Genomic DNA, 54,343 nt, shown 5'->3' on the forward strand with positions numbered 1-54,343 from the left:
AAAAACCGCGGCGGGGGGGTGTTTCTAAAGGCATATTCCCGGAATTAAAACCCCCCCGCCGTCCGTCGTCACAATCAGCTTCGGGGTGCCCCCACTAAACCCGGAGCAATGCCGCCGCCAGGCGACGAGCCGAAACCCAAAGCCTCACCCCTCCCCAGGCCACCGCCAAGGCAACACCACCTGAGCCGCCCCCTGCCCCCGCCGAACCGGCTCAGCAGCAGCGACCCACCGCCCGTCCCGCAAATACTCCACCCCAGTAGCCGCCCCGATCTCCGCAGGCGAGGACGAAAACACCTGCCCCCTCCCCCTCAAATCCGCAGCCTCCGGCTGAGCCAAGAACCCCTCCTCAACATCAGCCTTGGCCCCATTCCGCTGAGAAGCCCGAGGCGCAGCAATCGCCTCCTCCAACGACAACCCCCGGTCCACCCGCCCCAGCACCACCTGCAGCACCGTCGTAATAATCGACGCACCCCCAGGCGACCCAGTAGCGAAGAACGGCTTCCCGCCCCGCAACACCACAGTAGGAGCCATAGACGACCGAGGCCGCTTCCCAGCCCCCGGCAGGTTAGGATCCGGCACCCCAGCCGTAACCGGCGCGAACGAGAAGTCCGTCAACTCGTTGTTGAGCAAAAACCCACGCCCAGGAACGACAATCCCGCTCCCACCCTCCTGCTCGATAGTCAGGGTGTAAGCAACAACATTCCCCCACCGATCCGCCACAGTCAGATGGGTAGTGTTCTCCCCCTCATACGGCGTAGGCGCCCCCACCGCACCAGCCCCACAAGGCTGAGGATGCCGAGGATCAGCAGGCGCGACCGGACTAACTCCCGCCCGATCCCGGGAAATCAAACAAGCCCGACTATCCGCGAACTCCTGACTAAGCAACTCCCTGGCCGGAACATCGATCACCGCCGGATCCCCGATCCACCGATTCCGATCAGCGAACGCATACCGCGAAGCCTCCAGGAAATACTGCAGATAATCTGCCTTGGAGGCCCCCCGAAGATCGTAGTTCTCCAGAATGTTCAACGCCTCGCCCACGGTGAGCCCGCCCGACGACGGCGCAGGCATCCCGTAAACGTCCAGCCCCCGGTACTTCGTATGCGTAGGCTCCCGCTCAATCGCCTGGTACGCAGCGAGATCCGCGGCGGAAAGCTTCCCCGGCCGCACCTTCAACGAAGAAGCCGGATCAACCGGCGGCCGCTGCACCGTCCGGGCGATATCCGCCCCTATCTCCCCGCGATACACCACATCCGTACCCCGCCGAGCCAACTGCCCATACGTAGCAGCCAGATCAGGATTCCGGAACACCGTCCCCGGCACCGGAGGCTGTCCCCCAGGCAAATACAGCGAACGGGTGGACGGGAACGCCGCGAACCGGTCGGCGTTGTGCGCGACCTGGTCATGGAAGGTCTGATCGACCACGAACCCCTTGCGCGCCAACCTCTCCGCCGGAGCGATCGACTGCGCGAGCGACCGCGTGCCCCACTTGCGCAGCGCGTCGAGCCAGGTCGCCGGAGTGCCGGGCACGCCGACGCTCAGCCCGCTGGTGACCGCGTCCGCGAACGGCAGCGGTTTGCCGTTCTCCACGAACAGGTTTTCGTCCGCGGTCTTGGGCGCGGTTTCGCGGCCGTCGAGCGTGTGCACCTTGCCGGTTTTCGCGTCGTAGTACACGAAGAACCCGCCCCCGCCGATGCCGGCCGAGAACGGGTCCGTGACGCCGAGCGCGGCCGCGACAGCGACCGCCGCGTCGACAGCGTTGCCGCCGCCGCGCAACACCTGTGTGCCGATGGCCGTGGCGTCGGCGTCGATGCTCGACACCGCGCCCAGATAGCCGGTCGCGACAGGCGATTTAGGAGCAGGAACGGCGGCCGAGGCGCTGACCGCCCCGGCTGTGGACACCAGGGCGGCCGCCGAGAGCACCGCGAGGATTCTCTTTCCGGTCGTGGGCATGCGGGCGAGTCTGCCCCGCGCCGCAACCGGTGTCCACACTCATTTCGCGGCCGCCATCGCCACCGCGGTCAGGGTCGCCAGCCCGCCGACGCCGGCCACCCCGACGACCAGTCCGGAAATCGCCGCGACCGACGCGGCCAGCCGCACCGCCAGCCCGGCGATCCAGCGCAGCACCCGGATCACCGCGATCAGCGCCACCAGCGCGACCACGAGCACCCCGGCCGGAACACCCTGGCCGCCGCTCTGGGCGGCGGCCAGCACAGTGTTCACGACAGCACCTGTATCCGCGGTTCGCGCAGGTTCTCCCGCCCGAATTCGCGCATGTTCTCGTACGCCCGCCTGCGCATTTCCTCGCGGGCCCGCACACGCCGGCGTTCCGAGCCCAGCTGCCACACCCAGCGCCAGCCGATCGCGGTCGCGACGACGGAACCGGCGAGGATCACCAGGAAGGCCTGTCCGACGAGACCGTGGAGCGATTCGAGGCTCAGCAACACCAGCAGCGCCCACACCTGAGCGACGGTGAACGGGATGACCAGAGCTGCCGCGTACACCCCCCGACGCCAGCGGACCGGCTGAGGAGCGGGAAGAAACGGTTCCATGACTGCCTCCCTCGGTGGTGTGTTTCCAGAAAACCCCGGCCGTGCCGGGAAATCTGTGTCAGCTGACACGTTCAGCGGGCGAGCCGCCGCAATTCGGCGAGCCGGTGGATGGTCACCTGGCCGCGCGCGGTGCTGATCACCCCCTGGCGGCGGAGTTCCCGCGTCACGCGGGCCCACGATTCGCGCGAAATCGCCGCTGTCATCGCGAGTTCCGCTTGCGTGCCGGGCACCGCGACTTCGATGTCCTCGCCGCGCCGCACGCCGTGCTGCACCGCCAGCTGCATCAGCTGCGCGGCCACGCGCCGGGCGGGGGTCCCGCCGCCGAGATCGAGCCATTGCCGTCCGACGTCGCGCATCCGGTCGGCCAGGACTTGCAGCAGTGCCCAGGAAATCGCCGCTTCACGCCGGCACAGCGCGACGAACCGCGGGGCGGGCACGACCAGGACGTCCAGTTCGTCGAGTGCTTGCACTGTCGCCGACCTCCGTCCGCCGTCGATCACGGCCAGTTCGCCGAGCACGTCGCCCGCGCCGCGGACGCCGATCACGACCTCGCGCCCGTCCGGCGTCGCTTTGGTGATCCGGACGTGCCCGGTCAAGAGGAGAATCACGACCGCGGCCTGCTCGCCTTCGCGGCAGAGGACGTCCCCGCGCCGGTAGGCCTTGCGGACGGACAGCTCTTCGAGCTTCGAGCGGTCCGCCGCGCCCAGCGCCGGCCAGAACCCGATCGCCTCCACCGCGGTCCCCCCTCCTCGTCGTCGGCCGGACCGGTCAGGCGATCAGTCCCGCTCCCGGCCGGACGGCGTCGGTGGTGCGGACCCAGCCGCGGGTTCGCTGCCCGCCGACGCGGACGTGGAAGGCGTGGGCGAAGGAGCTGCGGTCGATCCCGGCGTAGCCGTGCCGGACGACCGAGCGGTGGATCGCGTTCGAGACGACGAGCGCGAGCGGACCCGACGAGCTGCGCAGCCTGCGTCTCAGGTCAGGCGCGTCCAGAAGCCGGCAGGCGATGTCGATGTCCTCGCCGTAGGGGCCGTGCGCGTCGTAGTGCACCTCTCCGGCGTGCACCGAAACGCGCAGCCGGAAGGCCAGTCCGGGGTCCTGGTCGCCGTGCCGGGCGAGCAGTTCGGTCAGCGCGGGCACCACGCGGGCGAGCAGGATCGTCTTCGGCACCTCGTCGACCGGCCGGATCAGGCACAGCGCGCCGTCTCCCCGGTCGATGAACGGGTCCCGGAACTGCTCGGTGATGCCCCCGGCCCGGAACGCCTCGTCGAGCAGCTCGAACAGGACCGACCGAAGCCCCGCCCGAGCCGGGTTCGTGCGGGTGGTCGACCCTTCGATGTCGACCACCACGATGGCTCGGTGTACTGGTGCCTGTACTGCTGAGGTGTCCATGACCGCCCCCCTATTTCAGGAAGCTACTGAAATCTAGTAGACTTTCACAGCAGCTACTATAAGGGTGGGCCCGGACTGAAACAATGGTGTCGCGCACACGACATCTTCGGTTCAGGTGCGGGTCTAGTCCGAGATTGGCAACCCCTGAAGGTCCGCCGACACTCCACCCCGGCCCGTCCGGCCACCCCGGCGTCCCGGGTGTAGAATCCCCGCCATTCACGCCTGACTGAACTTCACTGAAGGGTCTGAAGTCGTGTCTCAGCCCAACCCCGCGCTCGCCGCTCGACTGCGCACCCTGCGCAAGGAGAGCTGGTCCGACGTGGTGCTCACCCAGAAGCAGCTCGCCGAGGCCTTCGGCGTGAGCACCGGGCTGCTGTCGTCGTGGGAGAACGTGGCGAAGCCGGTGACGCCTCCCCCGCCGCGGCTCGAGGCGTACGCGACTTTCTTCGCCACGCGCCGTTCGGTGCAGGGCCGCAAACTCCACCTGCTGGACATCGAAGAGCTGAACGACGACGAGCACACCGTGCGCAAGGAGCTGCTCGCCGAGCTTCAGGCGCTGCGCGGCGACCTCGAGGACCCGCCCGCACAGCCGGTCTTCGCCCCCTCAAGCCTGTGGCACTTCCCGCCGAACCAAGACATCGTGATCGTCTGCGCGCAGCTGCCGGAGAAGTACCGCATCGCCTACACCGACCCGGCCAGCCCGGACTTCGTGAACCTCTACACCTACGCCGACCCGGACGCGCTGCTCGAGCTCTACGGCCACATCCGCGCGTGCAACCCGGCCAGCGACGTCACCTTCCGCACCACCGACCAGAACACGACGCTGTCGGCCGACGAGTACACCGCGCACCTGGTGCTGCTCGGCGGCGTCGACTGGAACCCGCAGACCCGCGCGCTGCTCGACCGGGTCGACGTGCCGGTCCGCCAGATCAGCCGCAAGGGCGACGAGGCTGAGCTGGACAGCGGGTTCGAGGTGACCTGCGCGGACGGGACCACCCGGATGTTCAGCGCCAAACTGCGCGACGGCACTCTGATCGAAGACGTCGCGCACTTCTACCACGGCGTCAGCCCGCTCAACCGCAAGCGCACTGTGACCGTGTGCAACGGGATGTACAGCCGCGGCACCCTCGGGGCTGTACGAGCACTGACCGACCGCCGCTTCCGCGACCGCAACCAGGCCTACCTCGACCGGCGCTTCGCGGGCGCGGATTCCTTCAGCATCATCAGCCGGGTCCCGGTCTTCGACAACCAGGGGCTCACCCCAGACTGGACCCTGCAAGAGAACCGGCTGCACGAGTGGCCAGAATCGAGCCTCACATGACCGCGACCGTCGCAGCGCCTGCGCAGCACACGACGCACCAGCGGCTGCTGCACCACTTCGACGACCAGGACGCGCCGCAGGCTCAGTTCGACGCGATCGTCGTGCCCAACGGCCGCCCCGCCGCCTACCTCAAGGACGCCTTCCGCGCCGCCCGCGAAGCCGACGCCACGCTCCTGCTGCTGTGCAGCAAGAAAGCCCGGGCGACGGACGCGGTGCTCGCCGCGAAGCGCGCCGGGGTGCGGGTGCGCGCGATCGACACCGACGAGGCCGCGGGTCTCGACGCCGTGCCGTCCTTCGCGACGAGCAGGCTGTTGCGGGCGAAGCGCTTGCTGCGCCGGACCGACACGAGCTTCAAGCGCAATCTCGGCGTGCTGATCGCCGAACTGGCGGGCTGGCAGCGCATCCTGTTCCTCGACGACGACATCCGCCTGTTCCGCAGCAAAGACGTCCCGCTTCCGCGAGACAGCAACCTGCGCGCCGCCGCGGGCCTGCTCGACGAGTACGCGGCGGTCGGCCTCGCCAACACCGGCATGCGGGACAACTCCGTGGTCTGCCACGCCTATCACGAGTCCGGCGGACAGCAGGACACGTTCGTCGGCGGCGGCGCGCTGGCCGTCGGGCGCGACGCGTTCTCCTCGTTTTTCCCGGACATCTACAACGAGGACTGGTTCTTTCTCCTCAGCGGAACCGGGCTGCGCGCCACCGCGGTCACCAGCGTCGCGTTCCAGCACGACTACGACCCCTATCGCGACGACGTGCGCGCCCGCTCGGAGGAACTGGGCGACACACTCGCCGAAGGCCTCTACTGCCTGCTGGACAACGGTCTCGGCATCGCCGACGCGACCACCGCGCACTGGGCGGACTTCCTGGAAAGCCGGCGGGCGTTCATCCGGACCACGCTGCGGCAGGTCCAGGACGCGCCGCACCTGACCGGCGCGCACGAGGCCCGGATGATCGCGGCGCTGAAGGCCGCGCTCGGCCGCAGCCTGCTGATCGATCCGGACCTGTGTGTCCGGTATTTGCGCGCTTGGCAGCGGGACCGGGACACGTGGCAGACGCATCTGCTGTCGCTGCGGGAGCGGCACGCTTCGACGGGCGATCCGGACAGCGCGTTCGACACGCTGAAGCTCTCGGAGATCGTGCACAAGTCCTGAGGATTCACCGCTCGCCGCACGTGCGGCCGGCCAGCGGCGCGGGACGGTCGTCCGGCAGCCCCTTCACCAGGACGTGGCAACGTTCGGCTTCGGTCACCGTGCGCCCGTCCGGCGAAACGCGCTCCGCGTAGCAAACGACCGTGCCGTGGCCCCAGTCCTGGTAACCGAGGCGGCGGTACAGCCGGGCGGCGCGGGTGTTGTCCGTGCGGACCGCTAGCGCGCCGAGTGCGTGGCCGTGGCCGACCAGATAGTCCTCGGCCGCGTGCACGAGAGCCGCGCCGATGCCGCGATTGCGCGCGTGCGGGGCGACTTCCAGGTGGTTCAGCAGCGGAACGCCCGGCAGGTGGCCGCGGATCGGCGGTTCCTCGGCGTCTTCGAGCCACAGGTACACCGCGCCGACCGGCCGCGCGGAGCACCACGCGGTGAACAGGACGCCGAGGCCCTTCGCCTGCCGGGTGAACCGGTCCTCGAAGAACCCCCGGTCGCCGAGGACCTCCGCCAGCGCCGCGAGGTCCGCCTGCTCAGCCGGCCGGATCGAGACGTCGCCCATCAACGCCGACTCCTGTCCGCAGGACCGGGCACGGGGCACGCGAACGGGAGGCCGGTCCGGAGCCGGTCCGGGCCGCGGTCCTGATCATGGCCGCCCGGCCTCAAGAGTAAGTGTGCGCTGGGTAGGCGCGAAGACGGCAGATGCCGCATCCCCGTCCCGCGAACGGAGCAACCGGCTGCCCTGCGCGACCGCGCCCCGCCCACGGCTTCCACGTCCCCAATACACCCCGGGACGAACCGGTTCAAACGGAAACCGCGCAGCAGCACGGAAAACCGCTTCGGGGCCGGGATGCGATGCGGGAATGAGCGGTCGGCCAGAGCTGGTTCAGCGGATCCAGTCGCACTCGCCGGTTCGAACGACGGTCCGCGCCTGCGTCTCGCGCTTGTCGGAGTCCGCGTGCAACTGCGGGCCGAAGCCAGTTGAACGAGTCCGTGCCGCTACCGGCGACCGCCCCAACAGGAAATCCGGCGGGACCCGCGACGGGTCGACCGCACGCCGAACGTCCCCACGCTACCGTGTTCCGCGCCGGAACCGGTCCCCGCACGACCGCCTAAATCAGGTCCAGCGGATCCAGCTGCACCCGCACCGGCTCGACCGCTTTCCGCGCGTCCCGGCGGGCTACCGCGTCCCGCACCACGGCCGCCAGCGCGCGACCGTCCCGGCGGGCCACGCGCACCAGCGCCCGCTCCCGTTCCGCGTTGCCCTCGTCGTCGTAATCGCCCAGCGGCACGGGACCAAGCACCTCGCCGGTGTCCGGCAGCGGGAGGTCGTCCAGCACGCTCGCCACCGCGGCCGGGCTCCCCTCGACGCTCGCCATCCGCATCGCGGGCGGGAAACCCAGCTCCCGGCGTTGCTCCAGTTCCTGGCCGGCATGCCAGCCCGGATCCCAGCGCACCAGTGCCTGCACCACCGCCAGCCCGGCTTCCGCGCCGACGACCACCCGGCCCCCGCTCGCCGCCGGGCGGACCAGCGCCCCGGCGGCCATCCAGCGGCGGAGAGTTTCCTCCGCGGCACGCAGATCCTGGCGGCCGAGCAACGCCCAGCCGTCCAGCAGCAGCGCCGCGCCGTAACCGCCCTCGGCGACCGGCTCCGCGCCTGGCGTGCAGACCACCAGAGCCGGGCGGCCGGGGACGGTCGCCAGGACTTCAGCGGCGCCCGAGGTCCGGACCGGCACGCCGGGAAATGCCCTCCCGAGTTCTTCCGCGGTGCGTTTCGCACCGACCACGACCGCCCGCAACCGGACGGAACCGCATGCGGGGCAACGGAAACCGGTTTCCGGGACCCCGCACCACCGGCAGGCGGGCGGACGCGGGGCTCCGTCCACCGAACCGCCGGGCAACGCGAGCGGACCGGCGCAGCGGCGGCAGTGGGCGGGCGTCCGGCATTGGCCGCAGGACAATCCGGGAACGTAACCGCGGCGCGGGACTTGGACCAAAGCAGGCAATCCGGCGGCGAAAGCCTGGCGCGCCGCCTCGAACGCCACCGCGGGCAGGCGGGCGACGCGAGCGGCTTCGTCGCGCGCCACGTCGAAGTCCTCGCCGACCGGGGTCACGCGCGGGGCGGCGGCGCGGAGTTCGGCGCGATCGGCCTGGATCTGTTGCGCCCAGCCGGATTCCACCAGCAGCTGGGCCTCGGCGGTCCGGGCGAACCCGCCGAGCAGGAACGCCGATTTCGTGGCGTGCGCCCGATCCATCAGCACATCCCGTACGTGCGGGTACGGGGCGTGCGGATCGAGATGCAGATCGTCGCCGTCGTCCCAGACGACGAAGAGCCCGGGATCGGCGACCGGGGCGAACATCGCCGCGCGAGTGCCGACGACCACGCGGACCGCGCCGCGCAGCACCGAAAGCCAGCGACGGTACCGCTCGGCCGGTCCCAAACCGGCGATCAGCGCCGCGACGCCCTTCTCCCCCACCAGTTCGATGCACGCCTCGTGCACCCGGGCGAGGTCGCGGTGGTCCGGCACCACCAGGACCGCACCCCGGCCCTGGGACGCCGCGGTGGCGGCTGCTTCGGCGAGACGACGTGGCCAGTCCTCGCCGGGAAGTGCTTGCCAGACCGCGTTCGCCAGGCGGCCTTCCGCTATCGCTTCCAGGAACGCTTCCCCGCGTTGGTAGCGGGACCACGCGGAGACGTCGGGTGCTTCCGGCGCTGGAGCGGGTTCCGCGGGAGGTTCGCCTTCGACTTTCGCGTGCCGGGGCGGCAGGGCCAGGCGCAGGACGTCGGAGAGAGTTCCGGCGTAGCGGTCGGCTACGGAGCGGCAGACGGCGTGCAAAGCGGGCGGAAGAACGGGTTCGCTTGAGGTGACCCGTTCCAGGTATGCGAGTTTTCGCTCGTACTCCGTCGTGTCGGTGCGTTCGATGAGGTAGCCGTCGACCAGTTGCCCGGCGAAGCGCACTCGGACCCGGCAGCCGGGAACCGCGGTTTCGTGCAGTTTTTCCGGGACCTGGTAGTCGAAGGTGCGGTCCAGGTGGGCGAGGGGGATGTCGACGGCGATCTTCGCGACGGGGAGTTCGGGGGCGGGGGTTTGCTGGCCTTTGCGGGAGGGTTTGCGGGACGGCGTTTTTCCGGCTGGGGGCTTCTTCGCCGGGGCGGCCTTCGGCTCCGGGGCGGAGCGCGGAGGCTCCGGCAGGTCCCACAGGGGGGTGGGTTCGGAGCTGTTCACGAGAAGATCTCTACCAGACGGGTCCGACGCTTCCGGCGGCGAGCGGGAGGAGCGGCTCGCTGGCAGGTCGGCCTGAAAGCCGTGAAGGGCCCCTTGAGGGAATCAGATTCCCTCAAGGGGCCCTTCACGGACCAAGCGAAGCGGATCAGGCGCCTGCGAGGGAGCGCAGGGCGTCTGCGCGGGCGGTGCTTTCCCACGGCAGGTTCAGGTCTGGGCGGCCGAAGTGGCCGTAGGCCGCGGTCGGGGCGTAGATCGGGCGCAGCAGGTCCAGGTCGCGGATGATCGCGGCGGGGCGGAGGTCGAAGACCTCGCTGATGGCGGCCTGGATCTTGCTCGGGTCGACGGTTTCGGTGCCGAACGTCTCGACGAACAGGCCCACCGGGGCGGCCTTGCCGATCGCGTACGCCACCTGCACCTCGACCCGTCCGGCCAAGCCTGCGGCGACCACGTTCTTGGCCACCCAGCGCATCGCGTACGCGGCCGAGCGGTCCACCTTGGACGGGTCCTTGCCGGAGAACGCGCCGCCGCCGTGGCGGGCCATGCCGCCGTAGGTGTCGACGATGATCTTGCGGCCGGTGAGCCCGGCGTCGCCCATCGGGCCGCCGATCACGAAGCGGCCGGTGGGGTTGACCAGCAGACGGGTGCTGTCGGTGTCGAGGCTCAGCTCGGCCAGCTCCGGCTCAACGACGTGCTTTTTCACGTCGACCCCGAGCATCTGCTCCAGGTCGATCCCGTCCGCGTGCTGGGTGGAAACCACGACGGTGTCGAGCCGCACCGGCTGCTCGCCGGCGTACTCGATGGTGACCTGGGTCTTGCCGTCCGGGCGCAGGTACGGGAGCACGCCGTCCTTGCGGACCGCGGTCAGCCGGCGCGACAGCCGGTGCGCGAGTGCGATCGGCAGCGGCATCAGCTCGGGCGTGTCCGAGCAGGCGTAGCCGAACATCAGGCCCTGGTCGCCGGCGCCCTGGCGGTTGATCTCGTCCTCGATCGAAGACCCGGTTTCGACCCGTGCCTCATACGCGGTGTCGACGCCCTGGGCGATGTCCGGTGACTGCGACCCGATCGCGACGTTCACGCCGCAGGAGTTGCCGTCGAAGCCCTTGGCCGACGAGTCGTAGCCGATCCGCAGGATGACGTCCCGCACGATGGTGGGGATGTCCGCGTACGCCTCGGTCGTCACCTCGCCCGCGACGTGCACCTGGCCCGTCGTGATCAGGGTCTCGACGGCGACCCGGCTCCGCGGGTCCTTGGTCAGCAGGCCGTCGAGGATCGAGTCGCTGATGGCGTCACAGATCTTGTCGGGGTGGCCCTCAGTCACGGATTCCGACGTGAACAGCCTTTTCGTGGACGCAGACACGACCTCGTCACTTCCCTCGGTCTAGCTTCGGCGCCCCACCGGATTTCAGGCGCTCCTGGCACGACCCACCCTACCCAGCGGGCCTGTAGCTAGAGTCGACGTTCAATCAACGCTGTTACGGCATCCCACAATGTGGCCGCCAGCCGGGCTTTAGCGCCCTGCGAGATGACCTGCTCAGTGCCGTCGGCGGCGAGCAGCCAGCCCGAGTTGTCCTCGGTGCCGAACGCTTTGCCGTCGCCGACCGCGTTGACCACGAGCAGATCCGCGCCCTTGCGGCGCAGCTTGGCGCGGGCGTGGTCGAGCACGCTGCCGTTCTCGTCTCCGGTTTCCGCGGCGAAACCCACCACGATCTGCCCGGAACGCCGTTCCTGGACGAGTTCGGCGAGGATGTCGGCGTTGCGGTCCAGCGTGATGACCGGGTCCGGGCTGTCGTCGGACTTCTTGATCTTGTGGTCGGCCAGCGTGGCGGGCCGGAAATCCGCGACCGCGGCGGCCATCACGACGACATCCGCATCGGCAGCGGCGGCGTGCACCGCTTTCCGCATTTCCTCCGCGGTTGACACGCGTTGCAGCGTCGCGCCCGCCGGGGACGGCAGTGCGTCGGTGTGCCCGGCGACCAGCGTGACCTCGGCACCGCGCTGAGCGGCGACCCGGGCGAGCGCGAAGCCCTGTTTGCCGGACGAGCGGTTGCCCAGGTAGCGGACCGGGTCGAGCGGTTCGCGAGTGCCGCCAGCGGAGATCACCACGCGCAGGCCTTCGAGGTCTCGCGGCAGCGCCTTCGGCTCGGCGAGCAGCAGCCGGGCCAGGTCGACGATCTCGGCCGGGTCGGCGAGCCGTCCCTTGCCGGTGTCGACACCCGTGAGCCTGCCCGCGGCGGGTTCGGTGACGACCACGCCGCGCGAGCGCAGCAGCGCCACGTTGTCGCGGGTGGCCGGGTGCTCCCACATCTCCGTGTGCATCGCCGGGAAGAAGGCGACCGGGCACCGGGCGGTGAGCAGGGTGTTCGTCAGAAGGTCGTCGGCGAGCCCGTGCGCGGCCTTGGCCAGCAGGTTCGCGGTCGCCGGGACGACCAGCACGAGGTCGGCCTCTTTGCCGACCCGCACGTGCTGCACCTCGGGCACCTCGGTGAAGACCCCGGTGTGCACCGGGTTCCCGGACAGCGCCTCGAAGGTCGCCGCGCCGACGAAGTTCAGCGCGGCCTCGGTGGGCACGACGCGCACGTCGTGCCCGGATTCGGTGAGGCCCCGCAGGACCTCGCACGCCTTGTAGGCGGCGATGCCGCCGCCCACGCCCAGGACGACCCTGGGCTTGGCGTCATTCACCCTCGGTGTGCTCGAGCAGCCCGCCGTGGATCTCGCGCAGCGCGATCGACAGCGGCTTCTCGCGGGGGCCGGGCTCGACCAGCGGTCCCACGTACTCCAGCAGGCCCTCGCCCAGCTGCGCGTAGTAGTCGTTGATCTGCCGGGCCCGCTTGGCCGAGTAGATCACCAGCGCGTACTTCGAGGACACCTTTTCGAGCAGGTCGTCGATCGGCGGGTTGGTGATGCCTTCGAGCTCTTCCAGCGTCGCCTGTTGCACAGTCACTCGTGCTGCTCCGTATCGTCACATCGATCGGCGGCAGAATCGCCACCGCCGGTAATCAAGTCTAGCAACCGCCGCGCGGCGACCTCGACGTCGGCGTTCACGACCCGTTCGTCGAACTCCCCGGCGGCGGCCAGTTCGCGTTCCGCCTCGGCCAGCCGGGCGGCCACCGCGGCCTCGGTCTCGGTGCCGCGGCCGGTGAGCCTGCCGACGAGTTCCTCCCACGAGGGCGGCATCAGCATGACCAGCCGGGCTTCCGGCATCGCGGCGCGGACCTGCCGGGCGCCCTGCAGTTCGATCTCCAGCACCGCCGGACGGCCGTCCGCCAGCGCCTTCTCCACCGGCTCGCGCGGCGTCCCGTACCGGTTGCCCGCGAACTCGGCCCACTCCAGCAGCCGGTTCCCGGCCACCATCCGGTCGAATTCGGCGGAATCCACGAAGTGGTAATGGTTTCCGTCGACCTCGCCCGGCCGCGGCGCCCGCGTCGTCACCGAAACGCTGAAGTACAGGTTCGGCTCGAGCCGGCGCAGCTGTCCCACCACACTCGACTTCCCGACGCCGGAAGGGCCGGAGACGACCGTGAGCCGGGGGCGGGAGATGTCCCCCGCCACCGGCTCACTGCCGCGGTCGGCGCCCCGGGTCACCGGGTAGTCCTGACCGACGCCGCTCACTCGCCGCTGAACTCGGCCAGCAGCGCCTTGCGCTGCCGGTCGCCGAGCCCGCGGAGCCTGCGGCTGGGGGCGATCTCCAGTCGTTCCATCGTCTGCTGGGCACGGACCTTGCCGACGCCGGGGAGCGCCTCGAGCAAGGCCGAAACCTTCATCTTGCCGAGGACTTCGTTCTCCTCGGCCTGCTTCAGCACGTCGACCAGAGTGGTACCGCCCCGCTTCAGCCGCTCCTTCAGCTCAGCACGGATGCGGCGGGCGGCGGCGGCCTTCTCCAGCGCCGCAGCACGCTGTTCCTCTGTCAGCTGGGGAAGTGCCACGTTTTCCTCCGGTAGTTCTCACATCTGGGTGGGTGACGCGACGGTACCCACCCCTGAGCAGGGGCCACAATGCGGGGGTGGCTGGTGGAGCGCGATTCCGGGGCCTGCTATTGGTCTTTTTCCCGCAGTCCCGCCAACCGGCCGTTCACCTCTTGGGCCGCACGGCGTAACGCGTCCGTGTCCGGGCCGTGGCGCAGCAGGTCTCGCGAAGACGCCGGGAGCAGGCCCGGCAGCCCTTCGCCGAAGACTGCCCGCAAATCCGCCTCAGTTGCCCCCTGCGCCCCGAAACCGGGCGCGAGCACCGGTCCGTTGAGCCGGCTCAGGTCGACTTCCCCAGGAGCCACAGTGGCCCCTACGACCACGCCGACGTCGCCGTAGGGCTCAGCACCTGCGTTGTGGTCCGCAGCAGCGTCTACGACGCTCTGAGCGACCGTACGGCCGTCTTCGAGCCGCGCGCGCTGCAACGCGTTCGCTTCCGGGTTCGACGTGCGCGCGAGCACGAACAAGCCGTTGCCCGCTTCGCGCGCTGTCGCGACAGCAGCGTCGAGAGCACCGAAGCCGAGGTACGGCGACACCGTGGCCGCGTCGGCGGTGAAAGCCGCCTTCTCGGCCACGTACGCCGCCGTATAGGCCGCCATGGTGGAGCCGATGTCACCGCGCTTGACGTCCAGCAGGACGAGCGCTCCGGCGTCGTGCGCGACGTCTACGACGCGTTCGAGCACCGCCACTCCGGCGGGCCCGAACGCCTCGAAGAACGCCGACTGCGGCTTCACGATCGCCGCCACCTCGCCCAGCGCCTCGGCGGCGCTGAGCGCGAACCGTTCGAGCCCGCTCGCGTCGAGCGGCAAGCCCCACGCCTCGATCAGGCCCGGATGCGGGTCGATCCCGGCGCACAGCGGCCCTCGCGCGGCCACTGCTTCGGCCAGCCGGGCACCGAACCGCGCGGTCACGACGTCGCCTTCAGCGCCGCCTGGAGGTCCTGCAGGCTGCGCACGCCGATGTCGCCCCGGATAAGCGCTTCGATGCCGTGCACGGCCGCCGCGGCGCCCTGCACGGTGGTGATGCACGGAATATCGCGCGAAACCGCTGCGGTGCGGATTTCGTAACCGTCCACACGCGGACCGCTGTTTCCGTACGGCGTGTTGATGACCATGTTGACGTCCCCGGCGAGGATCACGTCCACGATGTTCGGCTCGCCGGTGCCCGGGTCCGGCTCGGAGTGCTTGCGCACCACCGAACAGGCAACCCCGTTGCGCCGCAACACTTCCGCGGTGCCGGTGGTGGCCAGGATCTCGAAGCCGAGGTCGGCCAGCCGCTTCACCGGGAAGACGAGCGAACGCTTGTCGCGGTTGGCGACGGAGACGAAAACCCGGCCCGAGGTGGGAAGGGATCCGTAGGCGCCGCTCTGGGATTTCGCAAACGCTTTCCCGAAAGAGGTGTCGACGCCCATGACCTCACCGGTGGATTTCATTTCCGGCCCGAGCAGCGAGTCGACGCCGTGTCCCTCGGGGGTGCGGAACCGGTGGAACGGGAGGACCGCTTCCTTGACCGCGACCGGGGAGTCCGCGGGCATCCGGCCGCCGTCGCCCTCGGCGGGCAGGACGCCGGAGGCGCGCAGGTCCTTGATCGTGGAGCCGGTCATCACCAGCGCCGCGGCCTTCGCGAGCGGGACCGCGGTGGCCTTGGACACGAACGGGACTGTGCGGGAGGCGCGCGGGTTGGCTTCCAGGACGTAGAGCACGTCGTCCTTGAGCGCGTACTGCACGTTCAGCAGGCCGCGGACGCCGACGCCGCGGGCGATCGCCTCGGTGGAGCGGCGGACGGCGTCGAGGTCCTGCGCGCCGAGGGTGATCGGCGGCAGGGCGCAGGACGAGTCGCCGGAGTGGATGCCGGCCTCCTCGATGTGCTCCATGACGCCGCCGAGGTAGAGGTCCTCGCCGTCGAACAGGGCGTCGACGTCGATCTCGATCGCGTCGTCGAGGAACCGGTCCACCAGCACCGGGTGCTCGGGGGTGACCTCGGTCGCGCGGCGGATGTAGCCGGCGAGGGACTCCTCGTCGTAGACGATCTCCATGCCGCGCCCGCCCAGCACGTAGGACGGACGGACCAGGACGGGATAGCCGATCTCGTCGGCGATCCGCTTCGCGCCCTCGAACGAGGTCGCCGTCCCGTACTTCGGCGCGGGCAGCCCGGCCGCGGTCAGGACCTCGCCGAACGCGCCGCGGTCCTCGGCAAGGTCGATCGCCTCCGGCGGCGTCCCGACCACCGGCACCCCGGCGTCCGCCAGCCGCTGCGCGAGCCCGAGCGGGGTCTGCCCGCCCAGCTGCACGATCACCCCGGCGACGGTGCCGGACTGCTGCTCGGCGTGCACGACCTCCAGCACGTCCTCGAACGACAACGGCTCGAAGTACAGCCGGTCGCTCGTGTCGTAGTCGGTGGACACGGTTTCCGGGTTGCAGTTGACCATCACGGCCTCGAACCCGGCCTCGCGCAACGCGATCGCCGCGTGCACGCAGGAGTAGTCGAACTCGATGCCCTGCCCGATCCGGTTCGGCCCCGACCCGAGGATCAGCACCTTCGGCTTGTCGCTCTGGACCGCGACCTCCGAGGTCGCGGCGGGGTCGGTCTCGTAAGCCGAATAGTGGTACGGGGTCTTCGCCGCGAATTCCGCCGCGCAGGTGTCGACCGTCTTGAACACCGGCCGCACGCCCAGCCGGTGGCGCAGCGCGCGCACGCCGTCCTCGCCCGCGAGTTCCGGGCGCAGCGCGGCGATCTGCCGGTCCGACAGACCGGTGCGCTTGGCCCGCCGCAGCAGGTCGCCGTCCAGCACCGGTGCGTCGCGGACCTCCGCGCCGACCTCGCCGATCAGCGCGATCTGGTCGATGAACCACGGGTCGATGCCGGAGGCCTCGTGCACCTGCTCCACGGTCGCGCCGAGGCGCAGCGCGCGCTCGACCTCGTAGAGACGTCCCTCGTGCGGGGTGCGCAGTTCGTCCAAAGTGGACTCCAGCGTGACGCCCTCGGGGTCGGGCTGGGTCCAGAACCCGGTCGCCTTCGTCTCGATCGACCGCATCGCCTTGCCGAGCGCTTCGGGGAAGCTGCGGCCGAACGACATCGCCTCGCCGACCGACTTCATCGTCGTGGTCAGCGTCGGGTCCGCACCCGGGAACTTCTCGAACGCGAACCGCGGCACCTTGACCACCACGTAGTCCAGCGCGGGCTCGAACGACGCCGGGGTCTCGCCGGTGATGTCGTTGCGGATCTCGTCGAGGGTGTAGCCGATCGCCAGCTTCGCCGCGATCTTCGCGATCGGGAAACCGGTCGCCTTCGACGCCAGCGCACTGCTTCGCGACACGCGCGGGTTCATCTCGATCACGACCATCCGGCCGTCGGCCGGGTTGAACGCGAACTGGATGTTGCAGCCGCCGGTGTCCACGCCGACCTCGCGCAGCACGGCGATCCCGACGTCGCGCATCACCTGGTACTCGCGGTCGGTCAGCGTCATCGTCGGCGCGACGGTGACCGAGTCGCCGGTGTGCACGCCCATCGCGTCCACGTTCTCGATCGAGCACACGACCACCACGTTGTCGTGCTTGTCGCGCATCAGCTCGAGTTCGTACTCCTTCCAGCCGAGCACGCTCTCCTCGATCAGCACCTCCGTCACCGGGGACTCCGTCAACCCGGTCGACGCCAGCCGCTCCAGGTCCTCGGGAGTGTGCGCCATGCCCGAGCCAAGGCCGCCCATGGTGAACGAGGGCCGGATCACGACCGGCAGGCCGAGTTCCGCGACCGTCGCGCGGACCTCGTCCATGTCGTGGCACACCCGGCTGCGCGGAACGTCCGCGCCGACCGTGCGCACGATGTCCTTGAACTTCTGCCGGTCCTCGCCGCGCTGGATCGCGTCGATGTCCGCGCCGATCAGCTCCACGCCGTACTTCTCCAGCACGCCGCGCTCGTGCAGCGCCACCGCGCAGTTCAGCGCCGTCTGCCCGCCCAGCGTGGCCAGCAGCGCGTCAGGGCGCTCCGCCGCGATGACCTTCTCCACGAAGTCCGGCGTCACCGGCTCGATGTAGGTCGCGTCCGCGAACTCCGGATCCGTCATGATCGTCGCCGGATTCGAGTTCACCAGGCTCACCCGCAGGCCCTCGGCCCGCAGCACCCGGCAGGCCTGCGTGCCCGAGTAGTCGAACTCGGCCGCCTGCCCGATCACGATCGGCCCGGAGCCGATCACCAGCACGTGCTGGATGTCCGTCCTCTTCGGCATCAGGCCTTCTTCTCCATCAACTCAACGAACTCGTCGAACAGCGGCGCGGCGTCGTGCGGACCCGCGGCCGCTTCGGGGTGGTACTGCACGGAAAACGCCGGGACGTCGAAGGCGCGCACGCCCTCGACCGTGTCGTCGTTCGGGCAGTAGTGACTGATTTGCGCGGCCCCGTAAGGGGAATCGAACCGCTGGCCCGGCTCGCCTTCGAGGGCGAATCCGTGGTTCTGCGCGGTGATCGCGACCCGGCCGGTCGCCACGTCGATCACCGGGATGTTGATGCCCCGGTGCCCGTAGCGCATCTTGTAGGTGCCCAAGCCCAGCGCCCGGCCGAGGATCTGGTTGCCGAAGCAGATCCCGAACAACGGAATCCGTTGCTCCAGAACGGTTTTCGTCAACGCCGTCGCGTGCGCGGTCGTCGCCGGGTCGCCCGGGCCGTTGGACAGGAACACCCCGTCCGGCTCCAGCGCCAGCAGCTCCTCCGCGGTGGTGCTGGACGGCAGCACGTGCACCTCGATGCCCCGCTGCGTCATCAGCCGCGGCGTGTTCGACTTGATCCCCAAGTCCAGCGCCGCGACGCGGAACCGCCGCTCCCCTTGCGCCGCAACGACATACGGCTTGTCCGTGGAGACCTCGCCGGCGAGATCCGCGCCCTTCATCGGCGGGCTCGCCAGCACCTGTTCGACCATCTGCTCGTCGCTGCCCAGCGCGTCGCCCGAGAACACCCCGGCGCGCATCGCGCCCTGCTCGCGCAGATGCCGGGTCAGCGTGCGGGTGTCCACTTCGGAAATCCCGACCACGCCCTGGCGCACCAGTTCCTCGTCCAGCGTGCGCTTCGCCCGCCAGTTCGACGGCGTGCGCGCGGGATCCCGCACCACGTAACCGGAAACCCAGATCCGGGACGATTCGTCGTCCTCGTCGTTCCAGCCCGTGTTGCCGATCTGCGGCGCCGTCTGCACCACGATCTGGCGGTGGTAGGACGGATCCGTCAGCGTTTCCTGGTAACCCGTCATGCCGGTGCAGAACACCGCCTCGCCGAGGGTCCGCCCGCGCGCGCCGTACGCCGCGCCGCGGAACACCCGGCCGTCTTCGAGAACCAGGGCGGCGGGGCCGCGAGTGCCGGTGCTCACTGGGCACCTCCCTTGATGTCGTGATCTGTGTTTTCCGGGGGACTGACCCCCGGACCCCCGGCGGGGGCACCGCCCCCGAACCCCGGGGAAAGCTCTTCGATCCATTGCGGATAGTCGTCTAGGTCGTCGCCGCGGAATCCGGTGTCCAGTTCGACGTCGCCGAGCCGCCAGGTGATCACCAGCAGCACGTCGGTGCCGGTGACCTTCCCGGCCAGCCGGGAGTCGCGGCGGATTCCGGTGATCGAGGCGCGCGGGATCCAGAAGTCCGGCAGCCCGCCGCGTTCCACGGCCACCCCGTCCGGGTGCAGCCGCCAGACCGCGCCGGAACGCGGGCCCGCGCCCCGGGTGACCACGCGGTCCTGCCAGTTGCCCGCGGTCGTGGTGCCCACGCACACGCCGGTCGATTCCAGCCGGAACTCGCCGGGTTCGGCCGGGATCTCCGGGAACGGCGCGATCCGCGCGCTCTGCGAGCGCGCCTTGCGCCGCCAGCCGACCCACATGCCCCACAGGCACAGCAGGAAGAACGCGACGATCCCCAGCGTCAGCAGCAGCCGCTCCATCAGCAGATCTTCCCCTCGCGCGCGGTGACGCGCCCGCGCAGCAGGGTCGCCGTCACCACGCCGGGCAACCGCATTCCCTCGTACGGGGTGTTGGCGGCGATGCTGGCCAGTTCGGCGCCGCGCACGGTCCACTCGGCGTCCGGGTCGACCAGCGTCAGGTTCGCCGGTTCGCCCGCTTCGATCGGACGGCCGTGCCCGGCAAGGTTCCCGACCTCCGCGGGCCGCTCGCTCATGACCCTGGCGACGCCGCGCCAGTCGAGCAGGCCGGTCTTGACCATCGTCTCCACGACCACCGACAGCGCGGTCTGCAGGCCGAGCATGCCGGGCCGGGCCGCGGCCCACTCGGTGTCCTTGTCCTGCGGGGCGTGCGGCGCGTGGTCGGTCGCGACGCAGTCCACGACGCCCTCGGCCAGCGCGGCGCGCAGCTTCTCGGCGTCGCCGCCGGTGCGCAGCGGCGGGTTGACCTTGTTGACCGGGTCGTAGGACTCCAGCCGGTCGTCGGTCAGCAGCAGGTGGTGCGGCGTGACCTCGGCCGACACCTTCGTACCGCGCTCCTTCGCCCAGCGCAGGACGTCGACCGTGCCCGCGGTGGAGACGTGGCAGACGTGCAGCCGCGCGTTCGCGTGCAGCGCCAGCAGGCAGTCGCGCGCGACGATCGACTCCTCCGCCGACGCCGGCCAGCCCGGGTAGCCCAGCCGCGACGCCTGCTCGCCCTCGTGCGCCTGCGCGCCGACAGTGAGCCGCGGTTCCTCGGCGTGCTGGGCGATCACCGCGTCGAGCGCGGTCGAGTACTCCAGCGCGCGGCGCATCAGCAGCGGGTCCGCCACGCACACGCCGTCGTCGGAGAAGACTCGCACCGCCGCGGTGCCCTTGGCCATCGTGCCCAGTTCGGCGAGCTTCTCGCCCTTGAGCCCGACGGTGACCGCGCCGACCGGGTGGACGTCGACCAGGCCGACTTCCTGCCCCCGCCGCCACACGTGGTCGGTGACGAGCGCGTTGTCCGCGACCGGATCGGTGTTGGCCATGGCGAACACGGCGGTGTAACCGCCCAGCGCGGCCGCGGCGGAACCGGTGTCGATCGTCTCGGTGTCTTCGCGGCCCGGCTCGCGCAAGTGCGTGTGCAGGTCGACGAACCCGGGCAGCAGGATCTGGCCCTTGGCGTCGAGCACCTCGGCGCCCTCGGGAACGCTCACCTTGCCGATCGCGGCGATCACGCCGTCTTCGACCAGGACGTCCACCGGCTCGCCCTCGCCGTACGGGCGGGCACCCTTGATCACGATGCTCACGCGGCAGCTCCTTCACTGGCCAGGAGGTGGTAGAGGACCGCCATGCGCACGTGGACGCCGTTGCGGACCTGTTCGGTAATGGCTGAGGAGGGGGAATCCGCGACCGCGGAGGAGATCTCCATGCCGCGCAGCATCGGGCCGGGGTGCAGCACGACCGCGTGGTCCGGCAGCAGCGCTTGGCGGCGCTCGGAGAGCCCGTAGGAGATCGAATACTCGCGCGCGGACGGGAAAAACCCGCCGTGCATCCGCTCGGCTTGGACGCGCAGCATCATCACCGCGTCGACCGCGGGCAGCTCGGCGTCGAGATCGTGCGACACCGTGACCGGCAGCTTCTCCACGCCGACCGGCAGCAGCGTCGGCGGCGCGACGAGCACCACCTCCGCGCCGAGGGTGCTGAGCAGGTGGATGTTCGACCGCGCGACCCGGCTGTGCAGGACGTCGCCGACGATCGCGATCCGGCGGTCCTTGAGCGAACCGAGCCGTTCGCGCAGCGTCGCCGCGTCCAGCAGCGCCTGCGTGGGGTGTTCGTGGGTGCCGTCGCCCGCGTTGACCACCGCGGTGCCCGGCTCGGCGAGCCAGCCCGACAGCCGGTGCGCGGCACCCGAGGCGGGGTGCCGGATGATCACGCAGTCGGCGCCCGCCGCGGCCAGGGTGAGCGCGGTGTCCCGCAGCGATTCGCCCTTGTTCACCGAGGAACTGGACGCCGAGACGTTGATCACGTCCGCGCTCATCCACTTCCCGGCGATCTCGAACGACACCCGGGTGCGCGTGGAGTTTTCGTAGAACAGCGTGATCACGGTGCGGCCGCGCAGCGTCGGCAGCTTCTTGACCTCGCGGCCGAGCAGCGTGTGCTTCAGCTCGTCGGCGGTGTCGAGCACGGCGGTCGCGGTGTCCGCGTCGAGCCCGTCGGTGGCGAGCAGGTGCTTCACCGGGTTTCTCCTTCCGGCGCGCGCAGCAGCACCGCGTCCCGGCCGTCGGTTTCGGACAGCAGCACGGAGACGCCTTCGGCGCGCGCGGTGGGCACGTTCTTGCCGACGTAGTCGGCTCGGATCGGCAGCTCGCGGTGGCCGCGGTCGACGAGCACGGCGAGCTGGACGGCACGCGGGCGGCCGTGGTCGCGCAAGGCGTCGAGGGCGGCGCGGATGGTGCGGCCGGAGAACAGGACGTCGTCGACGAGGATGACGACCCGGTTGTCGATCCCGTCCGGCGGCAGCTGCGTCTGTTCGAGCGCACGCGGCGGACGGCGGCGGAGATCGTCGCGGTAGAGGGTGACGTCGAGGGCGCCGTGCGGCGGCTCGGCCCCGGCGAACTCGCCGATCTTCCCGGCGAGGCGCGCGGCCAGCGGAGTGCCGCGGGTGGGAATGCCGAGCAGCACCGGGTACTGCTCCGGCGGACCGGCTCCGAGAGCGGTCTTCTCGATGACCTGGTGGGCCATCCTCGCGATCGTGCGCGCGACATCACCGGCAGAAAGCAGCTCGCGCTCTCCCGCCGGCTCCGCCGCGCCACGCGGACGTGACGACAAGGCGGACCTCCTTCCCCGCCTCTCTGGACGGGTCCTTAAAGGACGTCGGCAACCGGCTGCTGCCGGAAACCGCACCGACAGTAGCAGGACCGGTCAATCAGTCTTCCGGGTGGTACGCGCACGCCTGCCACCTGCGCGGACCGACCTTCTGCTTGACCTGGTGACAACTATGCGTAACCATTACTCTGAGTATTCGACTCGAGGAGTCCCCGGCCCGGTCCTCCCGGCCGGCGCGGGGTGAGGAAACGGAGAACCACCAGATGGGCGATTACGCCAAGGCGCTCGGGGCCAAGCTCCGCGGGATCCGCCAGCAGCAAGGCCTGTCCCTGCACGGGGTCGAGCAGAAGTCCGGCGGACGCTGGAAGGCCGTCGTGGTCGGCTCGTACGAGCGCGGCGACCGGGCGGTCACCGTCCAGAAGCTGGCCGAGCTGGCGGACTTCTACGGCGTGCCGGTGGTCGAACTGCTGCCGGAGGGCCGCGTCCCGTCCGGAGCCGAGCCAGCCACGAAGATCGTGATCAACCTGGAGCGGCTCCAGCAGCTGCCCGCGGAGAAGGTCGGCCCGCTCGCCCGGTACGCGGCCACCATCCAGAGCCAGCGCGGCGACTACAACGGCAAGGTGCTCTCCATCCGCACCGAGGACCTGCGCTCGCTCGCCATCATCTACGACATGACCCCCGGCGAGCTGACCGAGCAGCTCATCGACTGGGGCGTCCTCCCGCCGGAAGCCCGGCCGTCCAAAGAGGACTGAGAACCGATGACGGCAGTGGCCGTGCACGACGCGGCGGGCTTTCCCGCGCCCGGGGAACCGGGAACGCCCGCCGCGCTTCGGGCGAGGCCGGGCCTGCCGTCCTGACCGTCCGGTGCCGGGGCTGACCTGGGATGATCCGGGTTGCTCCCGGCCGGTGAGCTGCTCCGGGCGCCGTCCGGCGACCGCCGGTGGACCTGCCTGAATTCCCCTGCCGGGAACCGGATTCGTCCGGGTTCCGACGCGTTTTCCGTTCCGGGCCGCGCTGCCGGAGGCTGTTTCCCGCCTTGGGCGCGCTGCCCGCTCCGCGCGGTGTGGTGCCGCTGGAGGCTGTTTCCTCGCCCGCTTTCGAGCGTGTGGCGCTGCGCAGGTGGCTGTTCCTCGCTTTGGCCGAGGCCCGTGCTTCGCACGCTTGGCACCGCCCGAAGCTGTTTTCTCGCCTCGGCCGCCGCTCCGCTCCGCATGGCTGGCACCGGGCGTTTTCCCTCGCCTGGCTTGAAATTCTCCTCCGAGCACCGTCTCGCCAGACAGCTGCCCGTCCCGCACGCAGCGGAAAACGTTGCGCCACCGCGATTCCGCAGCGTTCACGCGCGATTCCCGCCGCCCGGCACCGGTTTCCCCAGCCGGTCAGCGGTTCCTCCGCCGCGCCGGACTTCTCCCCCGGGTCTGCTTACTCACCGCAGCGACCCCGCCCCGGCCTACCCGGTTGCCGCGCAACCAGCCAGACCCGTCCGCCGCGAATGGCGCCCGCCGACCGGTTCTGATTCCGCTCGGTGATCAATTTTCTCGCCAACCGCCCCTCGCACCGGCCGCCCAGGCCCGGCGGTAACCCGATCAGGCAGCGGCCATTCAGGTGGCGGCTTTCCCCCAGCCGGGTGACCTCCGGCTACCGGGCACCGGACGGGTTTACAGGATGGCGCGCAGCCGGTCGGCGATCGTGCCGATGCGGCCGAGCACGCCATTGACGAACCGGGGCGAATCGTCCGTCGAAAGTTCCTTCGCGAGGCCGACCGCCTCGTCGATCGCGACCGCATCGGGGACGTCCGCCGCCCACAGCATCTCGTACACGCCGACGCGCAGCACCGCCAGGTCGACCGGCGGCATCCGCTCCAGGGTCCAGCCCTGCGAGTGTTCCGACAGGAGTTCGTCGATCCGCTCGCGGTGGGCCGTGACGCCCTCCACGACGCTGATCGTGTAGTCCGCGACCGGGTCGACCTCGACCGCGCCGACCCGGTCGGCCAGCAGCGTGACCGGGTCGGCGGACCGCTGGGCGGCCTCGTACAGCATTTCGACCGCGCGCCGGCGGGCCTGGCGCCTGCTGATCGCGCCGCCGCGGTTCGGGTGCGGGGGGAGTTTGTCCGCCATCAGCTGGAGACGCGGCCGAGGTAACGGCCGTCGCGGGTGTCGACCTTGATCTTCTCGCCGGTGGAGAGGAACAGCGGGACCTGGATCTCCGCGCCGGTCTCGAGTGTCGCCGGCTTGGTGCCGCCGGTGGAACGGTCGCCCTGCAGGCCGGGGTCGGTGTGCTGGATGACGATCTCGACCGAGGTCGGCAGCTCGACGTACAGCGGCTCGTTCTCGTGCACCGCGACCTGGACCTCGGTGTTCTCGAGCATGTAGTTCGCGTTGTCGCCGACGGTCTCGGCGGGCACGGTGATCTGGTCGTAGGTGTCGCCGTCCATGAAGACGAAGTCCGCGCCGTCCTTGTACAGGTACGTCATGTTCCGGCGGTCCACCGTGGCCGTCTCGACCTTCGTGCCCGCGTTGAAGGTCTTGTCGACGACCTTCCCGGTCAGCACGTGCTTGAGCGTGGTGCGCACGAACGCACCGCCCTTGCCCGGCTTGACGTGCTGGAACGCGGTGACGCTCCACAGCTGGCCGTCCAGGTTGAGGACGAGTCCGTTCTTCAGGTCGTTGGTGGTGGCCACGAGTCTTCAGGTCTCCTGTGTTCGATCTCTTCGCCGCGGCCGTCAGACGGCCACGAGGTCCTTGGTGCTCAGGGTGAGGAGTTCGGGTCCGGAGTCCCGCACGACGAGCGTGTCCTCGATGCGCACGCCACCGCGCCCCGCGAGGTACACGCCGGGCTCGACGGTGACCGCCATACCGGCGGACAGTGTACCGACGCCCGTCGCGGCGAGACTCGGTGCCTCATGCACCTCCAGCCCGACGCCGTGGCCGAGACCGTGCGCGAACTGCTCGCCGTACCCTGCGTCGGCGATCACCGAGCGCGCAGCGGCGTCCACTTCGGACACCACAGCGCCGGGACGGACCGCCTCGGTGCCCGCCGCCTGCGCGCGGTGCACCAGGTCGTAGATCTCGCGCTGCCAGTCCGCGGGCTCGCCGATGACGACCATGCGGGTCATGTCCGAGTGGTAGCCGTCGACCGTGGCGCCGAAGTCGAATTTCACGAAGTCGCCTCGGCGCAGTTCGGCCCCGGTCGGCCGGTGGTGCGGGATCGCCGAGTTCGGGCCGGCGGCGACGATGGACTCGAAGGAGATCCCGGACGAACCGTGCTCCAGCATCCGGTTCTCCAGGTCGCGGGCCACTTCCAGTTCGGTCCGGCCCGGCCGCACTCCCCCGGCCTCGATCAGGTCGGCCAGCGCGCGGTCGGCGGCGGCGCACGCGGCGCGCAGGGCGGCGACCTCGACCTCGTCCTTGACCACCCGCAGCTGCTCGGTCAGCCCCGGCGTGCGGACCAGTTCGACGCGGTCGAAGCGCACCTTGAGGTTTTCGTGCTCCTCGACGCTCACGTGCTGGCTCTCGAACCCGGTGCGGCCGTAGTCCGCGAGCTGGCCCGCCGCGTGCGCCGCGAGCGCGCGGGCGCTGGCGCGGTCGAGCACGCGTTCCAGGTCGGGCACCTCCGACGCCGACTGAGTCGTGTAGCGCCCGTCGGTGCAGAACAGGGTCTTGGCGTCGCCGCCGGCGTGCAGCAGCAGCGCGGCGTTCGACCCGGTGAACCCGGTCAGGTAGCGGATGTTGAGCAGGTCGGTGACCAGCAGCGCGTCGACCCCGTTCTCGTGAAGCAGGGCGGCGAGCGCGGCGCGGCGGTGAGCGTGGATTTCCGGCACCCGGCCAGCTTAACCAGCGGCTCCCGGCCCCGGTTCCGGCGCGGCGGGCGGACGGCCTACTGACGGTTAACTTCGGCGCGCCTACACTCCGTCCATGCTGGGTGCCTGGTTGACGCGCGGGCTGGTCATGGCGGTCGTGCACGCCGCCGCGATGACGCTGCTCGCCAAGTGGTCCGTGTTCCACCCGACCGGCCAGACGCTGTTCACGTCGCTCACCATCGCCGTACTGGTCGGCCTGGCGGCGCTGTGGAGCGCGATCGACGGCTGGCGCGGCGTGCCCGACAGAGGGCGCGCGTGGTTCATCGCCTCCCTGGTCGCGGGCGTGTGCTCGGGCATCCTGTACGTGATCGGGCGGGCGATTTTCGTCGACCAGACCGGGGTCTCCGAGCTGAAGGCCGCGCTCACCGGCGGGGCGGCGTTCTCCGCGCTGCTCGTGCTGGTGCCCGCCGGGCTGGGGCTGTTCGTCGGCCGCCGGATGCGGCGTCCGGCGGCGGAGGACGATTCCGAGCCCGGCCCGGAGCCCGACGACGAGGACGAAGACGGCACCGGCAGCCGTTCCGGCGAACTCGAACTCCCGCCGAGCCCGACCCCTCGGACCGCTCCGAAACCTTCGCCGGTCAGCCGCCCAGCGGCAAACCGAGCGCGGCGCCGTCCCACTGTTGCGGGCCGATCTCCTGCACCCCGGAACCGTTGAGCGACACGATCGTCGTGTCCGGCAGACCGTAAAGCTTCCCGTCGAGCACGATGCCGTAACCGCGGCCGTACGCGTGCACGACGGTCGCGCCGGAGCGCAGACGGGTTTTCACCGGCACCTCCGGCACCTGCGGCAGCGGACGGTCCACCAGCTCTCCGGCGAGCACCGCGGCGACTGAACGCCGGTCGATCCGGATGCGCTCGCCGCGACGGTAGAGGTCGATCATGCGGTCCGGCGACGGCATCGCGACGCCGTCGAAGGTCGCGGTGCTGCGGGACGGGGTCGAGCAGCCGCCCGCGCCTTTCACGTCGAGCCCGAAGTGCTTCAGCCCGGTAGGCGCGCCCGCCGGGCCGATCTCGGTGGCGCGCACGACGTCCAGCGAGACCAGGTCGCACGGGTCGCTGACCGATGTCGGCGCGTGCCCGTCGGGACGGCGGACGAGGCCGGGGCCTTCCTTCCACGCGCCCGGGATCACGACGGGTTTGTACGGCTGCATCGTGAAATCGCGGTCCCAGAAGGTGATCGTGGTGCCGTCCGCGGTTTCGTGCGCGATGGCGAAGGCGTCGAGCGCGCCGACCCACTCCAGGTCCACGCTGAACGCGTCGACCACCGACCGGGTGCGCGGAGCCGCGGTCGTCGCGGTGGGCTCGAATCCCTTCTCCCCCAACGCTTCCACACCTTCGCGGAACGCCGGGTCGTGCGCCCGGATAACGAACTGGCCCGCCCCGTTCCAGCCCGCCGCGCGGCCGGTGGTGTCGGTGAACATCAGGTAGTACCAGCCGTCGAGGAAAACCACCGAGGGCTGGCCCGCGCCGTAGACGTTGGCGCGGTGGACGTCGTGCGACGCCCCGAGGATCGGTTTGCCGCCGTTCGAACGGGTCCAGTGGATGCCGTCCGGACTGGTGGCCATGCCGATCGCGTTGCCGAGCGCGTGGTCGCCCGCCGCGCCGGTGTAGTACAGGAAGTACGTGCCGCCGACGCGCAAAACTGACGGGTCGCAGGTGTGCATGCCGTCGAAGTTGCCGGGCGCGCCGGACAGGACCGCCGCGGGCGCACCGCCACCCGGTCCGGTGAACGGTCCGTCGGCCGAGGGACCCTCGGCGTAGAGGATGTCGTCGCCCGGCGGCGGGGCGCTGCTGTACTGGCTGCACCACCAGATCCGGGTGCGGCCGTTCTCGACCATCACGGTGGGCCCGTAGTTGTAGGACGCGTCCGCGGCCCCGGCCGCCACCACGCCGCCGCTCTGGCGGCTGGCTCCGGCGGTGAGCGCGACGTCCGCCGCCCGAGGCGGGTCCGGCGCGGGTTGCGGCGCTCCGCCGGCGATGCCGCCGTGGCCGGTGCCCTCGGCTTGCGGCTGGGCCAAAGTCTGGCTGCACCCGGAAACGAGAGAACCGGCGATCAGCAACGAGAGCAGCTGACGCACGGGTCGCCGACCCCCACGACGAAACGGGTGCATGATCGCCGAGTGTAGCGACAGCGGCACCGGATGGGTGAACCACGTCAGGCATTCGCCGGTCGAGCGGCGGGTTTGCCAAGGGCTTGCTTTTCCGGCTGGTGCGCGGCGATCTTTCGCGGCGCGAGGGCATAACCGTCGAGGCCGGGAGCGACCGCAACGGTCCAGGCATCGGAAAGCTGTACTAGCCAGCTTTCACCGCGAGGTCAGGACGCGTGCGCGGCGATCCAGCGCAGCGCAAGCGCGTAACCGTCCACGCCGAGCCCGGCGATCACCCCGGTCGCGATGTCCGAAAGCACGCTGTGGTGCCGGAATTCCTCGCGCTTGTGCACATTGCTGATGTGCAGCTCGATCAGCGGCGCGGTGAGCTGAGCGGCCGCGTCGCGGACGGCGATCGAGTAGTGCGTCCACGCCCCGGCGTTCAGCACGACCGGCGCGCCCGCGTCGGCGGCCTCGTGCAGCCAGCCGACCAGTTCGCCCTCGTGGTCGGTTTGCCGCACCTCGACGTCGAGTCCCAGTTCCTGGCCAGTCGTGACGCACAACTGCGCGAGGTCGGCGTGCGTGGTGTAGCCGTAGACGTCCGGCTCCCGCTTGCCCAGCCGGCCGAGGTTGGGACCGTTGAACACGAACGTCTTCACAGCAGCACGCTCCCGCCGTTTTCCGGGGCCTCGGCCGCGATCGCCGAGTAGGCGGCGGCGAGCAGCGACGGGTCCGGGCCTTCCAGCCTGCCCGGTTTGCCGAGCCCGTCGAGGACGACGAACCGCAGCACGCCGGAGCGGGTTTTCTTGTCGCCCTTCATGGTTTCCAGCAGCTGGCCCAGCGCGTCCGGGTCGTAGGTGGTGGGCAGGCCGATCAGCTTGAGCACCGCGGCGTGCCGGTCGGCGGTGGCGTCGTCGAGGCGTCCGGCCAGCCGGGCCAGTTCCGCGGCGAACACCAGGCCGACGCTGACCGCGGCGCCGTGACGCCACCGGTAGCGCTCGCGGCGTTCGATGGCGTGACCGAGGGTGTGGCCGTAGTTGAGGATTTCGCGCAGGTCGGACTCGCGCAGGTCAGCCGCGACGACGTCGGCCTTCACCTGGATCGAGCGGCGGACGAGTTCGGCGAGCACGTCGCCCGCGGGGTCGAGCGCCTGGACCGGGTCGGCTTCGATCAGCTCGAGGATCCGCGGGTCGGCGATGAAGCCGGTCTTGACGATCTCGGCCATCCCGGCGACGAGTTCGTTGCGCGGCAAGGTTTCCAGTGTCGCGAGATCGACCAGGACGGCGGAGGGCTCGTGGAAGACGCCGACGAGGTTCTTGCCCGCCTCGGTGTTGATCCCGGTCTTCCCGCCGACCGCCGCGTCGACCATGCCGAGCAGCGTCGTCGGCACGTTCACCAGCCGGACGCCGCGCATCCAGGTGCCCGCGACGAACCCGGCGAGGTCGGTGACCGCCCCGCCGCCGAGCGCGACGACCACGCCGCGCCGGTCCAGCCCGATCCGGCCGAGCACCTCCCAGCAGAAGCTGGCGACGGAGAAGGCTTTGCCGTCCTCCGCGTCGGGAATCTCGACCCGGTGCGCGTCAAGCCCGGCCGCGGCCAGCTCGTCGCGGACGGCCTCGGCGGTGGCGGTCAGAGTCGGCGGGTGGATCAGCGCGACCTTCGACGCGTCGGCGAGCTGCTCGGTGAGTTCGCCGAGCAGGCCGCGCCCCACGAGCACGTCGTACGGCTGCGCGGTGGCGACCCGGATCCGGACGGGCTGGGTGGCGGACACGGTTCTCCTCACTGCTCCCGGACCCGGTGGTCCTGGGCGGGGTTGTGGCTCAGCGGCACGGGCTTGCCGGTGCCGCCGCGGGCGGGGCTGCTGGTGGTGGGTGGCGGGGTCTGGCAGCCGGGCTGGGGCAGGCCGGTCGGCCGCGTGCCGCTCGGTGCGGCTGACCGGGCCGGACGGTCCTGGTCACGCAGGCTGATTCCCGGCCAAGTCCGGTAGCCGGGCCGGCGCGAGCCGGCCCACCGCATCCCGCTCGGCACAGCCGACCAGGCCGGACGGTCCTGGGCGCGCAGGCTGATTCCCGGCCGAGCCGGCCAAACAGCCCGGCGTGATGCGGCGGGCCGCGCCTGGCTCGGCGCGGCCATCCGGGTGGGATCGTGCTGGCACCGCTGACCGATGCCCGGCAAAGGCGCCGAAGCCAGCCGCGTCAGCCAGCCAGGTCGGACCCATGCCGCAGACCGCGCCTCGCGCGGCGCGGCCAGCCGGGCGGGGCCGGTCGGACCCCGATGGCTGGTTCCGGGCCGGTCGCGGGTCACTGCTCGCGGACCCGGTCGGGTTCGAGGGAGGCGACGGCGGCCGCGACGACCTCTTCGGGCGTCTGGTGGTCGGTTTCGATCTCGACGGTCGCCACCTCGCGGTACACCGGCAGCCGCTGGTCGAGCAGGGCTTTGAAGGTGGCGCGCGGGTTGATGCCGGCGAGCAGCGGGCGGGCGCTGGACATCCCGGTGCGCTGCACGCCCGCGGCGAGCCCGACATTCAGGAAAACCACCGTGTGGTTCTGAAGCCGTGCACGGGTGCCCGGCGTGAGCGGGGCGCCGCCGCCGAGGGAGAGGACGCCGTCGTGTTCGGCGAGTGCGGTGGCGACCGCTTCCTCCTCTAGCGCGCGGAAGGCTGGTTCGCCGTCGTCGGCGAAGATGTCCGAGATGGCGCGTCCGGCGCGGGCGACGATGTCGTCGTCGGTGTCGCGGAAGGTCACGCCGAGCGCGGCGGCCAGCAGCGGGCCGACCGTGCTCTTGCCGGAGCCCGGCGGTCCGATGACGACCGCGCGCGGGCTCACCAGCGCTCCTCGAGCGCCTTCAGGTACGCCTGCGCGTTGCGCCGGGTCTCGGCCAGCGAGTCGCCGCCGAACTTCTCCAGCGCCGCGTCCGCGACGACCAGCGCCACGACCGATTCCAGCACCACGCCCGCGCGCGGCACCGCGCACACGTCGGAGCGCTGGTGGATCGCCACGGCGGGCTCGCCGGTCCGGACGTCCACTGTGGACAGTGCCTTGGGCACGGTCGAGATCGGCTTCATCGCGACGCGCACCCGCAGCGGCTCGCCGTTGGTGATGCCGCCTTCGAGCCCTCCCGCACGGTTCGACCGGCGCGTGACGCCGACCGGTCCGGTGCCGCGGTCGATCTCGTCGTGCGCCTGGCTGCCCCAGCGACGGGCGGTGGTGAAGCCGTCGCCGACCTCGACGCCCTTCATCGCCTGCACGCCCATGAGCGCGCCGGCGAGCCGCGCGTCGAGACGCCGGTCCCAGTGCACGTGCGAGCCGAGGCCCGGGGGCAGCCCGTAGACGATCACCTCGATCACGCCGCCGACAGTGTCTCCGGCCTTCCGCACCGCGTCGACCTCGGCGACCATCGCCTCGGTCCCCTCGGCCGAAAACGCGCGCACCGGGCTCTCGTCGATCGCCGCGAGGTCGCCCGGCTGCGGGAGCGGGCCGTCGGGCGCGTCGGCACCGCCGATCGAGACGACGTGGCTCAGCACCTCGGCCCCGAGCAGCTGCCGCAGGAAGTTCCGCGCGACCGTGCCGAGCGCGGTCCGCGAAGCCGTCTCGCGGGCGCTCGCGCGCTCCAGGACGGGACGGGCCTCGTCGAAGCCGTACTTCTGCATGCCGGGCAGGTCGGCGTGCCCCGGGCGGGGCCGGGTCAGCGGTTCGTTGCGGGCGAGCCCGGCGAGTTCGGCCTCGTCGACCGGATCGGCCGCCATGACCTTCTCCCACTTGGGCCACTCGGCGTTCTCGATCTGGACGGCGATCGGGCCGCCCTGGCTGACCCCGTGCCGGACCCCGCCGAGGAACTGGACCTGGTCGGTCTCGAAGCCCATCCGCGGGCTGCGGCCGAACCCGAGCCGGCGCCGCGCGAGCTGCGCGGAGAGGTCCGAGGTCGTCACCTCCACCCCGGCAGGCAGCCCCTCGAGCACAGCGGCGAGGGCGGGTCCGTGCGATTCTCCAGCGGTGATCCAGCGCAGCACCGGACAATCCTGTCACGGCCGGTCCGGGGCCCTGGCAGAGCCCCTGGCCTCAGGCGATGCCCGTTCCAGCGGCTGGGAAGACCGCGCACGCCCAGGTGGCCAGAACCAGGCCGGGGCCGTAGGGGACGCGGAGGGGTCCGGCGCGGATCCGGGAGCGGGCGGGGGCGGACGGCGGCGCGGGGACAGGGGGCGGCGACGCAGGAGCAGGGCCGGGTCGGGCGGGACCGGCGGGTGGCGATTCGGCAGCAGGGCCGGGTGACGCGGGGGCAGCGGCCGTGGATGCGGTTGGCTCAGGAGTGAGGTCACCCGACTCGGGAGCAGGGCAGGGTCGAGCGGGGACGATGGTCGTGGATGCGGTTGGCGCAGGAGCAGGGCCGGGTCGCGCGGGAACGACGGTCGTGGATGCGGTTGGTGCGGGAGCGAGGTCACCCGACTCGGGAGCAGAGCCGGTCGACGCGAGGACAGGGCCAGTCGACGCGGGAGCCGAGTCGACCGGTTCCGGAACGAGGTCGGCCGTCCCGGGGACAAGACCGGTCGACCCTGGGACAGGACCGGTCGGTGCGGGAGCGGGGCTGGTCGACGCCGCAGCGAGGTCGGCCGACTCAGGTGCAGCGGCCTTTCGCGCGAACGCGGGGTCCGCGAGCGCCGATACGCGGGCAACGTCGGCGGGCGTGGCTGACTGAGGCAGGCTCGGAGCGAGCCCGCGGATTTCTCCGTCGGCTCCGGAGCGCCGCAACAGTGCGACGGGCTCGGTCGAATCGGTGCCAGGCTTCGGCGTCGCGACGCCGAACCCAGTTGCCCTCGGAGCAGGTTCAAGCGACGGCAGACCGGCACGGACCCGGCGCATTAGCCACATTGGCACCACAGCCACCATGCTCACCACGGCCGCCAGAACCGCCGCCACGGCCGGGGCCAACCCGCCGACAGCGCCCAGCACAGCACCAAAAGATCCAGCCAGTTTGACGTCCCCGGCTCCGAGACCGCCCGCAGACAGCCGGTGGACGATCAGGTGCGTCCCGCCGAACAGCAGACATCCCAGAACTGCACCAGCGGCCAGCCGCCAACCTCCGCCGCTGAAGGCGGCGAGGGTGATCGTCAGGGCGACGGCCGGATAAGCGGGCAGGGTGAGGACGTCCGGGAGGCGGCGGTGCCGGGCGTCGGCCAGCGCGAGAGGCACGCCAAGCACCGAAACCAGCCACGGCACGGGCAACCACCACGCCGGGAACGCACCAGCATCGGCGCGCGAGGCGGCCACTGCGACCGCTGCGGCGGCCATCGCCATGCCAAGCACCGCCGAGACCGGGGCACCGGCTTTCTTCGTCATCACCAGCAGCACGGAAACCACCGCCCCGGCTGCGAGCACTGCTGTCAGAACCATGCGACCAGCCTGTCGCCAAGGCCCGGACCAGGGCAAACAGATCGGGGTGCGAGGGGACCCCTCGTGCGCGACACGCCGGAAGGTTCACTCGGCCGGGGCGGAATCAGCGGCCAGCGAAAGCCAGGACCCCGGCCTCGGCAGGACCGGCGAGCCCGTCGAGAAATGCCCGCCGGAAGCCGGTCGGATTGACCCCGCGCACCCGTTTGAACGCCGAGCTGAAGCCGAACGCGTCCGAGTACCCCACCGCACGCGCCACCTCCGCGATCGGCAGCGAAGCCTGCTCGGTGAGGAGGTCCGCGGCGAGCGTCATCCGCCATCGGGTCAGGTACGTCATCGGCGGCTCCCCCACCAGATCCGCGAAACGCTTGGCCAAGGTAGACCGCGAGACCCCGGTCCGGGCGGCGAGAGTGTTGACCGTCCACGGGGCCGCCGGATCCGCGTGCAGCAGCCGGAGAGCCGGGCCCACCACCGGGTCCCGCTGAGCCGCCCACCACGGCGGCGGGGTGCCGCCCGGGCGGTCGAACCAGTCCCGCAGGAGGCAGACCAGCATCCAGTCCAGCAGCCGGTCCAGGACGACTTGCTGGCCTGGCGCGTCGACGGCCAGTTCAGCCGCCAGATGGTCCAGCACGGGGTCTTCCGCGTCCGAGGAAGGCGGCCGGACGACCACCGGCAGCGCGTCCAGCAGCGCGGACATCCGGCTGCGGCTGTGCCCGGGGTACGCACCGACGATCAGGTTGGTTTCGCCGTGGAACGGATCGTTCCAGCCCAGGTGGTGCTGGGTGCCGCCCTGGTCGGGAGTGGCGCAGAACTCGCCGCATTCGACCGGGGCCGCGGGGGTGTCCAGGCGGTCCACGAAGGAGAACGGGCCGCGGACGAGGATGGTCTCGCGGGCGCGCAACAGCTCAGGCGGATGACCTTCCGGCACGACCCAGCCCTCGCCGCTCAGCAGCGTGCACAGGGTCAGCGGGGGGCCGTCCACGAAACGCAGCGACCACGGCGCGGTGAGGGCCGTGCAGCCGAACAACGAACCGTGCGCCCGCACCCCGCGGATCAAATCGCTGAACGCGTCCACCGTCCCGAGGTTAGACGAATGGACAGGCGATCCGGCTTTTCGCCTATGGGATCGTCCGAACTCGCCCGGTTAAATCCCAGCCATGAGCACTCTCACCGACCAAGATCTCGAGTTCCTCCGCCGTCCCCTGCACGGCTTCCTGACCGTTGCCGCCGGACCGCGGCCGCCGCAGCCCCGGCCGGTGTGGTTCGAAGCCACCGAGGACCGGACGGTCCAGCTGTTCACCGACCCGGGCTCGGCCAAGGTCCGCCAGCTGCGCGAGGATCCGCGCGCGTCGATCGTCGTCGCGGCACCGGTCGGGGAAGCCGAGCGCTGGGTGTCGGTCGCCGGGCGCGTCACGATCGAGACCGACGGCGGGCAGGACCTCGCCCGCAGGCTCGCCGCCCGGTACTGGGATCTCAGCACCGCCGAGGGCGCGGCCGGGCTCAAGATCCTCGAAGAGATGCCGCAGGTCCGGATCGTCATCCACCCGGAGAAGGTGCACCGCTACGCGTTCTGAGCCGTCCGCGCACGGATCGTCCGCACCAGCAGCACCAGGCCGCAGACCACGCAGACCGCTTCGGTGACCACGCCCCAGTACTCGTACTGGCTGTTGAACTGGTCGTGCACGCCGTAGAAGCCCACCGTCACCGACAGCAGGTAGGCCAGCAGCGTCACACCGCCGAAGCCCAGCGTGAAGAACGCCGGAAGCCAGTGCCGCCAGACGAGCAGCGCGACCGCGATCACGACGCCGGCGACGCCGTTCACCAGGAAAAGCGGCCCGACCACCGGAATGTCCGCGTAGCCGCTGCCCCAGTACAGGTAGAAGTGGATCGCGGCCGAGCCGGCCAGGCCCGCCGCTCCCAGCGCTCGCATCCAGGTCGTCAGCATGGCGTCTCCTTCCGTGCGGAAAGCCGGATACGGACTACACGCACGGGCGAGCGCGCCGGTTCACCGGCAACCCGGACCACTCGGATTCGTTGCACAGAGCATGACTGCCGAACTTCACTCCCGCCGCGCCGCCCTCGCTTGCGGGGCGACCGTCGCGGGCACCGTCACCCTCGCCGCGTGCGGGGCCGGGGGCCAAGAGCCCAAGTCGGCCCCGCCGAAGCCGGGCGGGAAGGTGATCGCACTGGCGGAAGTGCCGGTGGGACAAGCGAAATACGCGAAGCTGATGAACGGCGACAACGTGGTCGTCGCGCAGCCGACGGCGGGGAAGGTCGTCTGTTTCAGCGCCGTCTGCACGCATCAAGGCTGCGAAGTGAACCCGCCGCAGAACGGCCAGGTGCGCTGCCCGTGCCACGGTTCGGTATTCGACGCGCTGACCGGCGAGGTGAAGCATGGGCCGGCGAGCACGCCACTGGCCACAGTGGCGGTGAAGATCCAGAACGGGGACATCGTCTCCGCGTGACCGGAATCGCCCTTTGTGGACATTCACCCGTCCACAAAGGGCGTTCGGGTCAATCGTTCCAGGTGAACAACTCGTCGCCGGCGGCGACCGTGCGCCCGCCTTCGAGACCGGCGAGCACGTCCGCGGACGCGTCGAGGCCGACGACCGGGACGATCGGCGAGTAGCCCTTGGCGGCGACCGCCTCGGGGTCCCAGCCCACGATCGGCTGGCCTGCCCGGACCTTCTCGCCCTTGACGACGTGCAGGGTGAACCCCTCGCCCTTTTCCCTGACCGTGTCGATGCCCAGGTGCACGAGCACCGCGCGGCCGTCCTCAGTGGCCACGACGTACGCGTGCGGGTGCAGCGTCACCACCGTCCCGTCGACCGGCGCGACCGCGTCGGCGCGGCTGCCGGACGGCTTCACCGCGATGCCAGGGCCCACCATCGCCTCGGCGAACACCGGGTCGGGCACCTCGGTGATCGCGACGACCTCGCCCGCGACCGGGCTCAGGATCGGCAGGCTCACATCAAGTCCTCGATGTCGCTGGCGATGGTGTCCGCCTCCGGGCCGACGATGACCTGGACCGCCGAGCCCATCTTCACGACGCCCATCGCGCCGGCCGACTTCAGCGCGGCTTCGTCCACCAAGGACATGTCCTCGATCTCGCACCGCAGCCGCGTGATGCAGCCCTCGATCTCGACGAGATTGTCCGCGCCGCCGAGCGCCGCGAGAATCTTTTCCGGCCTGTCATCCGCCATCGCGGCCTCCTCGTATCCCGTTGGTTTTCCACCTGGAACAGGTGCTGCCCGCCACCATTACTACGCCGTTTGCCGCCTTGCCCGGCGAGCCCGGCCACGAACGGATAACGGTGGTTGACACCTGCTCGCGCTGCGGAGCATCCTGCCCCATCAGATCATTGGTCTAGACCGGAACGTACCAATCTTCCGGCGTGGACGCGAGCACCGGCCCCCGGTGCGCGAGGAGCGAGGGAGGGTGACATCGAGATGAGTGCGGCCGCGCACATTCCGCCGCCCGACCCCGCCGACCGCGTGGTCAACGGGCCGACCCCGAAGCACGCCCAGCTGCGGGAGATCCTGCGCCGCCTGGTGGAGCGCGAGCTCCCGCCGGGCTCGCCGATCCCGTCCGAGCGAGAGCTCGCGCAGCACTACGGCGTTTCGAGGCTCACCGTCCGGTCGGCGATCGGGAAGCTCGTCGAGGAAGGACTGCTGGCCCGGGTCAGGGGCAAGGGCACCTTCACCGCCGCGAGGCGGATGGAACTGCAGGTGTACCTGATGTCGTTCACCGACGACATGCGCCGGCGCGGGCTCACCCCGACCACCGAAGTGATCTCGACCTCGACCGAGGTCCCGCCGGTGACTTCGGCGCGCGCGCTCGGCCTGTCCGAGGGCGTTCCCGCGCACCGGCTCGTCCGGCTGCGGCGCGCCGACGGCGTACCGCTGGCCGTGGAACGCGGCTGGTACCACGCGGGCCGGACCCCCGGCCTGCTCGACCTCGACCTGACCCGTTCGCTGTACGCCCAGCTGGCCGACGCCTTCTCGCGCAGGCCGGACCAGGCGTACCAGACGGTGTGGGCCGAATCCGCGGACCGCGAAACGGCGCGCTTGCTCGGCATGCGCACCGGCAGTCCGCTCCTGGTGTTCCGCCGGGTTTCCAGCTCCGGCGGCGAACCGGTGGAGGACATGACGTCCTGGTACCGGGGCGACCACTACCAGGTGACCATGCAGCTGGACCGGAACACCCCGAGTTCCGGCGACCAACCCCACAATGGAGGTATCCGATGAGCGCCACCACCGCGGCTGGGGCTAGCGGAAAGAAGAAGGGCGGCGGCCTTGCCGGGCTGCAGCGCTTCGGCCGCAGCCTCATGCTGCCGATCGCCACGCTGCCGGCGGCCGGTCTGCTGAACCGGCTCGGCCAAGACGACGTCCTCGGCAAGGACGGCCTGAACTGGGGCAAGGCCGCCGACGTGATCGGCGCGGCGGGCGGTGGCATCTTCGACTGGCTGCCGCTGATCTTCGCGATCGGCATCGCGGTCGGTTTCGCCCGCAAGGGCGACGGGTCGACCGCCGTCGCGGCCGTCATCGGCTGGGTCGTGTTCAACAAGGTGATCCAGGCGATCGCCCCGATCAAGAGCCAGCAGGGCTACAAGCCCGGCTGGGACCTCGCGCCGATCCACTGGCCCTACAGTGTGCTGACCGGCATCGTGTCCGGCATCGTGGCGGCCCTGCTGTGGCAGCGCTACCACCGGATCAAGCTGCCGTCCTGGCTGGCCTTCTTCGGCGGCCGCCGGTTCGTGCCGATCATCACCGCGCTGGCGATGATCGTGCTCGGCGTGATCTTCGGCCTGCTGTTCAAGTACGTCGACCAGGGCATCACCGCGGCGGGCGAGGCCGTCGTCGGCTCGCCGGTCCTCGGCGGCGGCATCTACGGCCTGCTCAACCGCCTGCTCATCCCGATCGGCCTGCACCAGCTGCTGAACGTGCCGGTGTGGTTCATCTTCGGCGGCGGCGACCTGACGAACTTCTTCCACCACGTGCAGGGCTCCGGCTCCTTCATGACCGGGTTCTTCCCGATCATGATGTTCGCCCTCCCGGCCGCGGCGTTCGCGATCGTGCACACCGCGCGTCCCGGCCAGCGCAAGCTCGTCGGCAGCATCATGATCTCGGCCGCGCTGACCGCGTTCATCACCGGCGTCACCGAGCCGATCGAGTTCGCGTTCATGTTCGTCGCGTGGCCGCTGTACATCTTCCACGCGATCATGACCGGCGTTTCGCTCGCGGTCTGCAACGCGCTGGGCATCCACCTCGGCTTCTCGTTCTCCGGCGGCGCGATCGACTTCGCGCTGAACTCGTCGCTGGACACCGCGCACAAGGCGTGGCTGCTGATCCCGATCGGGCTCGTGTTCGCCGTGATCTACTACGTGGTGTTCCGCGTCGTGATCACCAAGTTCAACCTGCGCACGCCGGGCCGCGAGGACGACTCGATCGAGGGCGACCTCGAGCGCACGGCCGCGAAGTAACACCCGAGAAAAGCAAGAGAGGTACACCATGCCGGAGAAACGCGTCACCGTGGCCAGCAAGGTGGGGCTGCACGCCCGCCCGGCCGCACTGGTCGCCAAGGCGGCCGCGGCCCAGCCCGTGGCGGTGCAGATCGCCAAGAACGGCGGCGACCCGGTGGCCGCCGGCAGCGTCCTCAACCTGATGACCCTCGCCGCCGCGTACGGCGACGAGGTCGTCATCAGCGCCGAAGGAGAAGGCGCCGAGGCGGCGGTCGAGGCCGTCGCCGAGCTGGTCGCCACCGATCTCGACGCTCAGTAGCGATACCGCTCCACGGGGAAACCACGAACCGTGCGGCGCTCCGGAACTTCCGGGGCTCCGCACGGTTCGTCGCGTTACGGCACTGCGAGACAGCCGCCGCGCGGGTCCTATTACGCTGGCGGACATGGAGAGTCTGCGCCTGATCGACGAATGGCCAGTGGACAACGCCGCGGCCGGGGTGGTCTCCGCTTCCGGCGAAGTGCGCGGGCGGCACGGCGACCCGGCCCGCCCGTTCCGGCTCGCGTCGGTCACCAAGCTGCTCACCGCCTACACCGCGCACATCGCGATCGAGGAGGGCGTCGTCGAGCTGGACACGCCCACCGGGCCGGAGGGCTCCACCATCGCGCATCTGCTCGCGCACACCTCCGGGCTCGCCTTCGACGCGCACAAGGCGATGGCCGAACCCGGCACGCGCCGGCTGTACTCCAACGCCGGGTTCGAGGAACTCGCCGACGCGCTGGCCGGGCATTCCGGCATCGAGTTCGCCGAGTACCAGCGCGAAGCGCTCTTCGAACCGCTGGGCATGACGTCGACCCGGCTGGACGGCTCCCCCGCCGCGGGTGCCGTGTCCACATTGGACGATCTGCTGCGGTTCGCCGCGGAACTGCAGGCTCCCAAGCTGCTCGCGCCGGAAACCCTGAACGCTGCCACCGAAATCGCGTTCCCAGGGCTGAACGGCGTGCTGCCCGGTTTCGGGCACCAGAAGCCGAACGACTGGGGGCTCGGCTTCGAGCTGCGCGACCACAAGAGTCCGCATTGGACGGGTGCGCACAGTTCGCCGCGCACGTTCGGCCACTTCGGGCAGTCGGGCACTTTCCTGTGGGTGGACCCGGAAGCGAGCCACGCCTGCGTCGGGCTCGCCGACCGGTCGTTCGGGCCGTGGGCCGCACAGGTGTGGCCGCCCTTCACTGACGCCGTGCTGGCGGAACTCTCCGCGTGAGACCCCGGCCCGCGCTGGCCGCGGCGGTGCTGCTGCTCGTCGCGAGTTGTTCCGCACCGGCCGCGCAAACCCAAGCGCCGTCGGCATTGCCCGCGCCGGACGCTCCGCTTCCGTTAGGCACCAACGGTGCTGCGGCGCCCAAGCTCGACTGGGCACCGTGCCACAGCGGTTTCCAGTGCGCGACAACGCCGGTTCCGGTGAGCTATCGCGAGCCTCGCGGTGCGAAGCTGAATCTCTCGGTGATCCGCATGCCCGCCACCGATCCCGCGCACCGCGTCGGGTCGTTGGTGATCAATTTCGGCGGTCCGGGCACGGACGGGGTCGGCGAGCTGATGCGGTTCGGCCCGCGGTACCCGGAGGAGCTGCGGGCCAAATTCGACCTGGTGAGCTTCGATCCGCGCGGAATCGGCGGCAGCGCGCCGGTGCAGTGCCCGGGAACGCCGCCCGCGGCCGGTTCGCCGTTGCGGGACAGCGCGGCGTTCTGGACCGCGAGCGCGGCCGTCGGCAAAGCGTGCGCGGCCGGGACCGGGGCCGAGTTGTCGCATCTGTCCACCGCGAATGTCGCGCGGGACCTGGATGTGCTCCGGCAGGCGCTGGGTGAGCAGCAGCTGAACTTCTACGGCTATTCCTACGGCACGTACCTCGGCGGCACCTACGCGAACCTGTTCCCCGGCAAGCTGCGCGCGATGGTCCTCGACGGGACGCTCGATCTCGTCGCGAACGCCACCGGACAGCCGGGTCAGCAGCACAAACCGGTCGACGTGCGCGCCGACGTCGCGACTGCCCAGCAACAGGAACTCGAAGCGTTCTTCGCCGCCTGCGACGCGGCCGGACCGGGCAAATGCGCGTTCGCCGGCGGTGACCTGAAACAGAAATTCGCCGCCGTCTTCGCCCGGCTGACGCACGGTCCGGTCGGCGGCATGACGGTGTCGTCGCTGTTGGAAACGATCGACCGGGCGCTGTACCAATCGTCCCGGTGGCCTCGGCTGGCGAAAACACTCGCCGGGCTCGTGCCGTCGTCGCCGGTGTCCCCCGCGCCGGTGCTCGATCCGCGAGTGCCGACGCATTCGCCCGGTTTCCTCGCGGTGCAGTGCCTCGACAGCGAACTCCCGCAGGACACCGCCAAGTACGCCGAACTCGCTGCCGCAGAAGCGAAACGGCAGCCGTACTTCGGAGTCGCGCCGGTGTTTTCGATGGCGCAGTGCGTCGGCTGGCCCGCGCGGGACGAGGACCGGTACCTCGGGCCGTGGAACCGGCCCCGGCAGCATCCGATCCTGATCCTGGCCAACCGGAACGACCCGGTCACCCCGCTCGCCAACGCCCAAGCCACTGCCCGGGAACTCGGCGACGGCCACGTGGTCGTGGTGGACGGGCCCGGGCACACCACGCTGGACGTGCCGAGCACGGCCGCTTCCGCGGCGATGGCACGGTATTTCGTGGATCTGACCTTGCCCCCGGACGGGGCGGTCTACCCGCCGACAGTGAGGGCGTTTCCCTGAGAGCGGGCAAGCCTGCCCTCGAACCCAGTGTTGCCTGGTCATAGCTAGGCCGCTCCCGTCATGCCGGACACAACCGTCGAGCCGGGAACCGAAGCAACTCCCGGTGGCGCCGCGACCGGTGTCGGCACCGGACTGGCTGTGCGCGGTCGGTGGTGGGCGGTGTTGCGGAGGGGCTTCTGGTCCGGGTCGAGGAGAGCAGGCGGGATCCAGTAGACGACGCTGTCACGGACAACGACGCGCCAACCGCTGTGGTGCAGCAGCCGATGGTGGCGTTCGCAGCACAAGGCCTGGTTGTCCAGATCGGTCGTTCCGCCGTCGGCCCAGTGCACGACGTGGTGCGGGTTCGTCCATTTCGGGCTTCGGTCGCAACCGGGAAACGTGCAGCCCCGGTCCCGGACCGCCAGCGCACGACGCTGGGCCAGAGTGGCGGTGCGAGCGGACCGCCCAAGGTCGAGGACTTGCCCCTTGCCGCCCAGAACCGCCGGATACACCTTCGCGTCGCACAGCATCCGCCGCAGACGCGACACCGGCAGGACCGACCCGTCCTCGAGGGTCGCCGCGCGGGCGGCACCTTTCAGGTCCTCCAGGCTCACGGTGACGGTCGCGACGGCGCGTTCGCCGGCTTTGACCGGCAGGTCGGGGGCGCGGGCCGCGAGGTCGGCGATCGCGGCGAAGGCGTCGCCGTCGCGCTCGGCGGGTGTGCGGGGATCGGGAACGCCGGTCCCGTCGGCGGGATCCGGTGCTGCCAAGGGCACGAGGAGCTGCTCGACCAAAGCCCCGGTTTCGCCGTCGACATTGCCGGTGAAGCGGAAGCGGCCGGCACGGGTCCAGTGCCAACGGAATTCCCGCCGCGGCCGGACCGCCTCGCCGGAGTCTTCGCTGGAACCGGAATCGTCCCCGGACGGCGCGGTGCCGTCGTTTTCCCAATAGACGCGCAGCCGTGCCGCAGCACGCCGCAGCACGCCGGGATCAGCCTGCACCGCCAACGTCACCAGGGTTTCCTCGGCCGCCGAGCGGTCTTCGGGCGGCAACCACTCCGGGGCGTCAGCGAAGCACTCCGCGATCACAGCGACGTGCTGCGCGGCAATCTCGCCAGCGGCAAGGGCCTTCCCCGTCAGGGGCAGAGCCGCGGTGGCCTGCGCGACCCGGGTGCGGGCGTCTCGGCGGGTCACATGCAAGGCCGCGCACAGGAACGCCGCCGTCGAGGAATAGCCCTCGATGATCTCGCCGGTCGCCTCGAATTCCCGGATGGCCGCCAACTGTCTGGCGTAGACAGCGTTCAGTTGTCGCTGGGTCTCGCGGAGCACTTCCGCCAGCTTTACCGCTGCCGGGCTCTCGGTCGGTCTGGACATACAGCCAGAATATCGAACGCGTGTTCGATTCCGCCGTCGCTCAAATCAGTGAACTCGCACCACCCTTGCGATAGCCCGGACTCACCCTCCGAAACCAGAAACCCGCCACCACGCCAAAAATCCGCCCCTCACGACGTCGCCGCGGCAAGACCAGGCAATCGCGACGTCAGAACGCATCAGCAGTTCCGCTGACCCCGGACGGCAAGCGGTCCCGCTCGGTCAGGTCAGCACGTTGATCGGCTCGCCCGCCTGGAACGCGGCGATGTCCTCCACCGCGCCGCCGTAGAAAATCTCGTACGTTTCCCGGCTCACGTAACCGATGTGCGGCGTCAGGATCGCGTTGTCCAACTCTCGCAGCGGATGGTCCGCGGGCAACGGCTCGACATCGTAGACGTCCAGCGCGGCCGCGGCGATCTTCTTGCCGCGCAACGCCTCCAGCAGCGCCGGCTCGTCCACGATCGGCCCGCGTGAGGTGTTCACCAGCAACGCGGTCGGCTTCATCGCGGCGAATTCGGCCGCACCGACCAGTCCGCGAGTGCGCTCGGACAGTACCAAGTGGACTGACAGCACATCGGCCCGCGCAAACAAGTCCTCTTTGGACACTGCGGTGACGCCGTGTTCGGCCGCCCGCTCCGGGGTGAGATTCTGGCTCCAGGCAATCGGTTTCATCCCGAACGCCTGGCCGATCCGGGCGACCTCGGTGCCCAGCCTGCCGAGACCGAGCAGGCCGAGTGTCTTGTCCCGCAATGCCATCCCGAGACCGACCTGCCAGCCGCCCTCGCGCATCGAACGGAATTCCAGGGGCAGATTTCGCGCGCCGGCCAGGATGAGCGCCCACGCGTGTTCCACTGTCGGCGCGGCGAGGGCACCGGTCGCGGACACCACGACGCCGCACCGCTTAGCCGCGTCCAGGTCGATCGCCGCGTTCCGCCGGCCGGTGCTGACCAGCAGTTTCAGCTCGGGCAGCCGGTCGAACACGGCGGCCGGGAACGGCGTGCGCTCGCGCATCGCGACCACGACGTCGAACCCGGCCAGCCGCGCGACGACCTCGTCCGGCCCGGCGAACGGCTCGGTGAACACCTCGATCTCCGCCTCGAGCGACTCCCACTCCGCGCACTGGAGAGCCACGTTCTGATAGTCGTCGAGGATCGCGATCTTCATGCCGCCCACCGTAACCCGCGGGTCAGGCGTTCCGCGCCCGCTCGATGATCTCGTCGATCACATCGTTCTTCGCGTCAGCGTAATTCTGGACGTACTCCCACACGCGAGCGGCGAGTTCGCGTTTCTTCGCCAGGTACAGCGCCAGCTCCTCCGGATGACCGCGCAGCCGGTTCCGGAAAAGCAGATAGCGTTCGGTCTGGCCGTTGCCCGGCGAGTGGACGTGCAGGTTGATGTTCGTGTCCGGACCCTTGAAGCAGCGGTGCTTCTCCCAGTCCGGCTCGCGGATCACCAGCCGGTAGCCCGCGGCTTCGAGGTCGGGCACGTAAGCGTCTTCGTCGTCCGAATCAGGCACTTCGAGCAGAATGTCGACGATCGGCTTGGCCGCGAGCCCCGGTACCGACGTGGACCCGACGTGTTCGAGCAGCAGCACGCGTTCCCCGAGCGCGGCGCGGATCCGCTCCGCCTCGCGTTCGTAGAGCCGCGGCCATTCCGGGTCGTACTCGGCGAGCGTGATGGTGGTGTCGAGTTTCGGAGCCTCGCCCACCCACGCCGCTTGGATTTCTTTCTCTTCGAACTGTTGCCTGGACACAGTGATCCCCCCTGATGCTGGTTGAAAACAGCCAGCCAGAATATCAGGAAATCGGCAGCGGCAGGATGTTTCCGCTCGCTTCGCGCAGCGCCGCCCGCATCTCCTCGCGCGGCGCCGGCTGCCCGGTGAAATGCTCCGCTTGCCCGAATGCCTGGTGCAGCAACATGTCGAGCCCGGTCGCGAGCCGCCCGCCGCGCCGCTGCACCGCCTCGGCCAGCGGGGTCGGCCACGGGTGGTAGATGACGTCGAGCACGCTGCCGACCCGGGACAGCTCCGCGATGTGCGGCACGACCGCGTCCGGCGGCACCGTGTTGACCAGCACCGCTGTGTCGTCCGCCAGGTCCGCGAAGTCCGTTTCGGACCATCGCAGCACGTCCACCGCCAAGCCCGCGCGCTTGGCCGCGTCCACGGTTTCCGAAGCCCGCGCTGGTTCCCGTACCACCAAACGCACCGTCGTGACGCCCAGCGCGGCCAACCCGACGACTGCGGCGGCAGCGGTGCCGCCCGCGCCGAGCACCACTGCCTGGTCGCTAACCGAAGGCGAGTAGCCACCGGCGTACTGCAGGGCTCCGGTCACTCCGTCGACGTCGGTGCAGTCGGCGAGCCAGCCGTCCGCGCGACGCACGAGCGTGTTCGCCGCACCGACCGCGGCCGCGCGAGGGGTGACCTCGGCGGCGTGGTCGAGCGCGGCCCGTTTGCCCGGCATGGTGACCGAAAGGCCGACCCACTCCGGGCCGAGGCCGTCGACGAACCCGGGCAGCTCGGCGGCGTCCGTCTCGACCCGGTCGTAGGTCCAGCCGTCCAGGCCCAGCGCCGCGAACGCCGCGCGGTGCAGCACCGGCGACAGCGAATGCGCCACCGGCTTGCCCAGCACCGCCGCGCGGCGCGGCCGGTCATTTGATGACGCCACGCTGCTCCGCCAGGGCGATGTTCTGGTTGTGCTGGTCGTACGTGACCGCGAAGCAGGAATGCCCGTCCTTCTCGCACTTCACGAAGTACGCCCAGTCGCCAGGGGTCGGGCTGACCGCGGCCTTGATCGCGTCCATGCTGGGCACCGCGATCGGCGTCGGCGGGAGACCGTAGTTGGCGTAGGTGTTGTACGGTCCCGCTTTCGCCCGGTCCTCGGGTTTGGTGAGCAGCGTCGGGCGGTCCAGCACGTAGTTGACCGTGGAGTCCAGCCCCAGCCGGATGCGCTGCGCGAGCCGGTTGTAGATCACCCGCGAGACCTTGCCGAAGTCCGGTTTGATCGCCTCGCGTTCGATGAGCGACGCGATGATCAGCGTCTCGTACGGCGATTTCCCCGGCCCGGTGTTCTGCGCGGTGAGCCCGGCCGCCTGGATCGAATCGGCCGACTGCTTCACCAGGTCGGTGAGCAGTTCGGTCGCGCTCCACCCGGGTTTCACGTCGTACACGCCCGGTGCGATCAGACCTTCGAGCCGTTTGTCCTTGCTCAGCGCCTTGCCCGCGTCGGCCAGCGCCCACTCCGGCGCGCCGAGCGCCTTGAGGTCGGCATCGGCGACGGTCTTGCGCAGCTGGTCGACCGGAATGCAGGTGCTCTTGCCGTTCAAAGTCGCGCACGAGGCCTTCGACATCAAGCTGAACACGCCCGGCGTGACCTTGCCGTCGGGCTGGGTGATGTCGTCGAACTGCGTGTACGGCCGGATTTCCAGCCGCCCGACGCGCGCCGCGGGCGACGTGATCAGGTCGACCGCGTTCTCGCCGGACATGTGCTGACGCAGCAGGTAATAACCCTGCTGGATCTTGCTGAGCGCGGTGTTTTCCGCGCCCGCCTTCACGAACGCCCGGGAACTCGCGACCACGCCCGCGTCGGTGAGCTTCGCGCCGATCGCGGACGTCGTGTCGCCCTGTTCGACCTGCACGAGCGCGTCGCCTTCGCCGGAACCGTCGAAGTCCGCGTAGCCGAAGATCTTCTGGTACCCGAAATAGGCACCGCCGCTGAGCAGGACGAGCACGAGCACCGCGGCGATCCAGCCGATCGCGCGCTTGCGCTTCTTGCGGGGTTTCTTCGCGGGCGGCTCCTCGACCGGCGGCTCGGTGCCGTCTTCGGGGTAGCCGTCCTCGTCGTAACCGTCTTCGTAGCCGTCCTCGTCGTAGGCGGCGTGCTCGTCGTACTCGCCGTATTCGTCGTACTCGTCTTCGAAGAGACCGTCGATCGGCTGTTCGTCCGGGTGCTCCGGTTCGTGCGCGGCGGGCACGGTCGGGATCACCTCGGTGGGCTGCTCGACCGGCTGCCGACGCGGTGGCTGGTTGCGCGGATCACGCGGCATCGACGCGTCCGCGAAGCGCGGATCACGCGGCATGGAGGCGTCAGCGAACCGGGGGTCGCGTGGCATCGAAGCCTCAGCGAAGCGAGGATCCGGCGGCATCGACGCATCGGCGAAGCGAGGATCGCGCGGCATCGAAGCCTCGGCGAACCGAGGATCCGGCGGCATCGAGCCGTCCGGCGGCGGCGCGGGCGCGCGGCGAGCCGGAGGCGGCATTTCCGGTGCCCGGCGACGGCCAGGCGCGGCAGCTTCCACCGGCGCGTCGACGTCGTCCCGGCGGCGACGGCCGGACGGCGGCTCGACGTCGACCGGCGGCGGGATGTCCTCGCGCCGACGGCGACGGCCGGCAGGCGGCTCGCTCGGCGGAGGCGGCGGGGGTGCGTCCTCAAGACGACGACGGCCTGCCGGAGGTTCGGCATCGACCGGCGGGACGTCTTCGCGCCGACGGCGCCGACCGGCGGGCGGCTCGACGTCCGCGGGCGGAACGTCGTTCCCGGCCACCGGTGCGTCGCCTGGAGTTATGCGGCGCGGACGGGCGCGCGGGAGGTCGTCGGCCGCGTGCGGCGGCAAATCCCAGTTCTCCGTCGACCGTTGCGGCCGTTCCTGCGGCGCGGCCGGACGCCGGCGCCGGGGCGGCGGCGCGTCGGCAGCAGCGCGACGCGGCGGTTCGGCAGGAGGCACCGCGTCCGGTGCGACGCGACGGGTCGCTTCGCCGGCCGGACGAGGCCCGGGCTCGGGTGCGCGCCGCCGTCCTTCCGCGGCGGGAGGACGCGGTGGCACGTCGCCACGCGGACGTCGTCGTTCGCCAGGCGGCATGCCCTCGGCTGCCGCACGGCGAGGAGGAGGTTCGTCTTCAGGCTCGCGTCGCCTGCGCCGTCCGCCCGGAGCGCCGGAACCCGCTGCGGGCTCCGGGAAATCCGGTGTGTCGGGGTTGCGCAGCCGACGGCGGCCACCCGGGTTCCCGGGGCCGCGGGGGTCGGTCATGAGTCGCCTTTCCGGGCGCGGTGCGCGGCGGCGGCGTCGAGCCAGGCTTGCAAAATCTCGACTGCCGCTGCCTGGTCGACCACGGCGCGCTGCTTGCGTCCCTTGACCCCCCGCTGGGACAGCATTCGCGACGCGGTGACCGTCGTCAACCGCTCGTCTGCCAGCCGCACGGGCACGTCCCCCACGCGCCCGGCGAGCTTCTCCGCATACGCGAGCGCGAGGTCCGCGGCCGCGCCCTGCCGGTTCGCCAACGTCCTCGGCAAGCCCACGATCACCTCGACCACCTCGTGTTCGGTGACGAGGTCGGCAAGCCGGTCCAGATCGCTGTCGTCCTTCGCATCACGGGAGAGGGTAACGAGCGGGCTCGCGAGGACGGGGGCGGGATCGCTCAGCGCGACTCCCACCCGGACAGACCCGACATCGACCGCGAGCCGCCTGCCCCGCCCCGGATCGGTCTCGCCGGGCCGATCCGGGCCTCTCCGGGGTTTAGCGGCCAAGGTTCGCGACCGCCGCGCGCAGCGCCGTCACGGCCTGCTCCGCGCCCGCTGGGTTGCTGCCGCCGCCTTGGGCCATGTCCGGCTTGCCGCCGCCGCGCCCGCCGATCGCCTCGGCGAACGACGGCACGAGCTTGCCCGCCGCGATTCCCTTGTCGCGCGCCGCCGAGGTCGTGGCGACTACGAAGGCCACCTTCTCCCCCGAAGGCGCGAACAGCGCGACGACACCGGCGCGGTCGCCGAGGCGGCCGCGGATGTCCGAGGCGAGCGCGCGCAGGCCGTTGCCGTCGACGTCCGGCACGACCTCGGCGACGACCGAGACGCCGGAGACGTCCTCCGCCTTGTCCGCCAGCGCGCGCGCCGAGCCGAGCACCTGCTGCGTGCGCAGCTGCTCGATCTCCTTCTCCGCGTTCTTCAGCCGGGACAGCACGTCCTCGATCCGGCCGGGCAGTTCGTCCGACGGCACCTTGAACGTGTTCGCCAGCTGCGACACGAGCAGCTGCTCCTTGCGGACGTGCTTGAGCGCGTCCGGCCCGACCAGCGCCTCGACGCGGTGCACGCCGGAGCCGACCGACGCGTCCGACACCAGCTTGACCAGGCCGAGCTGGCCGATCCGGCCGACGTGCGTGCCGCCGCACAGCTCGCGCGAGTACTCGCCCATGTCGACGACGCGGACGTCGTTGCCGTACTTCTCGCCGAACAGCGCGACCGCGCCCAGTTCGAGGGCCTTGTCCTTGGTCGTGGTGTAGCTCTGCACCTCGACGTCGGTCTGCAGGTAGTCGTTCACTTCCTGCTCGACCTCGGTGAGGATGTCAGTCGACACCGCGCCCGGCGTGGTGAAGTCGAACCGCATCCGGCCCGGCGCGTTGAGCGAACCGGCCTGCGCCGCTCGCTTGCCGTACGCCCCGCGAACCGCCGCGTGCACGAGGTGCGTGGCCGAGTGCGAGCGCTCGATCGAGAGCCGGCGGTTCGCGTCGACCGATCCGGTGAGCCGGGTGTCGATCCCGACCTCGCCCTGGGTGACCTCGACGCGGTGCACGAACAGGCCCGGCACGATCTTCTGCACGTCGAGCACCTTCAGCTCGACGCCGTCGCCGACCAGGACGCCGGTGTCGGCGATCTGCCCGCCGCTCTCGGCGTAGAACGGGGTGCGGTCGAGCACCAGCTCGGCCTTGTGACCCGCGGCGACGCTGCGCACCGGCAGACCGTCTTCGAGCAGGCCGACGACCTTCGCGTCCGCCTGCAGCTCGGTGTAGCCGAGGAATTCGGTTTCGCCGTGCTGCTCCAGCACCTTGCGGTACTCGGACAGGTCGCCGTGGCCGCTCTTGCGGGAGGCCGCGTCCGCCTTCGCGCGCTTGCGCTGCTCCTCCATGAGCGTGCGGAAGCCGTCCTCGTCGACGGTCAGGCCCTGTTCGGCCGCCATTTCGAGGGTCAGGTCGATCGGGAAGCCGTAGGTGTCGTGCAGCTGGAACGCCTTGTCGCCGGCGAGCACGTCGCCGCCGCCCTTCTTCGTCTCGGCCGCGGCCAGGTCGAAGATCCGCGAACCGCTGGTGAGGGTGGCGAGGAACGCCTCCTCCTCGACGCGCACGACCTCGGAGATCCGGTCGAAGCCGCTGATCAGCTCGGGGTAGGTCGGGCCCATGGTCTGGCTGACGACCTTCGCGAACTCCTGCAGCACCGGCTCCTGCACGCCCAGCAGGCGCGTGGAGCGGACGATGCGGCGCAGCAGCCGGCGCAGCACGTAGCCGCGGCCGTCGTTGCCCGGGGTGACGCCGTCGCCGATCAGCAGCACGCCGGTGCGCGCGTGGTCGGCGATGACGCGGAAGCGGACGTCGTCGGCGTGGTTGTTGCCGTAGCGGCGGCCGGAGAACTCCTCGGCGCGGCCGATCACCGGGCGCACCAGGTCGGTCTCGTACACGTTCTCGACGCCCTGCAGGATCGTCGCGACGCGCTCGACGCCCATGCCGGTGTCGATGTTCTTCTTCGGCAGTTCTCCGATCGGCGGGTGGCCCAGCTTCGGGCTCAGATCGCCGCGGACGTCCTGCATGAAGACGAGGTTCCAGATCTCGATGTAGCGGTCCTCGTCGGCGACCGGGCCGCCCTCGCGGCCGTAGGCCGGGCCGCGGTCGTAGTAGATCTCCGAACACGGGCCGCCGGGACCGGGCACGCCCATGTCCCAGTAGTTGTCCTTGCCGTCGCGGACCTGGATCCGGTCGCTGGGCAGGCCGGTGAGCTTGCGCCACAGCCCGGCCGCCTCGCTGTCCTTCTCGTAGACGGTCGCCCAGATCCGGTCCGGGTCGAGGCCGAAGCCGCCGTCGTCCTGGGACTTGGTGATCAGCTCCCAGGCGTTCTCGATCGCGCCTTCCTTGAAGTAGTCGCCGAACGAGAAGTTGCCCGCCATCTGGAAGAACGTGTTGTGCCGGGTGGTCTTGCCGACCTCGTCGATGTCCGGCGTGCGCACGCACTTCTGCACCGAGGTCGCGCGCGGGTACGGCGGCGGGGCCTCGCCGAGGAAGTACGGCTTGAACTGGACCATGCCCGCGTTGACGAACAGCAGGTTCGGGTCGTCGAGGATCAGCGGGGCGCTCGGCACGCGCGTGTGGCCGCGGCTCTCGAAATGGCGCAGGAAACGGTCAGTGATCTCGTGTGTGTCCACGGGTACGTCCTTGTGCTGAAGACCCGGCTTCGGCCGGGGAAGGAAACGGGGGTCGGAGGCGGCGGAAGGCGCGCGGAGATCAGCCCTCCGCCCGGCGAGCTCGCCGGGCGGGGCGACGTGCCGCGTGCCTGCCCGCGCCCGAAGGCGGCGAGACGGCGGCGGTCCGCTCCTCGACCATGTCGTGCAGCTCCTGTTCCCGTTCGTTCATCCCAGCGCGCACCTCGGCGCCGAACGACCCGACGGCGCCCGCGAGTTCCCGCACGGCGTCGCCCAGGTTCGATGCTAACCCAGCGGGCGTGGCCTGACGAGCCGTTTCGCTGGCCTTGCGGCTCAGCGCGACCCCGGCGACGACCCCGACCCCGAGCCAGAACAGCCGCTTCATTTCTTGCCCCGCCGGGCCGGGCGCTGCGCCTTGGCGGCCTTCGCGTCCTGCTTCTTGCGGCGCGCGCGGATCGCCTTGCTGATTCCGTAGGACAGCGCGGCGGTCTTCACCAGCGGGCCGCCGAGCGTGGCGGTGAACACCGACGAGAGCGCGGACACGTTGCCGCTCACCGCCTGCGCGTTCGAGGTGATCCCGTCGACCCGCTCGAGTTGCGCGTTGACGTGCGTGATCGTCTCGTTGGCGCCGATCAGGATCGGGTCGCTGTTCTCGTGCGCCTTGCGGATCGCGATCGTCGCCTCGTCCAGCGTGCGGCCGAGCTTGAGCAGCGGGATCGCCAGCAGCAAGACCAGCAGTACGAAAGCTCCTGCGGCGATCAGCGCGGCGATCTGCCCTGCCGACACGGGCCCTCCTCGGGTGGTGCGGGGTCTTAGGTGGTGTGAGGTTACCGCCTGCGGCGCTTCTCGGCGGGGACCCCCCGCCGAGACGGTCACCCAACGGAGTCGCCGACGCGGAAAACCGTTCGCGGAGACGCGTCCGGGCTGGTCTCCTCGGCCTATGGACTCCTCGAACGGACGCGGGCCGCTCCCTCGCGTGCTCGCCGGACCGGGCGGCCCCGCCGCCGACGTCCTCGCTGATTTGCCCGGCACCGATCTGACGACGCTGCAACTGGAAGTGGCCCGGCGCCGGGCAGCGAAACTGCGCGGACCAGACGTCCTGCGCCGCTACCGCGCGGACCGTTTCACCACGCCCGCGCCGCTCGCTTTCGACGTGCTCCGCCAGGTCGAAGACGCCCTGCTTTCCGCCGCCCCGCCGGAATTCGACCGGGTCGTGCTCTCTCCGGTGACCCCGCTCGGCACTCATTCCACAGTGGCCGGACTCGCCCAGCACCGAGTCGTGCCGACCGGCCGCGGCACCGAAGTCGCCGCGGACCCGACGAACGGCCTGGCGCTGGAAGCCGCAGTCCGGCGCAGCGGTTCCGCACCGGTGCGGCTCGCCACCGTGCAACGCGTCGTGCGAGCCCAGCCCCCAGGGCCCGGACTCTTCGCCCACTTCTCGCTCTTCGCCGCCGTCACCGCGGGCCGCGACCGCGGCAGCCTGGCCTTCGAACGCGAACACCTGGTGGAGCACGCCCGGTTCCTCACCACCGCAGTGCGCGCCGCCGGTGCCCGCGCAGCAGGCTTCCAAGTGACCACTTTGGACAGTCGCTTCGCCGATTTCGCCGCTTCAGTGCAGGAAGCCTTGCCCGACGTAACCGTCTCCGACGACCCGGACCGCGCCGTCGGCCGCGACTATTACTCGGGCCTCTGCTTCACCGTCACCGCCGACTTCGGCGCCGGACCAGCCGCAGTCGGCGACGGCGGCTTCACCCCATGGACCGCACGACTGCTCGGAAACGCGAAGGAGCGCCTGATCATCTCCGGCATCGGCGTGGACCGGGTCGCGTCGCTGCTCAACTCCCCTTCTTGACGATCCCCTCGTACACCGCCGCCATGTCGTCCTCGCCGTGCCCTGCCTTGACCGCAGCCTCCAGATGCGCCAACGCAGCCGCCGCGCCGCCGACGTCGATCGCCTGCCCCGCCGCTTCGACGACGAGCCGCGCGTCCTTCGCCGCGAGCGAAGCCGGGAAGCTGGCCGGATACTCGCCGGACAGCATCATCGGCCCCTTCGCTCGCGCGTAAGGGACGTCGAATCCCGTGCCGCTCATGACGTCGAAGAACAGTTTCGGGTCGACCCCCAGCACCTTCGCGAGGGCAAGGCTCTCCCCCGTACCGTTGGTGAGCGCGAGAATCCAAGCGTTCATCACCAGTTTGAGCCGCGTCGCCGTGCCAGGCTCGGTACCAAGCCAACGAGTCTTCGACCCAATCGCGTCGAACACCTGCGCAGCACCGTCGTGCACGTTGTCCGGCCCAGCTGCGAGCACCTGCAACTGCCCTTGTTCAGCAGGCCCCTTCGTTCCCATCACCGGACAATCGACAAACGGAACCCCCGCCGCGACAGCCGCCTCCGCAAGCCGATCAGCCCACTCGACGCCGACAGTGCTGGTCTGCAGCCAAATCGTCCCCGGTTCCAGCGAAAGCCCACGAAACACCTCAGCGACCGCAGGCCCGTCAGCGAGCATGGTGACCAGGAAATCGGCCCCCTTCACCGCCTCGCCAGGAGACCCGACGACAGTGACGCCTTCAGCAGCAAGCGGCTCCGCCTTGGCGCGAGTACGGTTCCAGGCCCGCACGGTCAACCCAGCGCGAGCAAGATTGGCGGCCATCGGACGGCCCATGATCCCGGTGCCGAGGAATGCGACTGTGGTCATCGGGCCATCGTGCCGCCAGGCGCGCTAATCGGCAGGATCAGCGCCTCCCCGCACACGACTTGAATTCCCTCAACGCCCCCTTCGCATCCCGCCCCACCTGCCACGATGCGCCCCCAACGCACCTGACCCACCCACTTCCGCATTGGGGCGCAAGCCCCACTCTCTAAACCCCCGCCACCACACCCAAAGAAACCCAGGCAGCCACTCCCCGCCCTGCACCCCGATACGAAGCCAAAAATGCGGGAGGAGGGTGCTTGTCAAGGCATCATTCCCGCC

53 protein-coding genes and 1 pseudogene are annotated in these 54,343 nt (G+C 70.6%); 12 read left to right on the forward strand and 42 right to left on the reverse strand.

What is annotated here, in order from left to right:
• Positions 1-144: 144 nt before the first annotated feature.
• From ggt to ACWGIC_RS30725, 5 genes are all read right to left on the reverse strand, one after another.
• A complete protein-coding gene (ggt, locus tag ACWGIC_RS30705) occupies positions 145-1,953 on the reverse strand; it encodes a gamma-glutamyltransferase (RefSeq protein WP_452079397.1) in 1,809 nt (602 codons plus the stop codon).
• Between the two features lie 39 nt (positions 1,954-1,992).
• Positions 1,993-2,223: a hypothetical protein gene (locus ACWGIC_RS30710; RefSeq protein WP_452079398.1), complete on the reverse strand. Its 231-nt coding sequence runs from the start codon at positions 2,221-2,223 to the stop codon at positions 1,993-1,995.
• A complete protein-coding gene (locus ACWGIC_RS30715) occupies positions 2,220-2,552 on the reverse strand; it encodes a hypothetical protein (protein WP_452079399.1) in 333 nt (110 codons plus the stop codon). The genes ACWGIC_RS30710 and ACWGIC_RS30715 overlap by 4 nt, the downstream gene beginning before the upstream one ends.
• 71 nt (positions 2,553-2,623) lie before the next feature.
• Positions 2,624-3,286 (reverse strand): Crp/Fnr family transcriptional regulator, encoded by a 663-nt coding sequence (locus ACWGIC_RS30720; protein WP_452079400.1) that lies wholly within the window; start codon positions 3,284-3,286, stop codon positions 2,624-2,626.
• A 34-nt stretch (positions 3,287-3,320) separates the two neighbouring features.
• The gene (locus ACWGIC_RS30725) at positions 3,321-3,941 is read right to left on the reverse strand and encodes a hypothetical protein (RefSeq protein WP_452079401.1); all 621 of its coding nucleotides are present in this window, start codon (positions 3,939-3,941) and stop codon (positions 3,321-3,323) included.
• A 253-nt stretch (positions 3,942-4,194) separates the two neighbouring features.
• Here ACWGIC_RS30725 and ACWGIC_RS30730 point away from each other — a divergent pair, with 253 nt between their 5' ends.
• On the forward strand, positions 4,195-5,262 hold the full coding sequence (locus ACWGIC_RS30730; RefSeq protein WP_452079402.1) for a helix-turn-helix domain-containing protein: 1,068 nt from the start codon (positions 4,195-4,197) through the stop codon (positions 5,260-5,262).
• Positions 5,259-6,416: a hypothetical protein gene (locus tag ACWGIC_RS30735; RefSeq protein ID WP_452079403.1), complete on the forward strand. Its 1,158-nt coding sequence runs from the start codon at positions 5,259-5,261 to the stop codon at positions 6,414-6,416. The genes ACWGIC_RS30730 and ACWGIC_RS30735 overlap by 4 nt, the downstream gene beginning before the upstream one ends.
• A 4-nt stretch (positions 6,417-6,420) precedes the next feature.
• Here the strand turns inward: ACWGIC_RS30735 and ACWGIC_RS30740 are convergent, their stop codons facing one another.
• The 14 genes from ACWGIC_RS30740 to pyrR form a co-directional block, all read right to left on the reverse strand.
• Positions 6,421-6,966, reverse strand: coding sequence for a GNAT family N-acetyltransferase (locus ACWGIC_RS30740; protein ID WP_452079404.1), 546 nt, complete (start codon positions 6,964-6,966; stop codon positions 6,421-6,423).
• 550 nt (positions 6,967-7,516) lie between these two features.
• On the reverse strand, positions 7,517-9,631 hold the full coding sequence (locus ACWGIC_RS30745) for a primosomal protein N' (protein WP_452079405.1): 2,115 nt from the start codon (positions 9,629-9,631) through the stop codon (positions 7,517-7,519).
• Between the two features lie 145 nt (positions 9,632-9,776).
• Complete coding sequence (gene metK, locus ACWGIC_RS30750; protein WP_452079406.1) at positions 9,777-10,988, reverse strand: methionine adenosyltransferase; 1,212 nt, start codon at positions 10,986-10,988, stop codon at positions 9,777-9,779.
• Between the two features lie 89 nt (positions 10,989-11,077).
• Positions 11,078-12,310 carry a bifunctional phosphopantothenoylcysteine decarboxylase/phosphopantothenate--cysteine ligase CoaBC gene (gene coaBC, locus ACWGIC_RS30755; protein WP_452079407.1) on the reverse strand — a complete coding sequence of 411 codons (1,233 nt, stop codon included), beginning with the start codon at positions 12,308-12,310 and terminating at the stop codon, positions 11,078-11,080.
• Positions 12,303-12,572, reverse strand: a complete 270-nt coding sequence (gene rpoZ, locus ACWGIC_RS30760) for a DNA-directed RNA polymerase subunit omega (protein WP_020658117.1) — start codon at positions 12,570-12,572, stop codon at positions 12,303-12,305. Before rpoZ ends, coaBC begins: the two co-directional genes overlap by 8 nt.
• A complete protein-coding gene (gene gmk / locus ACWGIC_RS30765; protein WP_452079408.1) occupies positions 12,569-13,240 on the reverse strand; it encodes a guanylate kinase in 672 nt (223 codons plus the stop codon). Before gmk ends, rpoZ begins: the two co-directional genes overlap by 4 nt.
• On the reverse strand, positions 13,237-13,554 hold the full coding sequence (gene mihF, locus ACWGIC_RS30770; RefSeq protein WP_003096398.1) for an integration host factor, actinobacterial type: 318 nt from the start codon (positions 13,552-13,554) through the stop codon (positions 13,237-13,239). The genes gmk and mihF overlap by 4 nt, the downstream gene beginning before the upstream one ends.
• A gap of 107 nt (positions 13,555-13,661) precedes the next feature.
• The gene (pyrF, locus tag ACWGIC_RS30775; protein WP_452079409.1) at positions 13,662-14,504 is read right to left on the reverse strand and encodes an orotidine-5'-phosphate decarboxylase; all 843 of its coding nucleotides are present in this window, start codon (positions 14,502-14,504) and stop codon (positions 13,662-13,664) included.
• Complete coding sequence (gene carB, locus ACWGIC_RS30780; protein WP_452079410.1) at positions 14,501-17,818, reverse strand: carbamoyl-phosphate synthase large subunit; 3,318 nt, start codon at positions 17,816-17,818, stop codon at positions 14,501-14,503. The genes pyrF and carB overlap by 4 nt, the downstream gene beginning before the upstream one ends.
• Positions 17,818-18,945 carry a glutamine-hydrolyzing carbamoyl-phosphate synthase small subunit gene (carA, locus tag ACWGIC_RS30785; RefSeq protein ID WP_452079411.1) on the reverse strand — a complete coding sequence of 376 codons (1,128 nt, stop codon included), beginning with the start codon at positions 18,943-18,945 and terminating at the stop codon, positions 17,818-17,820. Before carA ends, carB begins: the two co-directional genes overlap by 1 nt.
• Positions 18,942-19,505 (reverse strand): PH-like domain-containing protein, encoded by a 564-nt coding sequence (locus ACWGIC_RS30790; protein WP_452079412.1) that lies wholly within the window; start codon positions 19,503-19,505, stop codon positions 18,942-18,944. The genes carA and ACWGIC_RS30790 overlap by 4 nt, the downstream gene beginning before the upstream one ends.
• Positions 19,505-20,791 carry a dihydroorotase gene (locus ACWGIC_RS30795; protein ID WP_452079413.1) on the reverse strand — a complete coding sequence of 429 codons (1,287 nt, stop codon included), beginning with the start codon at positions 20,789-20,791 and terminating at the stop codon, positions 19,505-19,507. The genes ACWGIC_RS30790 and ACWGIC_RS30795 overlap by 1 nt, the downstream gene beginning before the upstream one ends.
• Positions 20,788-21,720: an aspartate carbamoyltransferase catalytic subunit gene (locus ACWGIC_RS30800; protein ID WP_452079414.1), complete on the reverse strand. Its 933-nt coding sequence runs from the start codon at positions 21,718-21,720 to the stop codon at positions 20,788-20,790. Before ACWGIC_RS30800 ends, ACWGIC_RS30795 begins: the two co-directional genes overlap by 4 nt.
• Positions 21,717-22,313, reverse strand: a complete 597-nt coding sequence (pyrR, locus tag ACWGIC_RS30805; RefSeq protein ID WP_406629558.1) for a bifunctional pyr operon transcriptional regulator/uracil phosphoribosyltransferase PyrR — start codon at positions 22,311-22,313, stop codon at positions 21,717-21,719. The genes ACWGIC_RS30800 and pyrR overlap by 4 nt, the downstream gene beginning before the upstream one ends.
• Positions 22,314-22,573: 260 nt before the next feature.
• Between pyrR and bldD the strand changes: the two genes are divergently transcribed.
• A complete protein-coding gene (gene bldD / locus ACWGIC_RS30810) occupies positions 22,574-23,062 on the forward strand; it encodes a transcriptional regulator BldD (RefSeq protein WP_003096372.1) in 489 nt (162 codons plus the stop codon).
• A gap of 903 nt (positions 23,063-23,965) precedes the next feature.
• Here the strand turns inward: bldD and nusB are convergent.
• Genes nusB through ACWGIC_RS30825 form a run of 3 tightly spaced genes read right to left on the reverse strand, consistent with a single transcriptional unit; the run spans position 23,966 to position 26,127 of the window.
• Entirely contained in the window at positions 23,966-24,424 is a 459-nt protein-coding gene (nusB, locus tag ACWGIC_RS30815) for a transcription antitermination factor NusB (protein WP_452079415.1), read from the reverse strand.
• On the reverse strand, positions 24,424-24,987 hold the full coding sequence (gene efp, locus ACWGIC_RS30820) for an elongation factor P (RefSeq protein ID WP_370938777.1): 564 nt from the start codon (positions 24,985-24,987) through the stop codon (positions 24,424-24,426). The genes nusB and efp overlap by 1 nt, the downstream gene beginning before the upstream one ends.
• A gap of 42 nt (positions 24,988-25,029) precedes the next feature.
• The gene (locus ACWGIC_RS30825; protein WP_452079416.1) at positions 25,030-26,127 is read right to left on the reverse strand and encodes a M24 family metallopeptidase; all 1,098 of its coding nucleotides are present in this window, start codon (positions 26,125-26,127) and stop codon (positions 25,030-25,032) included.
• A gap of 94 nt (positions 26,128-26,221) precedes the next feature.
• Between ACWGIC_RS30825 and ACWGIC_RS30830 the strand changes: the two genes are divergently transcribed.
• Positions 26,222-26,821, forward strand: a complete 600-nt coding sequence (locus ACWGIC_RS30830) for a B-4DMT family transporter (protein WP_452079417.1) — start codon at positions 26,222-26,224, stop codon at positions 26,819-26,821.
• On the opposite strand, the gene ACWGIC_RS30835 is transcribed toward ACWGIC_RS30830, so the two are convergent.
• The 7 genes from ACWGIC_RS30835 to ACWGIC_RS30865 all read right to left on the reverse strand — a co-directional run bounded on the left by ACWGIC_RS30835 (position 26,745) and on the right by ACWGIC_RS30865 (position 34,712).
• A complete protein-coding gene (locus tag ACWGIC_RS30835) occupies positions 26,745-28,235 on the reverse strand; it encodes a beta-xylosidase (protein WP_452079443.1) in 1,491 nt (496 codons plus the stop codon). The genes ACWGIC_RS30830 and ACWGIC_RS30835 overlap by 77 nt on opposite strands.
• Before the next feature lie 245 nt (positions 28,236-28,480).
• On the reverse strand, positions 28,481-28,912 hold the full coding sequence (aroQ, locus tag ACWGIC_RS30840) for a type II 3-dehydroquinate dehydratase (RefSeq protein ID WP_452079418.1): 432 nt from the start codon (positions 28,910-28,912) through the stop codon (positions 28,481-28,483).
• Positions 28,909-30,024, reverse strand: a complete 1,116-nt coding sequence (gene aroB, locus ACWGIC_RS30845) for a 3-dehydroquinate synthase (RefSeq protein ID WP_452079419.1) — start codon at positions 30,022-30,024, stop codon at positions 28,909-28,911. The genes aroQ and aroB overlap by 4 nt, the downstream gene beginning before the upstream one ends.
• A 529-nt stretch (positions 30,025-30,553) precedes the next feature.
• Positions 30,554-31,078, reverse strand: coding sequence for a shikimate kinase (locus ACWGIC_RS30850; protein WP_452079420.1), 525 nt, complete (start codon positions 31,076-31,078; stop codon positions 30,554-30,556).
• On the reverse strand, positions 31,075-32,262 hold the full coding sequence (aroC, locus tag ACWGIC_RS30855; protein WP_452079421.1) for a chorismate synthase: 1,188 nt from the start codon (positions 32,260-32,262) through the stop codon (positions 31,075-31,077). Before aroC ends, ACWGIC_RS30850 begins: the two co-directional genes overlap by 4 nt.
• Before the next feature lie 49 nt (positions 32,263-32,311).
• Complete coding sequence (locus ACWGIC_RS30860) at positions 32,312-33,640, reverse strand: prepilin peptidase (RefSeq protein WP_452079422.1); 1,329 nt, start codon at positions 33,638-33,640, stop codon at positions 32,312-32,314.
• A gap of 103 nt (positions 33,641-33,743) precedes the next feature.
• The gene (locus ACWGIC_RS30865) at positions 33,744-34,712 is read right to left on the reverse strand and encodes an AraC family transcriptional regulator (RefSeq protein ID WP_452079423.1); all 969 of its coding nucleotides are present in this window, start codon (positions 34,710-34,712) and stop codon (positions 33,744-33,746) included.
• 82 nt (positions 34,713-34,794) lie between these two features.
• On the opposite strand from ACWGIC_RS30865, the gene ACWGIC_RS30870 reads away from it, so the two are divergent.
• Positions 34,795-35,211, forward strand: coding sequence for a pyridoxamine 5'-phosphate oxidase family protein (locus ACWGIC_RS30870; protein ID WP_452079424.1), 417 nt, complete (start codon positions 34,795-34,797; stop codon positions 35,209-35,211).
• Here ACWGIC_RS30870 and ACWGIC_RS30875 read toward each other — a convergent pair.
• Complete coding sequence (locus tag ACWGIC_RS30875) at positions 35,199-35,582, reverse strand: hypothetical protein (RefSeq protein ID WP_452079425.1); 384 nt, start codon at positions 35,580-35,582, stop codon at positions 35,199-35,201. The genes ACWGIC_RS30870 and ACWGIC_RS30875 overlap by 13 nt on opposite strands.
• A 100-nt stretch (positions 35,583-35,682) precedes the next feature.
• On the opposite strand from ACWGIC_RS30875, the gene ACWGIC_RS30880 reads away from it, so the two are divergent.
• Positions 35,683-36,102, forward strand: coding sequence for a Rieske (2Fe-2S) protein (locus ACWGIC_RS30880; protein ID WP_452079426.1), 420 nt, complete (start codon positions 35,683-35,685; stop codon positions 36,100-36,102).
• A 49-nt stretch (positions 36,103-36,151) separates the two neighbouring features.
• On the opposite strand, the gene ACWGIC_RS30885 is transcribed toward ACWGIC_RS30880, so the two are convergent.
• Positions 36,152-36,607: a PTS sugar transporter subunit IIA gene (locus ACWGIC_RS30885; protein WP_452079427.1), complete on the reverse strand. Its 456-nt coding sequence runs from the start codon at positions 36,605-36,607 to the stop codon at positions 36,152-36,154.
• On the reverse strand, positions 36,604-36,840 hold the full coding sequence (locus ACWGIC_RS30890) for a glucose PTS transporter subunit EIIB (protein WP_037818963.1): 237 nt from the start codon (positions 36,838-36,840) through the stop codon (positions 36,604-36,606). The genes ACWGIC_RS30885 and ACWGIC_RS30890 overlap by 4 nt, the downstream gene beginning before the upstream one ends.
• A gap of 246 nt (positions 36,841-37,086) precedes the next feature.
• Between ACWGIC_RS30890 and ACWGIC_RS30895 the strand changes: the two genes are divergently transcribed.
• From ACWGIC_RS30895 to ACWGIC_RS30915, 5 genes are all read left to right on the forward strand, one after another.
• Entirely contained in the window at positions 37,087-37,884 is a 798-nt protein-coding gene (locus tag ACWGIC_RS30895) for a GntR family transcriptional regulator (RefSeq protein WP_452079428.1), read from the forward strand.
• Positions 37,881-39,119 carry a PTS transporter subunit EIIC gene (locus tag ACWGIC_RS30900; RefSeq protein WP_452079429.1) on the forward strand — a complete coding sequence of 413 codons (1,239 nt, stop codon included), beginning with the start codon at positions 37,881-37,883 and terminating at the stop codon, positions 39,117-39,119. Before ACWGIC_RS30895 ends, ACWGIC_RS30900 begins: the two co-directional genes overlap by 4 nt.
• Positions 39,120-39,147: 28 nt before the next feature.
• Positions 39,148-39,417 (forward strand): HPr family phosphocarrier protein, encoded by a 270-nt coding sequence (locus ACWGIC_RS30905; protein ID WP_452079430.1) that lies wholly within the window; start codon positions 39,148-39,150, stop codon positions 39,415-39,417.
• Between the two features lie 124 nt (positions 39,418-39,541).
• Complete coding sequence (locus ACWGIC_RS30910) at positions 39,542-40,357, forward strand: serine hydrolase domain-containing protein (RefSeq protein WP_452079431.1); 816 nt, start codon at positions 39,542-39,544, stop codon at positions 40,355-40,357.
• Complete coding sequence (locus ACWGIC_RS30915; protein WP_452079432.1) at positions 40,354-41,856, forward strand: alpha/beta hydrolase; 1,503 nt, start codon at positions 40,354-40,356, stop codon at positions 41,854-41,856. The genes ACWGIC_RS30910 and ACWGIC_RS30915 overlap by 4 nt, the downstream gene beginning before the upstream one ends.
• 44 nt (positions 41,857-41,900) lie before the next feature.
• Here the strand turns inward: ACWGIC_RS30915 and ACWGIC_RS30920 are convergent, their stop codons facing one another.
• From ACWGIC_RS30920 to ACWGIC_RS30960, 9 genes and pseudogenes are all read right to left on the reverse strand, one after another.
• Positions 41,901-43,208, reverse strand: coding sequence for a DUF222 domain-containing protein (locus tag ACWGIC_RS30920; protein WP_452079433.1), 1,308 nt, complete (start codon positions 43,206-43,208; stop codon positions 41,901-41,903).
• A 219-nt stretch (positions 43,209-43,427) separates the two neighbouring features.
• On the reverse strand, positions 43,428-44,369 hold the full coding sequence (locus ACWGIC_RS30925; protein ID WP_452079434.1) for a D-2-hydroxyacid dehydrogenase family protein: 942 nt from the start codon (positions 44,367-44,369) through the stop codon (positions 43,428-43,430).
• Positions 44,370-44,394: 25 nt separating this feature from the next.
• Positions 44,395-44,958: pseudogene (locus ACWGIC_RS30930) on the reverse strand (GrpB family protein); the annotation flags it as partial.
• 43 nt (positions 44,959-45,001) lie between these two features.
• Complete coding sequence (locus tag ACWGIC_RS30935; RefSeq protein WP_452079435.1) at positions 45,002-45,868, reverse strand: shikimate dehydrogenase; 867 nt, start codon at positions 45,866-45,868, stop codon at positions 45,002-45,004.
• Positions 45,852-48,023: an endolytic transglycosylase MltG gene (gene mltG, locus ACWGIC_RS30940; RefSeq protein WP_452079436.1), complete on the reverse strand. Its 2,172-nt coding sequence runs from the start codon at positions 48,021-48,023 to the stop codon at positions 45,852-45,854. Before mltG ends, ACWGIC_RS30935 begins: the two co-directional genes overlap by 17 nt.
• A gap of 200 nt (positions 48,024-48,223) precedes the next feature.
• The gene (gene ruvX, locus ACWGIC_RS30945) at positions 48,224-48,724 is read right to left on the reverse strand and encodes a Holliday junction resolvase RuvX (RefSeq protein ID WP_452079437.1); all 501 of its coding nucleotides are present in this window, start codon (positions 48,722-48,724) and stop codon (positions 48,224-48,226) included.
• Positions 48,714-51,377 (reverse strand): alanine--tRNA ligase, encoded by a 2,664-nt coding sequence (gene alaS / locus ACWGIC_RS30950; protein ID WP_452079438.1) that lies wholly within the window; start codon positions 51,375-51,377, stop codon positions 48,714-48,716. Before alaS ends, ruvX begins: the two co-directional genes overlap by 11 nt.
• A gap of 79 nt (positions 51,378-51,456) precedes the next feature.
• A complete protein-coding gene (locus tag ACWGIC_RS30955; protein WP_452079439.1) occupies positions 51,457-51,759 on the reverse strand; it encodes a hypothetical protein in 303 nt (100 codons plus the stop codon).
• The gene (locus ACWGIC_RS30960) at positions 51,756-52,160 is read right to left on the reverse strand and encodes a DUF948 domain-containing protein (RefSeq protein WP_452079440.1); all 405 of its coding nucleotides are present in this window, start codon (positions 52,158-52,160) and stop codon (positions 51,756-51,758) included. Before ACWGIC_RS30960 ends, ACWGIC_RS30955 begins: the two co-directional genes overlap by 4 nt.
• A gap of 154 nt (positions 52,161-52,314) precedes the next feature.
• Here ACWGIC_RS30960 and ACWGIC_RS30965 point away from each other — a divergent pair, with 154 nt between their 5' ends.
• The gene (locus ACWGIC_RS30965) at positions 52,315-53,226 is read left to right on the forward strand and encodes a hypothetical protein (protein ID WP_452079441.1); all 912 of its coding nucleotides are present in this window, start codon (positions 52,315-52,317) and stop codon (positions 53,224-53,226) included.
• Here the strand turns inward: ACWGIC_RS30965 and ACWGIC_RS30970 are convergent.
• Positions 53,210-54,067: an NAD(P)-dependent oxidoreductase gene (locus tag ACWGIC_RS30970; RefSeq protein ID WP_452079442.1), complete on the reverse strand. Its 858-nt coding sequence runs from the start codon at positions 54,065-54,067 to the stop codon at positions 53,210-53,212. The genes ACWGIC_RS30965 and ACWGIC_RS30970 overlap by 17 nt on opposite strands.
• Positions 54,068-54,343 lie beyond the last annotated feature (276 nt).

The organism is Amycolatopsis sp. NPDC054798, assembly GCF_053611505.1.

Bases quoted from the DNA above. Each gene is read 5' to 3' on its own strand.
- ggt (WP_452079397.1), bottom strand. From the start codon at position 1,953: ATGCCCACGACCGGAAAGAGAATCCTCGCGGTGCTCTCGGCGGCCGCC.
- ACWGIC_RS30715 (WP_452079399.1), bottom strand. From the start codon at position 2,552: ATGGAACCGTTTCTTCCCGCTCCTCAGCCGGTCCGCTGGCGTCGGGGG.
- ACWGIC_RS30725 (WP_452079401.1), bottom strand. From the start codon at position 3,941: ATGGACACCTCAGCAGTACAGGCACCAGTACACCGAGCCATCGTGGTG.
- ACWGIC_RS30735 (WP_452079403.1), top strand. From the start codon at position 5,259: ATGACCGCGACCGTCGCAGCGCCTGCGCAGCACACGACGCACCAGCGG.
- ACWGIC_RS30740 (WP_452079404.1), bottom strand. From the start codon at position 6,966: ATGGGCGACGTCTCGATCCGGCCGGCTGAGCAGGCGGACCTCGCGGCG.
- carB (WP_452079410.1), bottom strand. From the start codon at position 17,818: ATGCCGAAGAGGACGGACATCCAGCACGTGCTGGTGATCGGCTCCGGG.
- ACWGIC_RS30790 (WP_452079412.1), bottom strand. From the start codon at position 19,505: ATGGAGCGGCTGCTGCTGACGCTGGGGATCGTCGCGTTCTTCCTGCTG.
- bldD (WP_003096372.1), top strand. From the start codon at position 22,574: ATGGGCGATTACGCCAAGGCGCTCGGGGCCAAGCTCCGCGGGATCCGC.
- nusB (WP_452079415.1), bottom strand. From the start codon at position 24,424: ATGGCGGACAAACTCCCCCCGCACCCGAACCGCGGCGGCGCGATCAGC.
- ACWGIC_RS30830 (WP_452079417.1), top strand. From the start codon at position 26,222: ATGCTGGGTGCCTGGTTGACGCGCGGGCTGGTCATGGCGGTCGTGCAC.
- ACWGIC_RS30860 (WP_452079422.1), bottom strand. From the start codon at position 33,640: ATGGTTCTGACAGCAGTGCTCGCAGCCGGGGCGGTGGTTTCCGTGCTG.
- ACWGIC_RS30870 (WP_452079424.1), top strand. From the start codon at position 34,795: ATGAGCACTCTCACCGACCAAGATCTCGAGTTCCTCCGCCGTCCCCTG.
- ACWGIC_RS30875 (WP_452079425.1), bottom strand. From the start codon at position 35,582: ATGCTGACGACCTGGATGCGAGCGCTGGGAGCGGCGGGCCTGGCCGGC.
- ACWGIC_RS30880 (WP_452079426.1), top strand. From the start codon at position 35,683: ATGACTGCCGAACTTCACTCCCGCCGCGCCGCCCTCGCTTGCGGGGCG.
- ACWGIC_RS30890 (WP_037818963.1), bottom strand. From the start codon at position 36,840: ATGGCGGATGACAGGCCGGAAAAGATTCTCGCGGCGCTCGGCGGCGCG.
- ACWGIC_RS30895 (WP_452079428.1), top strand. From the start codon at position 37,087: ATGAGTGCGGCCGCGCACATTCCGCCGCCCGACCCCGCCGACCGCGTG.
- ACWGIC_RS30900 (WP_452079429.1), top strand. From the start codon at position 37,881: ATGAGCGCCACCACCGCGGCTGGGGCTAGCGGAAAGAAGAAGGGCGGC.
- ACWGIC_RS30905 (WP_452079430.1), top strand. From the start codon at position 39,148: ATGCCGGAGAAACGCGTCACCGTGGCCAGCAAGGTGGGGCTGCACGCC.
- ACWGIC_RS30910 (WP_452079431.1), top strand. From the start codon at position 39,542: ATGGAGAGTCTGCGCCTGATCGACGAATGGCCAGTGGACAACGCCGCG.
- ACWGIC_RS30920 (WP_452079433.1), bottom strand. From the start codon at position 43,208: ATGTCCAGACCGACCGAGAGCCCGGCAGCGGTAAAGCTGGCGGAAGTG.
- ACWGIC_RS30925 (WP_452079434.1), bottom strand. From the start codon at position 44,369: ATGAAGATCGCGATCCTCGACGACTATCAGAACGTGGCTCTCCAGTGC.
- ACWGIC_RS30955 (WP_452079439.1), bottom strand. From the start codon at position 51,759: ATGAAGCGGCTGTTCTGGCTCGGGGTCGGGGTCGTCGCCGGGGTCGCG.
- ACWGIC_RS30965 (WP_452079441.1), top strand. From the start codon at position 52,315: ATGGACTCCTCGAACGGACGCGGGCCGCTCCCTCGCGTGCTCGCCGGA.
- ACWGIC_RS30970 (WP_452079442.1), bottom strand. From the start codon at position 54,067: ATGACCACAGTCGCATTCCTCGGCACCGGGATCATGGGCCGTCCGATG.